General features: G+C 61.1%; 55 protein-coding genes and 1 riboswitch (1 of these 56 cut by a window edge). Of the genes, 32 read left to right on the top strand and 23 right to left on the bottom strand.

The window, feature by feature from the left end; genetic code table 11:
- Positions 1-795, top strand: a 795-nt coding sequence (locus ACQY7U_RS03510) for a TRAP transporter large permease subunit (RefSeq protein ID WP_428642011.1), incomplete at its 5' end; no start/stop codon positions are given.
- A gap of 82 nt (positions 796-877) precedes the next feature.
- Here ACQY7U_RS03510 and ACQY7U_RS03515 read toward each other — a convergent pair.
- Both ACQY7U_RS03515 and ACQY7U_RS03520 read right to left on the bottom strand, forming a co-directional pair.
- On the bottom strand, positions 878-1,483 hold the full coding sequence (locus ACQY7U_RS03515) for a DUF805 domain-containing protein (RefSeq protein WP_428642013.1): 606 nt from the start codon (positions 1,481-1,483) through the stop codon (positions 878-880).
- A gap of 238 nt (positions 1,484-1,721) precedes the next feature.
- Positions 1,722-2,264: a DUF805 domain-containing protein gene (locus ACQY7U_RS03520; RefSeq protein WP_428642015.1), complete on the bottom strand. Its 543-nt coding sequence runs from the start codon at positions 2,262-2,264 to the stop codon at positions 1,722-1,724.
- A 374-nt stretch (positions 2,265-2,638) separates the two neighbouring features.
- Between ACQY7U_RS03520 and ACQY7U_RS03525 the strand changes: the two genes are divergently transcribed.
- Positions 2,639-3,667, top strand: coding sequence for a hypothetical protein (locus ACQY7U_RS03525; RefSeq protein WP_428642018.1), 1,029 nt, complete (start codon positions 2,639-2,641; stop codon positions 3,665-3,667).
- A gap of 97 nt (positions 3,668-3,764) precedes the next feature.
- Here the strand turns inward: ACQY7U_RS03525 and xseA are convergent, their stop codons facing one another.
- Complete coding sequence (xseA, locus tag ACQY7U_RS03530) at positions 3,765-5,363, bottom strand: exodeoxyribonuclease VII large subunit (RefSeq protein WP_428642020.1); 1,599 nt, start codon at positions 5,361-5,363, stop codon at positions 3,765-3,767.
- A gap of 182 nt (positions 5,364-5,545) precedes the next feature.
- Between xseA and ACQY7U_RS03535 the strand changes: the two genes are divergently transcribed.
- From ACQY7U_RS03535 to ACQY7U_RS03545, 3 genes are all read left to right on the top strand, one after another.
- Positions 5,546-6,304 carry a 16S rRNA (uracil(1498)-N(3))-methyltransferase gene (locus tag ACQY7U_RS03535; RefSeq protein ID WP_428642022.1) on the top strand — a complete coding sequence of 253 codons (759 nt, stop codon included), beginning with the start codon at positions 5,546-5,548 and terminating at the stop codon, positions 6,302-6,304.
- 4 nt (positions 6,305-6,308) lie between these two features.
- On the top strand, positions 6,309-8,075 hold the full coding sequence (locus tag ACQY7U_RS03540; protein WP_428642024.1) for an adenylate/guanylate cyclase domain-containing protein: 1,767 nt from the start codon (positions 6,309-6,311) through the stop codon (positions 8,073-8,075).
- Positions 8,076-8,231: 156 nt separating this feature from the next.
- A complete protein-coding gene (locus ACQY7U_RS03545) occupies positions 8,232-9,605 on the top strand; it encodes a glutamate--cysteine ligase (protein ID WP_428642026.1) in 1,374 nt (457 codons plus the stop codon).
- A 48-nt stretch (positions 9,606-9,653) separates the two neighbouring features.
- Here ACQY7U_RS03545 and ACQY7U_RS03550 read toward each other — a convergent pair whose 3' ends face one another.
- Positions 9,654-10,688 carry an alpha/beta hydrolase gene (locus ACQY7U_RS03550; protein ID WP_428642028.1) on the bottom strand — a complete coding sequence of 345 codons (1,035 nt, stop codon included), beginning with the start codon at positions 10,686-10,688 and terminating at the stop codon, positions 9,654-9,656.
- Between the two features lie 370 nt (positions 10,689-11,058).
- On the opposite strand from ACQY7U_RS03550, the gene ACQY7U_RS03555 reads away from it, so the two are divergent.
- A complete protein-coding gene (locus ACQY7U_RS03555; protein WP_428642030.1) occupies positions 11,059-11,838 on the top strand; it encodes a DUF937 domain-containing protein in 780 nt (259 codons plus the stop codon).
- A 190-nt stretch (positions 11,839-12,028) separates the two neighbouring features.
- A complete protein-coding gene (locus ACQY7U_RS03560; protein ID WP_428642032.1) occupies positions 12,029-12,805 on the top strand; it encodes a substrate-binding periplasmic protein in 777 nt (258 codons plus the stop codon).
- Positions 12,806-12,956: 151 nt separating this feature from the next.
- Here the strand turns inward: ACQY7U_RS03560 and ACQY7U_RS03565 are convergent, their stop codons facing one another.
- The gene (locus tag ACQY7U_RS03565) at positions 12,957-13,274 is read right to left on the bottom strand and encodes a DUF1127 domain-containing protein (protein ID WP_428642033.1); all 318 of its coding nucleotides are present in this window, start codon (positions 13,272-13,274) and stop codon (positions 12,957-12,959) included.
- A gap of 267 nt (positions 13,275-13,541) precedes the next feature.
- Here ACQY7U_RS03565 and ACQY7U_RS03570 point away from each other — a divergent pair, with 267 nt between their 5' ends.
- A complete protein-coding gene (locus ACQY7U_RS03570; protein ID WP_428642036.1) occupies positions 13,542-14,417 on the top strand; it encodes a LysR substrate-binding domain-containing protein in 876 nt (291 codons plus the stop codon).
- Positions 14,418-14,597: 180 nt separating this feature from the next.
- Positions 14,598-15,488: a LysR substrate-binding domain-containing protein gene (locus ACQY7U_RS03575; protein ID WP_428642038.1), complete on the top strand. Its 891-nt coding sequence runs from the start codon at positions 14,598-14,600 to the stop codon at positions 15,486-15,488.
- A gap of 51 nt (positions 15,489-15,539) precedes the next feature.
- Here the strand turns inward: ACQY7U_RS03575 and ACQY7U_RS03580 are convergent, their stop codons facing one another.
- A complete protein-coding gene (locus tag ACQY7U_RS03580; protein WP_428642040.1) occupies positions 15,540-16,457 on the bottom strand; it encodes a DMT family transporter in 918 nt (305 codons plus the stop codon).
- A 151-nt stretch (positions 16,458-16,608) separates the two neighbouring features.
- Between ACQY7U_RS03580 and ACQY7U_RS03585 the strand changes: the two genes are divergently transcribed.
- Positions 16,609-17,307, top strand: a complete 699-nt coding sequence (locus ACQY7U_RS03585) for a type 1 glutamine amidotransferase (RefSeq protein WP_428642042.1) — start codon at positions 16,609-16,611, stop codon at positions 17,305-17,307.
- Positions 17,308-17,336: 29 nt separating this feature from the next.
- Here the strand turns inward: ACQY7U_RS03585 and ACQY7U_RS03590 are convergent, their stop codons facing one another.
- Complete coding sequence (locus tag ACQY7U_RS03590; RefSeq protein ID WP_428642043.1) at positions 17,337-18,314, bottom strand: threonine dehydratase; 978 nt, start codon at positions 18,312-18,314, stop codon at positions 17,337-17,339.
- A 131-nt stretch (positions 18,315-18,445) separates the two neighbouring features.
- Between ACQY7U_RS03590 and ACQY7U_RS03595 the strand changes: the two genes are divergently transcribed.
- Positions 18,446-19,240: a helix-turn-helix transcriptional regulator gene (locus ACQY7U_RS03595; protein ID WP_428642045.1), complete on the top strand. Its 795-nt coding sequence runs from the start codon at positions 18,446-18,448 to the stop codon at positions 19,238-19,240.
- A 57-nt stretch (positions 19,241-19,297) separates the two neighbouring features.
- Positions 19,298-19,726 carry a GFA family protein gene (locus ACQY7U_RS03600; protein WP_428642047.1) on the top strand — a complete coding sequence of 143 codons (429 nt, stop codon included), beginning with the start codon at positions 19,298-19,300 and terminating at the stop codon, positions 19,724-19,726.
- Between the two features lie 46 nt (positions 19,727-19,772).
- On the opposite strand, the gene ACQY7U_RS03605 is transcribed toward ACQY7U_RS03600, so the two are convergent.
- Positions 19,773-20,909, bottom strand: a complete 1,137-nt coding sequence (locus ACQY7U_RS03605) for an alpha-hydroxy acid oxidase (RefSeq protein WP_428642049.1) — start codon at positions 20,907-20,909, stop codon at positions 19,773-19,775.
- A gap of 17 nt (positions 20,910-20,926) precedes the next feature.
- A complete protein-coding gene (locus ACQY7U_RS03610) occupies positions 20,927-21,703 on the bottom strand; it encodes a FadR/GntR family transcriptional regulator (protein ID WP_428642051.1) in 777 nt (258 codons plus the stop codon).
- Positions 21,704-21,935: 232 nt separating this feature from the next.
- Between ACQY7U_RS03610 and ACQY7U_RS03615 the strand changes: the two genes are divergently transcribed.
- Positions 21,936-23,234: a DUF3422 family protein gene (locus ACQY7U_RS03615; RefSeq protein ID WP_428642052.1), complete on the top strand. Its 1,299-nt coding sequence runs from the start codon at positions 21,936-21,938 to the stop codon at positions 23,232-23,234.
- A 60-nt stretch (positions 23,235-23,294) separates the two neighbouring features.
- Here the strand turns inward: ACQY7U_RS03615 and ACQY7U_RS03620 are convergent, their stop codons facing one another.
- A complete protein-coding gene (locus ACQY7U_RS03620; protein ID WP_428642054.1) occupies positions 23,295-23,690 on the bottom strand; it encodes a c-type cytochrome in 396 nt (131 codons plus the stop codon).
- Positions 23,691-23,840: 150 nt separating this feature from the next.
- Positions 23,841-24,788: a LysR family transcriptional regulator gene (locus ACQY7U_RS03625; protein ID WP_428642056.1), complete on the bottom strand. Its 948-nt coding sequence runs from the start codon at positions 24,786-24,788 to the stop codon at positions 23,841-23,843.
- A 170-nt stretch (positions 24,789-24,958) separates the two neighbouring features.
- Here ACQY7U_RS03625 and ACQY7U_RS03630 point away from each other — a divergent pair, with 170 nt between their 5' ends.
- From ACQY7U_RS03630 to glcF, 3 genes are all read left to right on the top strand, one after another.
- Positions 24,959-26,440 (top strand): FAD-linked oxidase C-terminal domain-containing protein, encoded by a 1,482-nt coding sequence (locus ACQY7U_RS03630; RefSeq protein WP_428642157.1) that lies wholly within the window; start codon positions 24,959-24,961, stop codon positions 26,438-26,440.
- Between the two features lie 10 nt (positions 26,441-26,450).
- Positions 26,451-27,641 (top strand): glycolate oxidase subunit GlcE, encoded by a 1,191-nt coding sequence (glcE, locus tag ACQY7U_RS03635; RefSeq protein WP_428642058.1) that lies wholly within the window; start codon positions 26,451-26,453, stop codon positions 27,639-27,641.
- A gap of 158 nt (positions 27,642-27,799) precedes the next feature.
- Entirely contained in the window at positions 27,800-29,137 is a 1,338-nt protein-coding gene (gene glcF, locus ACQY7U_RS03640; RefSeq protein ID WP_428642060.1) for a glycolate oxidase subunit GlcF, read from the top strand.
- Positions 29,138-29,303: 166 nt separating this feature from the next.
- On the opposite strand, the gene ACQY7U_RS03645 is transcribed toward glcF, so the two are convergent.
- The 4 genes from ACQY7U_RS03645 to ACQY7U_RS03660 all read right to left on the bottom strand — a co-directional run bounded on the left by ACQY7U_RS03645 (position 29,304) and on the right by ACQY7U_RS03660 (position 32,809).
- Positions 29,304-29,432 carry a hypothetical protein gene (locus ACQY7U_RS03645; RefSeq protein WP_428642062.1) on the bottom strand — a complete coding sequence of 43 codons (129 nt, stop codon included), beginning with the start codon at positions 29,430-29,432 and terminating at the stop codon, positions 29,304-29,306.
- Between the two features lie 29 nt (positions 29,433-29,461).
- The gene (clcA, locus tag ACQY7U_RS03650; RefSeq protein WP_428642064.1) at positions 29,462-30,817 is read right to left on the bottom strand and encodes a H(+)/Cl(-) exchange transporter ClcA; all 1,356 of its coding nucleotides are present in this window, start codon (positions 30,815-30,817) and stop codon (positions 29,462-29,464) included.
- A gap of 268 nt (positions 30,818-31,085) precedes the next feature.
- A complete protein-coding gene (locus tag ACQY7U_RS03655; RefSeq protein WP_428642159.1) occupies positions 31,086-31,829 on the bottom strand; it encodes a L,D-transpeptidase in 744 nt (247 codons plus the stop codon).
- 257 nt (positions 31,830-32,086) lie between these two features.
- Positions 32,087-32,809, bottom strand: coding sequence for a DUF2927 domain-containing protein (locus ACQY7U_RS03660; protein ID WP_428642066.1), 723 nt, complete (start codon positions 32,807-32,809; stop codon positions 32,087-32,089).
- A gap of 324 nt (positions 32,810-33,133) precedes the next feature.
- On the opposite strand from ACQY7U_RS03660, the gene ACQY7U_RS03665 reads away from it, so the two are divergent.
- Both ACQY7U_RS03665 and ACQY7U_RS03670 read left to right on the top strand, forming a co-directional pair.
- Positions 33,134-33,841 (top strand): protein phosphatase CheZ, encoded by a 708-nt coding sequence (locus tag ACQY7U_RS03665; RefSeq protein ID WP_428642068.1) that lies wholly within the window; start codon positions 33,134-33,136, stop codon positions 33,839-33,841.
- Positions 33,842-33,974: 133 nt separating this feature from the next.
- Positions 33,975-34,658, top strand: coding sequence for a DNA-3-methyladenine glycosylase I (locus ACQY7U_RS03670; RefSeq protein WP_428642070.1), 684 nt, complete (start codon positions 33,975-33,977; stop codon positions 34,656-34,658).
- Positions 34,659-34,788: 130 nt separating this feature from the next.
- Here ACQY7U_RS03670 and hisG read toward each other — a convergent pair whose 3' ends face one another.
- Genes hisG through hisS form a run of 3 tightly spaced genes read right to left on the bottom strand, consistent with a single transcriptional unit; the run spans position 34,789 to position 38,402 of the window.
- The gene (gene hisG / locus ACQY7U_RS03675; RefSeq protein ID WP_428642072.1) at positions 34,789-35,757 is read right to left on the bottom strand and encodes an ATP phosphoribosyltransferase; all 969 of its coding nucleotides are present in this window, start codon (positions 35,755-35,757) and stop codon (positions 34,789-34,791) included.
- A gap of 3 nt (positions 35,758-35,760) precedes the next feature.
- The gene (locus ACQY7U_RS03680; protein WP_428642075.1) at positions 35,761-36,915 is read right to left on the bottom strand and encodes an ATP phosphoribosyltransferase regulatory subunit; all 1,155 of its coding nucleotides are present in this window, start codon (positions 36,913-36,915) and stop codon (positions 35,761-35,763) included.
- Between the two features lie 20 nt (positions 36,916-36,935).
- Complete coding sequence (gene hisS, locus ACQY7U_RS03685; RefSeq protein ID WP_428642078.1) at positions 36,936-38,402, bottom strand: histidine--tRNA ligase; 1,467 nt, start codon at positions 38,400-38,402, stop codon at positions 36,936-36,938.
- Positions 38,403-38,786: 384 nt separating this feature from the next.
- On the opposite strand from hisS, the gene ACQY7U_RS03690 reads away from it, so the two are divergent.
- The 4 genes from ACQY7U_RS03690 (at position 38,787) to ACQY7U_RS03705 (ending at position 43,559) form a co-directional block, all read left to right on the top strand.
- On the top strand, positions 38,787-39,947 hold the full coding sequence (locus tag ACQY7U_RS03690; protein WP_428642081.1) for a glycosyltransferase family 2 protein: 1,161 nt from the start codon (positions 38,787-38,789) through the stop codon (positions 39,945-39,947).
- 9 nt (positions 39,948-39,956) lie between these two features.
- Positions 39,957-41,480, top strand: a complete 1,524-nt coding sequence (locus ACQY7U_RS03695; RefSeq protein ID WP_428642083.1) for an ArnT family glycosyltransferase — start codon at positions 39,957-39,959, stop codon at positions 41,478-41,480.
- A 143-nt stretch (positions 41,481-41,623) separates the two neighbouring features.
- Positions 41,624-42,421 carry a ChbG/HpnK family deacetylase gene (locus tag ACQY7U_RS03700; protein WP_428642085.1) on the top strand — a complete coding sequence of 266 codons (798 nt, stop codon included), beginning with the start codon at positions 41,624-41,626 and terminating at the stop codon, positions 42,419-42,421.
- Positions 42,422-42,869: 448 nt separating this feature from the next.
- Entirely contained in the window at positions 42,870-43,559 is a 690-nt protein-coding gene (locus ACQY7U_RS03705) for a Crp/Fnr family transcriptional regulator (protein ID WP_428642088.1), read from the top strand.
- Between the two features lie 102 nt (positions 43,560-43,661).
- On the opposite strand, the gene ACQY7U_RS03710 is transcribed toward ACQY7U_RS03705, so the two are convergent.
- Positions 43,662-44,087 carry an RrF2 family transcriptional regulator gene (locus ACQY7U_RS03710; RefSeq protein WP_428642091.1) on the bottom strand — a complete coding sequence of 142 codons (426 nt, stop codon included), beginning with the start codon at positions 44,085-44,087 and terminating at the stop codon, positions 43,662-43,664.
- A 96-nt stretch (positions 44,088-44,183) separates the two neighbouring features.
- On the opposite strand from ACQY7U_RS03710, the gene ACQY7U_RS03715 reads away from it, so the two are divergent.
- From ACQY7U_RS03715 to ACQY7U_RS03725, 3 genes are all read left to right on the top strand, one after another.
- Positions 44,184-44,684 (top strand): group III truncated hemoglobin, encoded by a 501-nt coding sequence (locus tag ACQY7U_RS03715; RefSeq protein WP_428642094.1) that lies wholly within the window; start codon positions 44,184-44,186, stop codon positions 44,682-44,684.
- Positions 44,678-44,896: a hypothetical protein gene (locus ACQY7U_RS03720; protein WP_428642097.1), complete on the top strand. Its 219-nt coding sequence runs from the start codon at positions 44,678-44,680 to the stop codon at positions 44,894-44,896. The genes ACQY7U_RS03715 and ACQY7U_RS03720 overlap by 7 nt, the downstream gene beginning before the upstream one ends.
- 229 nt (positions 44,897-45,125) lie before the next feature.
- Positions 45,126-45,470: an acyl-CoA thioesterase gene (locus tag ACQY7U_RS03725; RefSeq protein WP_428642161.1), complete on the top strand. Its 345-nt coding sequence runs from the start codon at positions 45,126-45,128 to the stop codon at positions 45,468-45,470.
- 15 nt (positions 45,471-45,485) lie between these two features.
- Here ACQY7U_RS03725 and ACQY7U_RS03730 read toward each other — a convergent pair whose 3' ends face one another.
- Positions 45,486-45,779 carry a hypothetical protein gene (locus ACQY7U_RS03730; protein WP_428642099.1) on the bottom strand — a complete coding sequence of 98 codons (294 nt, stop codon included), beginning with the start codon at positions 45,777-45,779 and terminating at the stop codon, positions 45,486-45,488.
- A 41-nt stretch (positions 45,780-45,820) separates the two neighbouring features.
- A riboswitch (SAM-I-IV-variant riboswitch) is annotated at positions 45,821-45,944 on the bottom strand.
- A 139-nt stretch (positions 45,945-46,083) separates the two neighbouring features.
- On the opposite strand from ACQY7U_RS03730, the gene ACQY7U_RS03735 reads away from it, so the two are divergent.
- Positions 46,084-46,788, top strand: a complete 705-nt coding sequence (locus ACQY7U_RS03735; RefSeq protein WP_428642101.1) for a YoaK family protein — start codon at positions 46,084-46,086, stop codon at positions 46,786-46,788.
- Between the two features lie 29 nt (positions 46,789-46,817).
- Here ACQY7U_RS03735 and ACQY7U_RS03740 read toward each other — a convergent pair whose 3' ends face one another.
- The gene (locus tag ACQY7U_RS03740) at positions 46,818-47,030 is read right to left on the bottom strand and encodes a SlyX family protein (protein ID WP_428642103.1); all 213 of its coding nucleotides are present in this window, start codon (positions 47,028-47,030) and stop codon (positions 46,818-46,820) included.
- A gap of 178 nt (positions 47,031-47,208) precedes the next feature.
- Between ACQY7U_RS03740 and ACQY7U_RS03745 the strand changes: the two genes are divergently transcribed.
- Positions 47,209-47,913, top strand: a complete 705-nt coding sequence (locus tag ACQY7U_RS03745; protein WP_428642107.1) for a glutathione S-transferase N-terminal domain-containing protein — start codon at positions 47,209-47,211, stop codon at positions 47,911-47,913.
- 530 nt (positions 47,914-48,443) lie between these two features.
- Here ACQY7U_RS03745 and ACQY7U_RS03750 read toward each other — a convergent pair.
- Complete coding sequence (locus ACQY7U_RS03750) at positions 48,444-48,635, bottom strand: hypothetical protein (protein ID WP_428642109.1); 192 nt, start codon at positions 48,633-48,635, stop codon at positions 48,444-48,446.
- Between the two features lie 261 nt (positions 48,636-48,896).
- The gene (locus tag ACQY7U_RS03755; RefSeq protein ID WP_428642111.1) at positions 48,897-49,865 is read right to left on the bottom strand and encodes a LysR family transcriptional regulator; all 969 of its coding nucleotides are present in this window, start codon (positions 49,863-49,865) and stop codon (positions 48,897-48,899) included.
- A gap of 108 nt (positions 49,866-49,973) precedes the next feature.
- On the opposite strand from ACQY7U_RS03755, the gene ACQY7U_RS03760 reads away from it, so the two are divergent.
- The 5 genes from ACQY7U_RS03760 to ACQY7U_RS03780 all read left to right on the top strand — a co-directional run.
- On the top strand, positions 49,974-50,840 hold the full coding sequence (locus ACQY7U_RS03760) for an ABC transporter permease (protein WP_428642112.1): 867 nt from the start codon (positions 49,974-49,976) through the stop codon (positions 50,838-50,840).
- Entirely contained in the window at positions 50,840-51,625 is a 786-nt protein-coding gene (locus tag ACQY7U_RS03765; RefSeq protein WP_428642114.1) for an ABC transporter permease, read from the top strand. The genes ACQY7U_RS03760 and ACQY7U_RS03765 overlap by 1 nt, the downstream gene beginning before the upstream one ends.
- 54 nt (positions 51,626-51,679) lie before the next feature.
- Complete coding sequence (locus tag ACQY7U_RS03770) at positions 51,680-52,819, top strand: extracellular solute-binding protein (protein WP_428642117.1); 1,140 nt, start codon at positions 51,680-51,682, stop codon at positions 52,817-52,819.
- Positions 52,820-52,895: 76 nt separating this feature from the next.
- On the top strand, positions 52,896-53,981 hold the full coding sequence (locus tag ACQY7U_RS03775; RefSeq protein WP_428642119.1) for an ABC transporter ATP-binding protein: 1,086 nt from the start codon (positions 52,896-52,898) through the stop codon (positions 53,979-53,981).
- A protein-coding gene (locus tag ACQY7U_RS03780; protein ID WP_428642122.1) for an aspartate aminotransferase family protein crosses the window boundary here: on the top strand, positions 53,978-54,949 show its 5' portion. 384 nt of this gene lie beyond the right edge of the window; the window shows 972 of its 1,356 coding nt (coding positions 1-972); the start codon lies at positions 53,978-53,980; its stop codon lies off the right edge, out of view. Before ACQY7U_RS03775 ends, ACQY7U_RS03780 begins: the two co-directional genes overlap by 4 nt.

The raw sequence follows: 54,949 nt of genomic DNA on the forward strand, positions 1-54,949 counted from the left end.
GTCTTCTCCGCACTGATCTATGTCGGGATCATCGTCGCAATTTCCGCCTGGCGCGGGGATGCGCCCCCGGTCAGGGGCTTCACGTGGGGCGAAAGGTTCGAAAGCGTCCCCGGTACGCTGCCGATCATTGCCGTGGTGGCCATCATCTTCTGCTCGTTCTTTTTCGGGCTGGCGACGCCGACCGAGGCAGGATCTCTCGGAGCCTTCGTGGTGCTGGTGGTTGCCTTCGCCAAAGGCATGCGGACCCGTCAGCTCGGGCAGGCCCTGCATGAAACCGCCAAGTTGACGGTCATGATCTTCACGCTCATCTGGGGCGTGCTGGTCTATGTCCGCTTTCTGGGGTTCGCTGAACTTCCCGATGCCTTCAAGGACTTCATCGTCAGCCTGGATTATTCGCCCTGGGTGGTGATGGTCTGCATCCTGCTGGCTTATGCGGTGCTCGGCATGTTCATGGACGCGATCGGCATGCTGATCCTGACCTTGCCGGTGGTCTATCCGGCGGTGATGGCCCTGAACGGCGGCGAGGGGGTGTCGGCCGCCGACAGCGCCTTCGGCATGTCAGGCGAGGCCTGCGCGATCTGGTTCGGGATTCTGGTGGTGAAGATGGCGGAACTCTGCCTGATTACGCCGCCCATCGGGTTGAACTGTTTCGTGGTGTCGGGCGTCAGGCCGGATATTCCGGTGCAGGAGGTCTTCCGCGGATGCGTGCCGTTCTTCGTCGCGGACGTCCTGACCATTGCAGGGCTGCTGGCCTTCCCCTCGATCATCACGATCCTGCCGGAGCTGATGGCTTAGCTCTCGACAACCTTTAAAACAAAGACGCCGCCGGATTCGCTCCGGCGGCGTCTTTGTTTCGGGGGGGCGCCCGGTGCACAGTTCAGTCGAAAACGTGGGCCTGGCTTGCTGGCGTGTCGAAGCGGTTTGGGCCGCGTGTTCCGGCAAAGAAAGCATTGGCGATGCCCTGGAACAGACAGGGAAAGATGCCGATGATCGGGATGAACCAGACAAACATCCACAGGGCGGAAACATCTCTGTCGTGGAAACGTCGCACCTGCAGGGAAATATTGGAGACTGAAAATGGCAGCAGGATCAGCCAGAGCGAGAGCAGACTGGCATTTGCCAGGATCCGCTCGGCTTCTTCCCTGTTGTCGAAGTCGATATTGAGCGCTGCGAAATAAGCAAAGACGATCGCGATCATCATGGCCAGGTTAAAAGTGCCGAGTCCCCAGTAGCCAAGGCGGCCTATACGGCCGTTGAAACTGAAAAACAGACCAAGGACGTGAGTGACGGCGCCCATGGCGGAAAAACTCATTTCCCCCGCAAATTGAGCGGCTTCTGCTCCCGCCCGTGCATATGCACCGTTGCCGGACGGATAGGCCATTGTGGCGGAAGCCGCCGCGCCTCCAGATTGCCTGGAGGTCCAAGTCACCGGGTTCGGCTGGTTCAGACCGCGTTTTCCAAATTGCGTACGCTGCGTCGGCATTCGCGCCTCCGTGCTAATCATTGTTTGAATTAACAGGAGGCGAGGTTAGAAGAAGCAACTTTAGATTGCTGTTATGAAATTGGTTCAAATTTGACGCATCGGCGGTTTCTCTCACGATTTGTGCCGGAAAAGAGCTGCGGGAGGGGCATTTTGGCTGGCAAAAGGCCGAAGGGCGAATACCGGAACGGTCTTCGCCCTTCGTTGGAAAGGTGGGTTGCGCGGCTTTGTGTCAGGCGCGTCAATAGCCGAAGCGGTTGGGGCCGCGCGTGCCAGTGAAGAAGCAGTTGGCGAATATCTGGCAGATGCCGACGATCGATCCGGCAATCGGAATGAACCAGGTCAGGATCCAGTAGGCCGACACGTCCCGGTCATGAAGGCGCCGGACTTCCAGCGACCAGCCGCACAGGGACAGCAGGAAAAAGGCAAAATAGTAGGCGATGCCTTCTGTCTGGAGGGTCACGACGACGATGTCGACGATGTCCTGAAGCCCCCTGGCGTCGAGCCATCTGTAGTATGCGATCGCAACCATCGTCAGCAAAAAGAAGCGGGCGCCGCCGATGCACCAGTACTCCATTCTGTTGATCCGGCCCTTGAAGCTGAACACCATCGCCAGCGCATCGACCAGCATGGTTTCGATGGAAAAATTGTCGTCGCTTGAGAGCGTGAGATCGGCGGCCATCGCGGGCTGAAAAGAGGGAATGGCCAGGTTGGCTTCCTGCATTTGCCATTGCGGGCCGGCCGACCGGGTGAGGCTGCGTTTGCCAAACTGTCTGCGATGCATCGTTTCCTTTACCTCCGTCGTCGTTTTCAACGGATCGAGCGATGTCTTACTTTACGACAGGTTAATTGAGTTGAAGGTAAATCGCCCTGGTAAAACTTTACGAAAGGCGTAAAGGTGCTGATTTTCAAGGGAATTTTGAGTGAATATTTCGATAATCGGTTGTCTTCGGCGGTGCCCGGAAAGGAGTTTCTGGCGTAACTTGTTTAACTTTGCATGTCCTGCCGCCGATGGATATCCGAATACGCCTTTTCATGTGTCTTTGGTCCAAGGGTGCTTTTTGTCGGCTACGGCAGGGCGGTGTCTTTACAGCCTCGTCAATTTTACGTGGTATAGAGGCCTCTCCTGCCGAAGACGGCAATTGCACGGAATTTCTAATGATCAATGTCGATGGCCGGCGCATAAATGACCCGGGCATGTTTTCTTTGCCCGAAATTGCCGATGCCTGCGAAAAACATGGCGAATTGGTGGTTCAGTTCACTGAGGCAGTAGCCTATTCGCCACCGCTTCTTGAGGTGCTGAATGAAGCCTGCGGTCTCTTTCAGAGCCGTCTTCAAGTGAGGTTCTACTGGCACCAGGACGAAGTATTCGACGCCAGGGTTCTGCGTCACTTGCCGGAAGTGCGCAATCTTTCGTTGGATTGCCTGTCGCAGATTGCGCATGAAGACGAAATCGGCCGGTTGCCGAAACTGGAGCGCCTCCATTTCGGAGTGTTCGAATTTGACCGTCCGGACTTCCTGAACTCGCTGAGGCTTGGCGCGCTTGAGCGTCTCAGCCTGGCCGAAAACCGGAAACGCAATTTCGATCTTGCGCCAGTCAAGCACTGCGTATCTCTCCGGGATTTTTTCGTTCAGGGACACGCCAGGAACATCGGCGCAATCGTAGACCTGCCGCAACTCAGCAAACTGACGTTAAGCGCCTTTGCCAAGAAGCACGCGCTGGACTTCGCCGGAGCCATTCCAAACCTGAAAGAGCTGATGCTGATCATAGGGGGGCGCACCGATATTGACGACCTGTCGAGTGCCAGTATCGAAGTCCTGCAGATACTGCGCGTGCGCGGGTTGACCACCCTGGGGGACCTGTCCCGATTTCCCGCTCTCTCCGCGCTGCGTTTGGAGGACCAATTGCAACTGACAAGTCTGGACCTTGGCGGGGCGGATCTGGAAAGGCTTTCCCTGGCAAACTGTAAGAACCTGACAGAACTGCAGGGCCTGGACAGGCAGCGGCGGCTTCGGGAGTTCAGCGCCTCGCAGGTCGCCTTGGACATGAACGCCCTGCTGGAACGGGACTGGCCCGCGTCAATGCGGTCTGTGCGCCTGTTCACCAACAGCTTGAAATGGAACGATGCTGCCGCGATGCATCTGGCTGGGCGGAAGCTGGGTGAGGCGGGTAGCGAATGGATGTGAGGCGGGTTGCTTCGCGCAGGTAGGCCTTGCAAGGCGCGTTTGGCGCAAACCAGCGTCTCGCGCCGCCGCGTGGAGCGTGTGACCTGATCAGACTGGTCTAAAACAGACTGCCCTGATCCACGGGCTTCCCGGCATCGGGTTTTTTCCGCTTCGGCTTGGCTCCCCTCGTGTCCGGCCCTCCGGACGTGGCGACCGCATCGATGCTGCCGTCGGCCAGTTCGATGGAAAGCGCGGCGCCGGAGGAAACGGCTGCGGCGGAGCGGACCGGCTGGCCGCTGTCATCGCGGACAACGGCATAGCCGCGGGCCAGAACGTCCTTGTAGGAAAGGGACTTCAGCAGTTTCTGCAAGCCATCGACGCGGGCCTTCTCCTGGGTGAGACGTGCCAGATAAGCGCGGTCGAGCCGCTCGGCGAGTCCGGTCAGGCGCTCCTTGCCGAGTGTTGCCTGCTGGGTGAGGCGGGCAGGTGTCAGCCGGACAGCTACGGCGGCATAGGCTTGCCGCTTCTGGGCAAAGGCGACGGTGAGGGCACGTTTCTGCCGCTCGCTGACCTGGTCGAGGTCCTGCCGGGCCTTGGAGCTCAGACGAGTGAGCAGAATCGGCGACAGCCGTCCGGTAAGATTCTGAAAATACGTGCGGTGCGTGCGGGTGCTGACGATCAGCGACCGTTCCAGACTGCTTGCCAGCGTGTCGAATTTCTGCCGTGGCAGGGCGAGCAGGTCCTGGGGAGCGGGCAGGGCCGCGCTTGCGGCGCGCAGCTCGGTGCGCCGGGACGTGACAAAGCGGACAAGGCCCGAATTCAACCGTCGGGAACGGTCGTCGACCATCGCCATCAGCTCGGCCTTCACCGGAACTGCGATTTCGGCCGCGCCCGTCGGTGTCGGCGCGCGGACATCGGCCGCCAGATCGATCAGGGTCCAGTCGGTTTCGTGTCCGACTGCTGAAATCAAGGGAATCTGGCTGTCGGCCGCCGCGCGCACGACCGCTTCCTCGTTGAAGCCCCACAGATCCTCGATGCTGCCGCCGCCGCGGGCGACGATCAGAACATCGGGGCGCGGGATCGGCCCATCCGGATCAAGCGTGTTGAAACCGCGAATGCCATTGGCGACTTCGGCGCCGGACGTCTCACCCTGAACGCGCACGGGCCAGACAAGCACGTGAAGGGGAAAACGGTCGTCGATGCGGTGCAGGATATCGCGGATCACGGCCCCGGTGGGCGACGTGACGACGCCGATGACCTTCGGCAGCGGCGGCAGCCGCCGCTTGCGCTCCTCCGCGAACAGGCCTTCGGCGGCCAGCTTCTTCTTGCGCTCCTCCAGCAGCGCCATCAGCGCGCCGGCACCGGCCGGTTCCAGCGCATCGATCACCATCTGATATTTGGATTGTCCGGGGAAGGTGGTGATCTTGCCGGTGGCGATCACCTCCAGGCCCTGTTCGGGCTGGATCTTCAGCTTGGAGGCAACACCGCGCCAGATGACGCCCGAAAGCACCGCCCGGTCGTCTTTCAAATCCAGGTAAATGTGACCCGATCCCGGACGGGAAATCCGGCCAAGTTCGCCGCGCACCCGCACATAGCCGAAAGCATCCTCCATCGTGCGCTTGATGGAAAAGGAGATTTCGGAGACGGAAAACTCGGCAACGTTGGAAGTGCTGTCGGCCACAAATGATTCCTTTTTGAGAAGGTCAAAACTGGTCATTCCACTGCGAGGGGTCAAGGGGGCGATGACAGGGCAGGGGACTGCGGTGTCATTTCACTGTGCGTAACGCAAGCGGTGCTTCGGGTGGGCAGGGAGAGCAGTCAGGGCCGAATAGTGTGCATGGATTGCGCCATGAGGCGTTTTGCCTTGAAACTTTCACATTCGCTCACCTAGCTAGAAAGATGGCAAAATACGAGTTCAAAATGCAGCGCCTGTTTCTCCGGCATATCCTCGCCGACGGGGCCCGAATCGAGGCGGACCGGAGCCAGTCGAACTATCTTCTGAACGTCCTGCGCATGAAGGACGGCGACTACGTGCTGGTGTTCAACGGCAGCGACGGCGAGTGGCTGGCCAAGATTTCCAGCAATGGCCGCAGAGACTGTGCGCTCCAGTTGATGGAACGCGTGCGCGAACAGACCGCGCGCAACGACCTGATGTATATGTTCGCCCCGCTCAAGCACGCCCGCCTCGACTATATGGTCCAGAAGGCCGTGGAGATGGGGGTCGGCAGCCTGAAGCCGGTGATGACGCAGCACACGCAGGCAAGCCGCGTCAATCTGGAGCGGATGGAAGCCAATGTGATCGAGGCGGCCGAACAGTGCGGCGTGCTGTCGGTGCCGGAGGTGCTGGCGCCGCAACCCCTGAGCGACGTTCTGTCCGTGTGGAGCGATGCGCAGCCCGGACGCAAATTGCTGTTCTGCGACGAGGCGGAGGGAAGCCAGAACCCGCTTCTTACCCTGGCCCAGATGAAAGAGGCAGGCCCGCCACCGCTTGCGGTCCTGATCGGTCCGGAAGGCGGGTTTTCCGAAGAGGAACGGGACCTGCTGCGCAGTCTCGATTTCGTCACTCCCATTCCCCTTGGACCCCGGATCCTGCGGGCGGATACGGCAGCCGTTGCGGCTCTGACGGTCATTCAGGCCACCGTGGGCGACTGGAGATAACGGTATGACACGGGAGACCCTTCCTCAGGTATCAGGGGCGGCGGAAAGTGCTCCGCTCTCGCAGGATGCAGGAGGCAGGGCGACCGGAGCAGTGTCTCCGGAGGTGCCGGTCCGGCCAGGGTTCCGATTGCCGGTGGGCGTTGCGCTCGGCCTGGTGTTCTCGTTTCTCCTGGTGGTCATCTGCGGCATCATCATCACCTATATGGCTGCCTCCGACAGGCGGATTGCAGGCCGGCTTCTGGACGAGCAGGGTCTCGCGGTCCTGAAGGGCAACGAGGCTGTGCTGACCGGGTTTTTCCGCGAGCAGGAACAGGTTTTCAGATCGATTGCCCTCGCCACCGCTGGAAACGGCGTCCATCTGACGGAGGCCGATATTCAGCCCTTCGAAAAACTCCTTCCCGAGGGGGCCGGACTGGAACTTGGCCGCTCGGTGATGAGCGAGACTCCGCCCGATGAACTGCCGGACGTTGCCTGGTCGGACTTCACTTATGAGGAGGGCTTTGGAGAAGCGGTCAAGGTGGCGGAACTCGATCTCGGCAACGGTCAGCTCCTGAAGGGGCTTTACCCGCGGTCCGTCTTTGCCGCCATTGCCGGGTCGATGGCCTTTGAAGGGCGGCAGAGCGTTTTCATCCTGTCGGGGCGCGACAAGGCCATTGTTATCGGCGGTCTGCCGGTATCGGCTTTCGCCGCCAGTCCCGAAGCCCCGCTTCCGGCCCTGGAAGACCTTGGCGGATCGCCTCTCTCCCGGATCTGGGTCGAAGACCGGCGGGCGCACAATATGGGCGGATCGATCAAGGGACGGGTGTTCCCCGGCGACAATGGCATGTTTACGGCCATCTATACGGAGATCGGTGCCGGACCGGCGCAGGGCTGGATCCTCGGCACGCTTTACCGGGCCGAGGAATTCGGTGCCGCGCTCGACCAGACGCGGATCGTGCTTTATGCGGCGATCGTTGCGCTCATTGTCGGGGCCGTTCTGTCTTTTGCCGTCGGGCGCATGCTCGGGCGACCGCTGATCCGGCTGGCCCAGACAGCGGCCGGGCTGCGGCAACTCGACTTCGCGGGCGTCGAACGCCTGCCGCGCTCTCGCCTGAGCGAACTCGACGATGTCAACCGGGCCTTCAACGGCTCCATCGGCGCGCTCAATGCCTTTGCGAAATACGTTCCGCGCCAGCTTGTCTCCCGCCTGATCGAAGAGGGCATGACCAGTTCCCGCAATATCGAATTGAGGGAAATGACAATCGTCTTCACCGATCTTGCCGGGTTCACGACCATGGCATCAAACCTGACGGCGGAAGAGACCGCGGCCTATCTCAACGGCTATTTCGAAACTGTTTCCAGCGCGATCACCAAGCGGGACGGTACGATCGACAAGTTCCTCGGCGATGGCGTCATGGCCTTCTGGGGCGCGCCCTCGGACCAGCCGGATCATGCGGCCAGGGCAATCGAGGCGGTCAAGGCGCTGGCGGAGCAGATCGAAGCCTCGCCGATCCGGAATCTGCGGGTCCGCATCGGCGTGCACACGGGCAAGGTCGTGGTCGGCGACATCGGCTCGGCGGCCCGGATGAACTATACGGTCATCGGCGATGCGGTGAATGTCGCCGCGCGGCTTCAGGAACATGGCAAGCAGGTAGACCCCGGCGCCAAGGTGATTGCACTTGCCTCCGCCGAAACCGTGGCCCAGCTTCCCGAAGGCACGAGCGCGACCAGTCTCGGGTCGGTTCAGCTGCGCGGTCGCGCGGAACCGTTATCCATCTTCAGGATCGCGTGAGGTCCATCCTGCGTCGTTTCCACGCTTGCAATCTTGTTTCAAGACTCCTAAATCACGCAAGCTCATTGGCGTTTGTCGGAACGCAGCGGATTATTGCGGTTTGTCGGGCGCCTTGACGCGCCGGCTGGCGGGCTGCACAGCATTTAGGACGGTTTCATGGCCCGCGATACGGTCGATTCCACCCCGATTGAAACTGTTGCGGATCTGGCCGCAACGCTTGCAGAGGGCTGCAAGCCGGAGGAAAAGTTCCGGATCGGTACCGAGCACGAGAAGTTCGGCTTCTGCCTGAAACAGCTTTCCCCCATTCCCTATGAGGGCGGCAATGGCGTCGAGGCCGTGCTTGAGGGCATGGAAAGCCTTCTGGGCTGGGAGCGGATCGAGGACGACGGCAAGATCATCGGCCTTGCCGACGATACGGGCGGTGGCGCGATATCCATCGAGCCGGGCGGCCAGTTCGAACTTTCCGGCGCACCGCTGGACAACCTGCACCAGACCTGCCGCGAGACCAACCAGCATCTGGCCCATGTGCGCCAGGTTGCCGAGCCCATGGGCGTCGGTTTTCTGGGCATCGGCATGGCGCCGACCTGGACGCGTGCCGAAATGCCGCGCATGCCGAAATCCCGTTACGACATCATGACCAACTACATGCCGAAGGTCGGTTCGCTCGGTCTCGACATGATGTACCGGACCTCCACCATCCAGGTGAACCTCGATTTCTCGTCCGAAGCCGACATGGCGCAGAAAATGCGCGTCGGGCTGGCGCTGCAGCCGATTGCGACCGCCATCTTCGCCAATTCCCCCTTCACCGACGGCAAGCCCAACGGCTTCAAGTCCTTCCGGGCCCAGATCTGGACGGATACCGATGCGGACCGGACCGGCGACATGCCCTTTGCCTTCGAGGACGGCTTCGGCTTCGAGCGCTACGTGGAATGGGCGCTCGACGTGCCGATGTATTTCGTCAAGCGCGGAACCACCTATTACGACGTGACCGGAACCACCTTCCGCCAGTTCATGAACGGCGCGCTGGAAGGAAGGGTGCCGGACGCGACGCCGAACCTCGGCGACTGGAACAATCACCTGTCGACCCTGTTCCCGGATGTGCGCCTGAAGAAATATATCGAAATGCGCGGTGCCGACGGCGGCCCGTGGCGGCGCATCTGTGCCCTGCCGGCGCTTTGGGTCGGGCTGCTTTACGACAAGGGTGTCCTGGATCAGGCGATGGAACTCGTCAAGGACTGGACCCGGGAAGAACGGGCGGCGCTGCGCCGGGACGTGCCGAAAACAGCCCTGCAGACGCCGTTCCGCGACGGTACGGTTCTCGATGTGGCGAAGCAGGTTCTTGAACTCGCACAGGAAGGCCTGAAACGCCGTAACCGGCTGAGTGACGGCGATCTCGACGAGCGCGTTCATCTGGCTGCGATCGAGGAAGGCCTTGCCTCGGGCATGTGCCCGGCCGACGTGCTGCTGCAGCGCTACAACGGGTCCTGGAACGGCGACATTTCCAACGTGTTCAAGGAATATGCCTACTGAGGACAGGTCCGAAAGTCTCGGTTCTGGCGGATGGCCGGCATCGGGAATTCAGGACAGGAGTTCCTTTTGCGGGGTCTTGGCGATCCTTGAAACGCGCCCCATGAGTGTTCGTGCGATTTCGTAGGTTCGAGGATCGTTCAGAAGACTGTCATGACCGTGGCCGGGCAAGATCTCGACCTCGACATTCGCAAACGGTTCGCAAACCTGCCCGTATCCTAGCGCGTTCACAGCCGTATCGTCTTCTCCGGCAATAATCAGGACCGGTCCTTCCATCGCAGCCAATCCGTCTGCGGCCGTTAAGGGAGGCAGCGGTAAACCGGAGGCCATCGCACGGAACGAATAGGCGGGGAACTCCGGCGACGCGTTCAGGTAGGCGACGGGAAGGTGGTTGAAGGCCCGGACCCGCAGACTGTTCAACGCTATGAGCCCGGAAACGCGGGGCTTGTCTATGTGAAGTATGGAATCCGGCTGGGGATGTGCGGGAGCCGTCGGTCCGGGGCCGAAATACGGAGCAAACAACAGGTAACCTGCCATTTTCGGACGGGATTGCTTCAAGGCATATCGAAGCGCGATACCGCCTCCCATGGAGTGGCCGGCAAGCCAGAGGCGAGCGTCCGGATGCGTGTCATGAAATAAATTGAAGATCTGGGCGAGATCCTCCTCATATTGGCCGATCCGATCTAGATCATACCGTTGGCCACCGGAGTCGTTGTGTCCGCGAAGATCGACGACCACTACCAGGGCGCCCGTTGCATCGGATAGCAATCCCGCCGGATTGTTCCACCGTTCACCAGCCCCTCCCATGCCGTGGACCAGAAGCACAATGTCCGCAGCATCGTCAGATCCGAAAACACGGGCTGCGATGTGTTCGCCGTCTGTCATGGAAAAAGCAGCCGATCTGAAGGGGTATTTCTGATCGAAGCAAACGCCGTTTGCGATTTCGATCCTGCGGTATTCTTCCGCGGTACAGCTTCCTGCCTTGAACGGATGCTTTCTTGGCCAAAGCGTGATTGCAAGAACCCCGAGCAAAACCAGAAAAAGGATACCAACAAGGCTCGTTGCAATCAGCGCAAACCAGATCATTCGTTGCTCCAATCCTTGTGCTGCGCGCCATTCTCCCGCGACCCCTGCCTTCCTGCGGGCATTGCCGGGCGATTTCATCGCCTCATCAAATCGTACCCATTGGCAGTGTCACGCCGTGCGCAGAAAAAAGCTTATTTTGACAATTTTATTGTCATATTGACATTTGAGTTGTCAATATGAATTTGTCTTGCCATCACGCCGTCATCTCTCTGAACATGACGGTCGGTCACGCCCCTGAGGCGTGGCGGGATTGCGTGGAGATATTGAGCCCTGTTGAAGCGGAGAATTGACCTGACGCCTGCAAAGGGCCACTGTGGTCAGCGAACGGTCTTTTATCTCAGGACCTTGGTACAATGACCGGAGCAGAGCGATGACTGGCGGCGATACGGCGGCTCCCCCTTTCGACATCTTTTCGCTGACGCAGGATGTTCGCGACCGGTTCGGCTGGTCCAACGAGGACTTGAGCCGGGTGATGGAGCAGCTGTTGCCGGCCGCGCTCAACGGGTTCCGGTACTTCGGCAGCACCATGCCGGGTTTTTCCGAGTTTCCGGGCAATCTCACCCAGCCGGCCGCTGCCGCTTCGAATCCCTTTGCCGCCTTCACCGGACTTTTCCAGGACCCGTCGGAGGCGGCCTTGATGCCGTTCTTCGGGCCAGAGGCGGTGCAGAAGGCCCTTGCCGGCCAGATTTCCGCCCTGACGGGTCTGCGGAGCGATGCGATCCACGAAATGATGCCGGTGGCGGCGACGCTTGCCATGGGACAGATCGCCCGTCCGTTCGTCCACGGCGAGGCTCGAAACCTTCTGGATGCCTATTTGCGCGGATTTGCCCGTGGCCGGCCGAAGCCGCAGCCGACGCCTGCCGATTACCTGCAAGGCTATGCGGACGCCATGCAAGCCTTCTGGGGGGCATTCCTGCAACCGGCCAGCATCGTGACAAAATCCCCGGAACCAGAACCAGAACCAGAGCCAGAGCCCGAGCTTGAAGCAGTGGCCGGCCCCGAGGAAGAAGGCGCTCCTGAAACCGAAGCCTCTGAGCTCGAGGAAATGGTGTCCAGCTGGATGTCCGCCGGGCGCGATTTTCAGGCCGGCCAGTTCAAGGCGTTCGACAGCTTCTTCCAGAAGGCCTCGAAAGATTTCCGCGGAGTTTAACCGCTTTTGAAATCCTGTTGGTGTATCCATCCATCCATGGCATACGATGTCGAGTAAGGGCGAAGTGCTCTGTGGCGCTCCGCTGTTCATGAGGTCCCGCCCGGATTGAAGCGGAATGCTGGCAAGAACAAACAAGATGCCGACACAAAAAACTCACCGGAGAGGCAGACCGGTTTTCAAGGCGGTTTTGTTGAGCCTGACAGGTTTGCTCCTGCTCGCTGTTGCGCAATCGGCGGCCGCTCAGGAAAGTCGCAAATTCACAATCGCCTATGCCAGCGAATGGTCGCCTTACTCCTACGGCCTCGGGAGCGATGTTGACGGCATTTTGCCTCGCCTGATGGACCGGATCTTTTCCGGAATTGACGGGTTCGAATTGGTCCATGACGGCCTTCCCTGGGAAAGGGCGCAGCAAGTGTTCTTCGGCGGTCGGGTTGACGGGATGGTCACCACGGCGACGGAGAAGCGCCTGCGGCATTCCCGCCAGAGTGCCGAGGCGGCGCTGGAAATACCGTTTCATCCGATCATCCGGCGGGGCAGCCCCGTCAAGGATGTTCTTTTGAAGGACAGGCGGCTGAGCGCGCTGAAAAACTACCGGTACTGCGATGTACTCGGCAACGGCTGGGCAGAGGAGTTTTACACAAGCCGGAATGTTCAGTTTTCGGTCGCTCCGACAATCGACAACTGCCTGCTTCAACTCAAGCTGAACCGTGTGGACATTGTCGTCCACGCAAAACCGGTTCTCGAGATCTTCAGCAAGCAACTGGATCTCGAGGACGATCTGGAAATTGTCGACCTGAAATACGACGAGAGTCCAAAATTTCCTTTGCTGGTTTCAAACTCATATGAGTTTGCGGACGAGCTCATCGAACGGTTCGATCACGAGGTATCACGACTGAAAGGCGGTGGTATCTACGAGGACTTGATGAACGAGCTTGTTGAGGCCGAAAAGGAAAAACCCACCACCTGACACTGATGGTCCGACCTGCCCGCAAAACCCGGCGATGGTGAGGTGGCGGCAAAAAAAGACCCGCCGGAAAGGCGGGTCAGTTTCGTCAGCAAGGCTTGCCGACAGGGGCTGCAAAAAGGGGAGGTCAGCCGATGGCCGCCAGATGAGGTTCCTAGGCGGCCAGCTGCCCGCACTTGGCTCCGGCGGCGCCGGCGATCGAAAAGACCGGATTGACCGAAGCATTGGCCGCGTTGAGGCTCGGAGCCTGGCGGGAAGCGGCGGAGCCGGTCACCAAAGATGACGGATCGGTATAGAACGGTTGCGCCAGGGCACGTCGAACATCGCTCCGGGTGAGGCCGATGTCATTGAGCTGTTCATCGGACCAGTCCTGAAGTTCCGCAAAGTGCCGGCGGTTTGCAAATACACGCCATGCACGGGCAGCCATCTGCCCGAAGAGAGCGAAGAAGGGGGTGGTTGCTGTATGTGTCATGACAAAATTCTCCTGTGAGCGGCCGGAGAAATTTCCGGCAGCCTGTTCCGCGCCACGCATGGCTTTCCTTGTTTGTGGAACATGCTCTAGATGGGCTTTCTTCTAATATTAATCCAACGAATGTTTGTGATGTGAATGATCACTTCCCGTGATGTTATCTGGAGAACTCGGTGCGGAACGAAGCATCTTTGGCGGGTGGGTCTAAAACATTTCCAATCTGAATGGGTTTTGTGGTAAGTATGAGTATCTCTTATATTTGAGGCGCTTATGCTCGACCTGGATCAGCTCCGAACCTTCGTGGCCATTGCCGAAAGCGGCAGCTTTACCCGGGCGGCGGACAATGTTCACAAAACCCAATCGGCGGTGTCCATGCAGATGCGCCGGCTGGAAGAACGTGTTGGAAAACCACTTTTTGTCCGGGTCGGACGGCAGTCACGGCTGACCGAGCATGGCGAACGCCTGCTGCATTACGCCCGCCGCCTGGTCCAGTTGAACGACGAAACGCTGGCCGCATTCGACGATACCGAGCTTGCCGGTCTCGTGCGTCTCGGAACGCCGGACGATTATGCGGACCGGTTCCTGCCCGAAATCCTGGCGCGGTTTTCAAGGTCCAATCCGAAGGCGGAAGTGAGCGTGGTGTGCGCCCCGACGCCGAACCTTGCAGACATGATCTCGGAAGGGGAGCTGGACGTCGCCATCATCACCCACGTTCAGAAAAAGGGCCGCAAGCACGTGGAGGTGGTCCGCCGGGAACCGCTTCTGTGGGTGGTCTCCGCCCGCCATGCGGTGGAAAACGAGTCGCCCTTGCCGCTTGCCCTGGGGCGGGCGACCTGCGACTGGCGCAAGGCGGCCATCAATGCCCTGAGTGACCAGATGCGCGAGCACAGGCTGCTTTATTCGAGCTGGAACTCGACTGCGGTAGGGGCCGCCGTCCTGGCGGGGCTTGCCATTTCCGTCCTGCCGGAATCAGCACTGCGGTCCGGCATGCGCGTTCTGACAGAAGCCGAAGGCTTTCCGCGTCTTCCCGAATGTGAAATCGGCATCATGCGGTCCTGGCACAACAGCTCCAGGGTGACCGATGCCCTTGTGGAACACATCGTTTCTTCGCTGGACAATCTTTCCGTTCCCCAGGCTGCGGAGTAGCGCTCTCGCGGACGCCAGAATGCATAATTTCATGAGGCCGTGGCTTGAGGCATTCGCGACGACTTCGCCATTTTGTCGATAAATTTCAATTGAAATGTAAGAGTTTTTGATGTATAAACGTATAATCAATTCGAGAAACAGATTACTCGGCTGACAGGTGGCTCACATTTAGGAGCTCGCATGAATCACGCACTAGATATTGATCAGCTGCGCACGTTCCTGGCGATTGCTGAGCTTGGAAGTTTCACCAAGGCCGGGGAAGCCGTTCACAAAACCCAATCGGCGGTGTCGATGCAGATGCGCCGCCTCGAGGAACGGGTCGGCCAGCAGATCTTCATCAAGGACGGCCGCCAGTCAAGGTTGACGGAAGACGGTTTCCGGCTGGTTGAGTTTGCCCGGCGCATGATCCTGCTGAACGATGAAACCCTGTCCGCCTTCAACAGCAAGAAGGAAGTCGGCCACGTCAAGCTCGGTGTGCCGGACGATTATGCCGACAGGCTGTTGCCGCAGGTCCTGGCGGCCTTCAACCGCCTCAACCCCTCCATTGAAGTCCTGGTCGAGTGTTCGTCGAGCGCCAAGCTGACGGAAGCGATTCGGGAAGGAGCGCTGGATGTGGCGATCACCACCTCGGGCGATACCATGGATCTGCGCGGCGAGATCATCCGGCGGGAGCCGCTTTATTGGGTCACCTCCACACAGCATTGCGCCCATACACAGGACGTCATCCGTCTTGCGCTGGGGCCGGCAACCTGTCACTGGCGCAGGCTCTCCATGGATGCCCTGGACCGGGCCGCGCGTCCCTACCGGGTCTCCTACACCAGTTCCAGCGCCGCTGCCCTCGTCGGCGCGGTTCAGGCCGGTCTTGCCGTGACCGTCTTTCCGGAAAGCGCCATTCGCGACGGCATGCGTATTCTGGACGAGAAAGACGGTTTCCCGGCGCTGCCCTATTGCGATATTGCGCTGCTCAGATCCGATGCCGCGCGCGAAGCGATGCACGACAAATTGTGCAATCATCTGGTCGCCGCCATAGGCAATGTGGGCAATGGCACGACTCAGGTTGCTGCCGAATAAATCAGGTTGAATTGCGGGCCCGAGCTCCGGGCGCAGGTCCAGCCCGCGCCCCTATCGGGCGCGAAGCATCAGCATGTTTCCGCCGAGAACGCAGCACAGGCCGGCCGCGGCGAGCGGCGTCCACTGGTAGCCCTCGAAAATGGTCGACAACGTCAGGGCGACGACCGGGAAGAGCACCGTTGCATAACCAGCGCGCGCCGACCCGATGCGTCCAAGAAGCGTCAGGTAGGAGGCGAAGGCGATCACCGAGGCGACCACGGCCAGGTAGATGAGACCTCCGAAATAGGGGAGCGACCATTCCACCGAGAAGCTCTGGCCGCGCAGAGCCGATACGATTCCGAGAAAGATCATGCCGTAGACCATGCCCCAGGCGGTGGCGGGGGTGACGCCTATGCCACGCCGTTGCGTGTCGGCAGACAGCATGTTGCCGAGGCAGAAAGACAGCGTGCCGCCGATGCACATGGCGAGGCCGAAAGCGGCGCCGGAATTTAAACCGGTTCCGGAAAGTTTGGGCCAGAACATCAATGCGATGCCTGCGAAGCCAAGGACGCCGGCGGCCAGGGCCAGCAAGTTCGGGCGCTGCCCGAACAGGACCAGCCCGAGGAACAGGTTGAAGATCGAGGCGGTAGAGAAGATCACCGCCAGCAGTCCGGAGGGAAGCAAAGCGGCGCCGTAATAGAACAGCGTGAAGTTGGTTGAAAACAGCAGCGCCCCGAGGCCCGCAAAACGCAGGTGATCCTTGAGCGGAAAGGCCAGATTGTGGCCGCGCACTTTCGCCCAGGCCAGCATGATGGCGGCGGCCAGCACGAACCGCCAGAAGACGGAGACTTCCGGCGCAACCGTTGCCACCTGGCCCTTCATGGCAATCCAGCTGAAGCCCCAGGCCAAAACCGTGGCGGCGTAAAGCCCGTAATCCATGGTGCTGAAACCGGCGGGCCGGTTTTGAAGGGCGGGCGAGGCAACGCTCATGACGGGAACTTTCGTGTGAGGAAGTTGACCATAATCTGAAGGCCGAAACACTTAAGCGCAAATGATTGTTTTTGATCTTCTCATAAGAATGGCAGATGGATAATGTCGCCCTTCCGATAAGAACTTCAAACGTTTGCAGACTATGGGTGCCATGAGCTTTCTCGTCATTGAAAACTACCAGAACACCGGCATGGGTCTGTTTGAGCAAGTGGCATCGGGGGACGGATATGCCTGGGGCACCGTGCAGGCCCATCTCGGAGATCCGCTTCCACGGGACAGCGGTGATTACAAGGGTCTCGTGGTCCTTGGCGGTGCCCAGAATGCGCTGGCGGACGAGGATTACCCGCATCTAACCGTTGTATGCGACCTGATCCGGACCTTCCACAAAGAGGGCAAGCCCGTTCTCGGTATCTGCCTCGGCTCGCAGCTCATCGCCCGTGCCTTCGGTGGCGGCAACATTCTGGACCGGCCTGTCGAATTCGGCTGGCGGGATGTGGTGCCGACGGCGGAAGGCAGACGGGACCCTGTTCTGAAGGAACTTGGAGACGGCGGCCCGCAGTTCCACTGGCACACAGATACGGTCACGCTGCCGGATGGCGCGGTGCTCCTGGCGGAAAGCGAGATGACGCAGGTCCAGGCCTTCCGGCTGGGACGGACCACCTATGCACTCCAGTTCCATCTGGAAACGGGACTGGATGACGCCCGTACCTGGACCGAAGTCTTCGCGGCGGACATTCGCGCGCACACACCGGACTGGCCAGAGCGTTTCGAGGCGGAAGCCGACCGTCATGCGGCCAGGGCCGATGCCATCGGCGCAGCGCTTGCCAGGGCCTGGCTCGCGCTGCTTTAGCAAGTTGTTTCGCTGAGCAGCAACCTTGCTCAAACGGCCGGTGTTCCGCCGGCCAGCACGGTCTGAAGCGCCGCTTCCTCCAGGTTTCCACCCGACAGAATGACCCCCGCCTTCTTGCCTTTCAGGCCGGATGCTTCCTGGCTCATTGCCGCAAGAGCGGCTGCCCCGGCGCCTTCGGCAAGGTTATGGGTGTCGGCATAAAGGATCCGGATCGCTTCGGCGATTTCGTCGTCGTTCACCGTTGCCACGCGGGCGGCTCCGGCCTTCAGGATATCCAGCGCCTCCTGCACGGGTTCCCGGCAGGCCATGCCGTCCGCAAAGGTGTTTGCGGTGTCCGTGGTCACGATCCTGCCGGTCTCCAGCGACAATCTGTAGGCGGGAGCGCTTTCGGTGACCACGGGAACGATCTGTGTTTTCAGGCCGAGGAGATCGCGCACGGTGATGAGACCGCAGGCACCCGAACCCATGCCGACCGGCACATAAACGACGTCGAGATCCGGGTGCGCGCGGAAAAACTCCAGGGCGTAGGTCGCAACACCCATCGCAATGTTCTTGTGAAAGGACGGCACCATCAGGAAACCGCTTTCCGCAGCCAGCCGCTCTGCCGTGCGCTTGGCGATGTCGAAGTCCCGGCCGTCGACCACAAGCTCCGCCCCGAAAGCCTTCATTGCCCGGTTCTTGCCTTCCGCGTTGCCCTCCGGCACCACAATGGTCGCGGGAAGGCCCAGGCTGCGGGCGGCAAGTGCCATCGACTGGCCGTGGTTGCCGCGGGTTGCGGAGACAACGCCGGCCGGCCGGCCATGAGCGTCGATGTGTTTCTGGATGAAGACGATGGAGCTGCGCGCCTTGAAGGCGCCGATCGGTGTGTGGTTCTCGTGTTTGACAACGACCTCTACCCCGAAGCGTTGCTTCAGGAGTGGCCAGGCGTAGGCTGGCGTTTCGGGAACGAGACGCCGGACGATCGGAATCGCGGCTTCAAGTTCTTCCAGGGTGAACAACGGTGCCATGGAACCTCCCACTTCGCTTTGCTGCAGATGTGATCCGCGTTTTCCTTACAGCCAATTCCCTGCGGGGTCTTTCAAAATCCTGAACCGGAACTGGCCTTGTACCTTTGCCTGCGTCGTTTAACCTGCCGCTCATGAAAGCTGCTTCCGACAAGGCGCATGGTGCCGTGCGCCCGCTCCGCCGATCCGTTGCGGGCTTTGAGATCACGCTGTTGCCGGCGGCCGGTTACGATGTCGGGTTCCTTGCGCAGAAAGACAGCCTCGGTTTTGCCTTCGATGCCCAGGCAGGCTTTCACGCCATCGGGTCGGACAGGAGCGAGCCGTTTTCCCGCCTGCCCAACACTCTGGCCTTGACGCCGCGTGGTTGTGACGTCCGCTCCTCTTCGGCAATGGGCGGTGAATATCTTCTCATCACCGGAAAAGGTGTCAGGGCTTTGCCCGGCAGCTATTGCACCAACGTTCAGCACCCGGGTGCGTTTCCAATGGCGGCGGCAATCCGGAAATGGCTCCTGGGCGAGATCTTGCCGGACGTCCTGGAAGCGGAAGCCCGGATCGGACGGCTTTGCGCGGCAGCGCCTGGAACGAGCCGGCTGGACAAGGCGGCACGGTGGATGACGCCACAACGCTTCCGGCGCATTGCGGACCTGATCGAGGATCGGCTGGACGCCCCCATCACCGTTGCTCTGCTCGCAGGAGAAATCCGGGTTTCCCCGAGCTTTCTGAGCCGTGCCTTTTCTGCGTTCTGCGGCCAGTCTCCCTATGACTATGTCCTCAGCCGCAGGCTGCAACGTGCCCGGCGCCTGATTTCAGCAACCACCAGACCCTTGCCGGAAATAGCAATTGAATGCGGGTTTTCCTCTCAAAGCCACTTGTCGGCGGCGATGAAGGCAAGGCTCGGGCTGAGCCCTTCCGGGATTGTCCGTCCCTGAGGTTTCGCCTTGTTGTTGTGGTATCATGCGCTTTCGACAAACGCAGGAGGACGCACGATGGCCGACAAGCATAAAGGGCAGTGTTTCTGTGGGGCAGTCGAAATCGAAGTGACGGGCGAGCCCGCGGGGATGGGCTACTGCCATTGCTCAAGTTGCCGGCACTGGTCGGCCGGGCCCGTCAATGCCTTTACGCTCTGGGAGCCGGACAAGGTTCGCGTGGTCAAGGGGGAAGAGCATCTTCGCCAGTTCAACAAGACCGAAAACGCCGACCGCAAGTATTGCGCAAGATGCGGCGGTCACGTGATGGCGGGTCACCCGGGGCTCAATCTCATCGACGTATATGCGGCGATCATCCCGGACGTCGAGTTCAAGCCAGGCCTCCATGTGAACTACGCCGAGACCGTACTTCCCATGAAGGACGGATTGCCGAAGATGAAGGACTTTCCGTCCGAGTTCGGCGGGTCGGGAGAGCAGGTTTCCGAGTGACCGCGATGGCGGCCCCGCAGAAGCAGGGCCGCCATCGCGGAGTGCTTCAGAGAACCAGATTGTGACGGCCGACCTTGGTAATGTCGGTTTCGCCGCACAGGCCCATGGTCACATCCAGTTCCTTGCGGATGATTTCCAGAACCCGGGTGACACCGGGCTTGCCCATGGCGCCGAGGCCGTAGATGAAGGCGCGGCCGATGTAGGTGCTGTGCGCCCCCATGGCGACCGCCTTGAAGACGTCCTGGCCGGAACGGATGCCGCCGTCGAAATGAACCTCGATCTTGTCACCGACGGCGTCGACGATGTCCTGAAGTACGTCATAGGACGCAAGCGCGCCGTCGAGCTGGCGTCCGCCATGGTTGGAAACGACGATCGCATCGGCGCCGATGTCGGCGGCGATCTTCGCGTCCTCCACGTCGTTGATGCCCTTGAGGATCAGCTTGCGGTTCCAGTGTTTCTTGACCCATTCGACCGACGACCAGTCCAGGGTCGGGTCGAACTGGCTGTTGGTCCAATCGGCCAGCGAACTCATGTCCGAGACCCCGGAAACATGGCCGTGAATGTTGCCGAACTGGCGCCGTTTCGTCTGGGCCATGTTCAGGCACCAGCGCGGTTTGAAAAGAAGGTCCAACAGCACGTGCGGTTTCGGGTTGGGGGGGGCGGAGAGCCCGTTCTTGATGTCCTGGTGACGTTGTCCAAGGACCTGGAGATCGAGCGTCAGGACCAGGGCCGAACAGCCCGCGTCGGTCGCCCGCTGCATCAGACTCTCCGAAAATCCGCGGTCGCGCATCACGTAGAGCTGGAACCAGAAGGGGCTTTTCGTGTTTTCCGCGACATCCTCGATGGAGCAGATGCTCATGGTCGACAGCGTGAATGGGACGCCGAAATCCTCGGCGGCCTGGGCGGCGAGAATTTCGCCATTTGCGTGCTGCATGCCGGTCAGGCCGACCGGGGCAAGCCCGACCGGCATCGAAACGTCCTGACCGGCCATGGTGGTCTTGAGCGAGCGGTTGTCGATATTGCGGGCAACCCGCTGGCGCAGCTTCTGACGCTGCAGGGCCGCTTCGTTGTCCCGGTAGGTGCTTTGCGTCCAGGAGCCTGTGTCGGCGTAGTCGTAGAACATCTTCGGCACCCGGCGTTTCGCCAGGGCCTGCATATCCGCAATATCTGTCACAACGGTCATGGTTTTCCTCCTGAGGGTCAGGAACGAGGGGGGATTTTGCTGGAATGTCCGCGTCTGAGACCGGCCAGTTGTTCACGGCGGTCGAGGTCTTCCGCTTCGGCAAGGGTGCCGCGTACATAGTCGATATGTTCTTCGGAGGCGCGCCTTGCGCCCACCGGATCGCCGGCGCGAATGGCCTCGGCAATCGCCTTGTGCTGCTGCAGCAGTTCGATCCGGGCGGTCGGGTGATGGTAGAGGCGTCCGCGGTTATAGAAGACGCCGTTTTCCAGTAGCCTGTAGCAGGACCTTAAGGTGTGCAGCATCACCACGTTGTGGGCGGCCTCGCCGACCGCGTGGTGAAAGGCGACGTCGAGCCGGCTTTCGGCATGGAGGTCTTCGGCTTCATGGGCGGCCTGCATCCGGTGAATGATGTCTTCAAGCCGGACGAGGTCCGACGGTGCCGCGCGCATCGCCGCCTGAGCGCCCGCCTGTCCCTCGATCCCGCGCCGGAATTCGAAATAGTCGCTGATCGCCGACGGATGACGGGCGATGAGCTGCACGACGGGTTCGGAAAAGATCGGGCCGATCAGGTCCGCGACGTAGGTTCCGCCACCCCGGCGTGCCTGGATCAGTTCCCGCTCTTCCAGCAGCTTCAGCGCGTCGCGCAGAACAGGCCTCGACACTTTCAACTGGTCCGCCAGATCCCGTTCCGCTGGCAACTTGTCACCGGATTGCAGCACGCCCTTCAGGATCAGATCCTCGATCTGCTCCACCACGGCATTGGCCGTTTTCTGATGATCGACAGGTTGAAACATGCCCTTGGCATCCTTTCGTTGCCGGGGAAAATAGCGCCTAATTCAGAATTGGTCAATTTTTTTGTCCAATTTCTTGTTGCGGAAATGCCGCGCCGGTCCGTCAAATGTCGCCTGCGGTAAAATTGGTGGCTGGTTTCCGGGCTTCCGTGAGGGCATGGTGAGCAAAAATGCACCCGCCGTGCGGCAACAGAACCGCTCTTGGGTCAGAACAATCACGATTGGGGTCGGCAATTTGGAACAGGGTTCAGAAAACGGGTCGTCCTTTCCCTCCTTCCGGGCATCGCCCTTGCGGGACCGGGTGTTGGGCGAGGTGCATGCGCGCCCATTCCGCCCGATCGCGGCCCCGAGGACGGTGCTTCACTACGCCTTTCTGACCAATGCGGAGGAAGCCGCGAGAGATCATGCCTGGCTCTCGGAATTCTGCATTTCACGCGGCGGGCACGGCCCGGCAAACGGAGCGCGGCATCATACGGTGTCCTTCGGTGGCGGGACGTTGAGCTGGGAGCAGCATGCCGAATTCACGACCTATACCTGGGACGGGGCCGCGCATGAGCAGACCATTTTCGGTCAGGTGCCGATCAAGCACCCCTTCGGGGCGGCTTTCCACGCACCGGGCGACCTGCTGGTTGCCGTGCGTCTGGAACTCAGGGGCGGCGACGACACCATGGAATGGCGGAGCCAGTTCGACGAAAGCAGCCTGACGGTTTCCATCCTGGAAGACGGGGCCGCCATGGCGGCGACGGATTTCCGCCAGGACGGGGACGGCATGACGCGCTTCCTCGTCTGCAACCGTTCCCTCAGCGACGTTCAGTCCGGCGCGGTCGTCCAGAGACTTCTGGAAGTCGAGACCTACCGGACCCTGGCCATGCTCGGCCTCTTCGAAGCGACGGGTCTTCAGCCGGAAATCCGGCGCTTCGAAATCGAACTTGCCGAGTTGACCGGACAGATGAAGGAAGCCTCCGCGCTTGGCACGAACCAGGAACTGCTGGACAAGCTGACCGCGCTCGCCGCAGCGCTGGAAGCCGGTGCCACGGCCAGCACGTTCCGCTTCGGTGCCAGCCGGGCCTATGACCAGATCGTCGATGCAAGATTTGAGGCGCTGAGGGAGGAGGCGGCGCCGGGAGAGTTGTCGCTGTCGTCCTTCCTTGCCCGCCGGCTTGCACCCGCCATGCGCACCTGTCAGGCGATTGAAGACCGCCAGGCGATGCTGTCGCGCAAGCTTGCACGGGCGACGACCCTTTTACGCACGCGGGTCGACGTGGAACTGGAAGAGCAGAACCGCAGTCTGCTTGAATCCATGAACCGGCGAGCGCATCTGCAACTGCGTCTGCAGCAGACGGTCGAAGGCCTGTCGGTCGCCGCCGTCAGTTATTATGTCGTCGGGCTGATCGCCTATCTTGCCAAGGCCGCAAAGGGAGCCGGCCTGCCTTTGCCGGATGCAAATCTCATGACCGGCCTTGCGGTTCCGGTGGTGGTGCTGGTGATCTGGTGGACGGTCAAGCGCATCCGTCAGCAGCATGGCGAACATTGAACCACAGCAAAGAAAAGGCCGGGATGTCCCGGCCTTTAGATTTTTCGAATTCTGCAGACCTTACTTGGTCGAGCCGTCTTCGTTGAACTGCGCAAGATAGGCGATCACGTTGGCGCGGTCGTCGTCCTTCTTGAGACCGGCAAAGGACATCTTTGTCTTCGGAATCAGGTCTTTCGGTTTTTTCAGGTAAACCTCCAGGGTTTCCTCGTCCCAGACCTTGCCGTCTGCCATTTCCAGAAGGCCCTTGGAATACTTGAAGCCTTCCACGACGCCCCAGGAACGGCCAACAATGCCGTTGAGTTCGGGGCCGACCTTGTTCTTGGCGTCCGGGCCGACCGCGTGGCAGGCCTTGCACTTCTTGAATACCTTTTCGCCCTTGGCGGCATCGCCGTCCGCGCTCGCATGCATGGTCATGGCCAGCAGTGCGGTCCCGGCGATCATCAGCAGTCGCTGCATCATTATCTCCCTCAATCTGAGTGTGTTAAAGCCCGCCGCAAAAGAACAGGATGTCGGTCCGAGATGCAAGCGACGCACCGTCGCATGCTGCCAAACCAACACATCCCTTGTCAAAGACAGCATCTGCCCGTCAGGCGAGGGCGGTGCCGGTCAGGCGATCCCGGGCAGGCCGCGCAGGGGCGAGAGCCAGTCTTCCAGGCCATCGTCCCAGTAAGGCGACGGGCCATAGAGATCCGCAAGGAAGTCGATGAACACGCGGACCTTCGCTGGCAGAAACTGGCGGCTCGGATAGACTGCATAGAGCCCGACGTCCTTGGAAGCTGTATAACTCGGCAGAAGGATCTTCAGTTTTCCCGCGCGAAGTTCCGGGCCGATATCCCAGGTTGAGCGGAGGGCAATGCCCACGCCCGACAGCACGCATTCCCGCACGACCTCGTTGGAGTTGGTCTTGACCGGGGCTTGCGTGCGGACGGTCTCGATCCCGGCCGGGCCGGACAGCCGCCAGGGATCCTGGTTGGCCGCGGCAAGTGTTGCGTGGTTGGCAACAAGGTCCTCGATATTCAACGGCTCGCCGTGTGCCTTCACATATTCAGGGCTTGCGCACAGCACCCGGTGCACGGGTGCGAGGCGGCGGGCGACCAGGCTGGAATCGGAAAGTTCGGCAATCCGAATCGCAAGGTCATAACCGTCGCCGACGATGTCGACAAAATCGTCGGAAAGATCGAGATTGATCGAGAGGTCGGGATTTTCCGTCAGAAACCGTCCGAGATGCGGGGCAATATGAAGACGGCCGAAAGACGTCGGTGCGGCCACCTTCAGATTGCCGCGTGCATTGGCGGATCCGCGGGAGACAAAGGTTTCGGCCTCTTCCACCGACGCCAGGATTGCCACCACGCGCTCGTAAAAACCCTGGCCGGCCTCCGTCATGGCGATCTGCCGCGTCGTGCGCTGCAGCAGGCGGGTGCCGAGACGCTCTTCCAGCCGCCGGATGCGTTTGGACACGACGGCAGGTGACAGGTTCATTTCCCGTCCGGCGGCCGACATACTGCCCGCACTCACAACCCGTGCGAATATCTCCATGTCCGTCAGATTGCTCATTTTCAATCTCTCAGAAAGACAATTATTATTTTCCGAACGTTTCCCTCGGCCATGATACTTGCCAGACTTGCGGAAAACCGTTGCTCTATCAGTTCATCCCACGCAAGGGCAATCTGTGTGGAGCAATTTTCGAACATTTGAAAGGAATTGATCCCGTGACCGCGATCGCCATGCCTGCCCCGGACAAGGACGTGCTTGCACGCCGCCAGGAGATTTTGCGCGCGCTTCAGGCGATCGTGCCAGGAGAAGGGGTGATCCACGACGAACGGGAAATGCGGGCCTATGAAACGGACGGGCTGACCGCCTACCGCCAGTTGCCCTTGATCGTGGTGTTGCCGGAAACGGTGGAGCAGGTGTCGCGGGTGCTGAAATATTGCCACGACAACAACGTCAAGGTCGTGCCGCGCGGGGCGGGAACGTCACTGTCCGGCGGCGCACTGCCGCTGGAGGACGGGGTCCTGCTGTCGATGATGAAATTCAACCGGGTGCTTGATATCGATTTCGAGAACCGGGCCGTGACGGTGCAGCCGGGCGTGACCAATCTCGGTATCACGCGCGCCGTGGAGCACGAAGGGTTCTATTATGCGCCGGATCCGTCCTCCCAGATTGCCTGTTCCATCGGCGGCAATATCGCGGAAAACTCCGGCGGCGTGCATTGCCTGAAGTACGGCCTGACCACCAACAATGTGCTCGGCCTGGAGATGGTGCTGATCAACGGCGACGTCATCAGGCTCGGCGGCAAACATCTGGACAGCGAGGGCTACGATCTTCTGGCACTGATGACCGGTTCGGAGGGGCTGCTTGGTGTCGTGACCGAGGTCACGGTCCGCATCCTGCAGTCGCCGGAAACCGCCAGGGCGATGCTGATCGGCTTTCCCACCAGCGAGGAAGGCGGGCAATGCGTTGCCGAGATCATTGCGGCGGGAATCATTCCGGGCGGCATGGAGATGATGGACAAGCCTGCCATTCATGCGGCGGAGGACTTCGTTCATGCAGGCTATCCGCTTGATGTCGAAGCGCTTCTGATCGTCGAGCTGGACGGACCGGAACGGGAGGTGGACTTCCTGATCGGCCGTGTGGAAGAGATCGCGAAAGCAAATGGCGCCAGCCACCTGCGTATCTCGGAAAACGAAGAGGAACGGATGACATTCTGGGCCGGCCGCAAGGCGGCATTCCCGGCCGTCGGGCGGATTTCGCCGGATTACCTCTGCATGGACGGTACGATCCCGCGCAGGGAACTGCCGAAAGTGCTGGCGAAGATGCGCGAGCTTTCGGAAAAGCACGGTCTGGGGGTCGCCAATGTCTTTCACGCGGGCGACGGCAACCTGCATCCGCTGATCCTTTATGACGCCAACAAGCCGGGGGAACTGGATGCCGCCGAGGCATTCGGCGCGGATATCCTGCGCCTTTGCGTGGAGGTCGGCGGCGTCCTGACGGGCGAACACGGTGTCGGCATCGAAAAACGCGACCTGATGACAGACATGTTCTCCGAGGAAGACCTGAAGCAGCAGCAACGGGTGAAATGCGCCTTTGACGACAAGCACCTGCTCAATCCCGGCAAGGTGTTTCCCGTGCTGCACCGCTGTGCCGAGCTTGGGAAAATGCACGTGCACAAGGGCAAGCTGCCCTTTCCCGATATTCCGCGGTTCTGAGGAGATCCGGATGGACGCGACGTTGAAACCGCAAGACACGCGGCAGGTTGAGGAAGTGGTCAGATGGGCCGCTGCCGAGGAGCAGCCGCTGGAGATCTCCGGCCAGGGCTCGAAGCGGGACCTGGGCCGTCCGGTGCAGGCCGCGCATGTGCTCGACCTGTCCGGCCTGACGGGTGTCGAAAGCTATGAGCCGGCCGAATTGATCCTGACAGTCAAGGCGGGAACGCCAATTGCCGAGGTGGAAAAGCTGGTCGACGACAACGGGCAGCAGCTTTCGTTTGAGCCGATGGATTACGGTCCGCTTTACGGCGGCGCGCCGGGACGCGGCACGATCGGCGGGGTGCTGGCGGCAAACCTTTCGGGACCACGCCGCATCAAGTCCGGCGCGGCGCGCGACCATGTTCTGGGCATGGAGGCTGTTTCAGGCCGCGGTGAGATCTTCAATTCCGGCGGCAAGGTGGTCAAGAATGTCACCGGCTACGACCTGCCGAGGGCGTTGTGCGGCTCTTACGGCACCCTGGCTGTTGCCACCACCGTCACGCTGAAGGTCAACCCGAAGCCGGAAACCTCGGCAACTTTCCTGCTCAGCGGTCTGGACGCGGACGACGGCGTCAAGGCGCTGTGCGCCGCCATGGGCTCTTCGGCCGAGGTGTCGGGCGCGGCCTATCTGCCGGCGGATATCGATGGCGGGTCAAGCCGAACCGTCTTGCGCCTGGAAGGTTTTGAAACATCGGTGGACTACCGGTTCAAGACACTCAAGTCATTGCTCGGCGAGTACGGCCCGGTTTCCCGGCTTGCGGAAGCGGAAACCGTGCCTTTGTGGCAGAGTATCCGCGATGTCTCGGCTTTTGCGGGCGACGATCAGCCCGTGTGGCGCGTCTCCGTGGCGCCAACCGCGGGGCCGGAACTGATCCGTATTCTGAAGGAAAGGATCGGTCTTCGCGCCTTTTTCGACTGGAGCGGCGGCCTTGTGTGGCTGACCTGCACCGATGGCGGCATTCACGATCAGGAAATCCGTGCCGCTGTCGCGGAAGTGGGCGGCGGTCATGCGACCTTGGTGCGGGCGGATGCCTCGGTGCGTTCGAACACGGCGGTTTTCCAGCCGCAGCCGGAGCCGCTGGCAGCCCTTTCCCGGCGCCTGAAGGAGCAATTCGACCCGAAAGGCATTCTCAATCCGGGGCGCATGGTCAGTGGCATGTAACGAGAGTGTGGAAGATTTGCGGGATGAGGCAGATTGTCTCTTCCGGCAAAACCGTTGTGCCCGAAAGTCGCCTTGTGCCGCTTTCTTGCAGCTCATAGGATCCACAGCCGATCAGGGACAAAAAACCGCCAGAAGCGGGCAGTGGGGCGTCAGGTAGCATGCAGACGAATTTCACCGCAGAGCAACTCAAGGACAGCCATGTCGCGGAATCGGAAAAGATCCTGCGCAAATGCGTACATTGCGGTTTCTGCACGGCAACCTGTCCGACCTTCACGCTGCTCGGCGACGAACTGGACAGTCCGCGCGGGCGGATCTATCTCATCAAGGACATGCTGGAGAGCGGACGCCCGGCGGACGAGAAGATCGTCAAGCATATCGACCGCTGCCTGTCGTGCCTTGCCTGCATGACGACCTGTCCGTCCGGCGTGCATTACATGCATCTGGTCGACCATGCCCGGATCCATATCGAAAAGACCTATCGAAGGCCGCTGTCCGACCGGCTGATGCGGGGCTTGCTGGCCGCTGTCCTGCCTTATCCGAAAAGGTTCAGGCTGGCGCTGATCGGTGCCTTCTTCGGCCGCCCGCTTGCCGGCGCATTCAAAATGTTCGGCGGGCCGCTCGCCAAGATCGGGGCGATGCTGGAACTGGCCCCGGCGAGGGCGCCCATCCGCGGTGCCCATGAAGGCCCCGGCGTCTTTGCATCCGAAGGACCCGCCAGAAAAGGGCGCGTTGCCCTTTTGAGCGGCTGTGCCCAGCCGGTGCTCAATCCGGGCATCAATGACGCCACCATCCGTCTGCTGCGGCGGTCGGGCTATGAGATCGTTCTGCCCGAGGGCGAGGTCTGCTGCGGTGCGCTTGTCCATCACATGGGCAAGGAAGAGGCCTCGCTGGAAAACGCAAGGCGCAATGTTGATGTGTGGCTGCGCGAAGCGGACGGCGAGGGGCTCGACGCCATCCTGATCACCGCGTCGGGCTGCGGCACGACGATCAAGGATTACGGCTTCATGCTGAAGGACGACCCGGCCTATGCGGAAAAGGCAGCCAGGGTTTCCGGACTGGCGAAGGACGTGACGGAGTTTCTGACGGGGGCTGACCTCGGAGCCCCCAGTGTCAAGCCGGACCTCACGGTCGCCTATCACTCGGCCTGTTCCATGCAGCACGGCCAGAAGATCACCCGGCAGCCGAAAGATCTCCTGAAGGCAGCCGGTTTTGCCGTTCGGGACGTGCCGGAAGGCCATCTGTGCTGCGGGTCGGCGGGAACCTACAACATTCTCCAGCCGGAAATCGCCCGCCGACTGCGCGATCGCAAGGTCGCCAACATTCAGAAAACGAACCCGGACCTCATCGCCACCGGCAATATCGGCTGCATGACCCAGATCGGCCTCGGCACGGATATCCCGGTCGTACACACGGTGGAGCTTCTGGACTGGGTCTACGGCGGGCCCGAGCCGGAGGGCGTGTCCGCGGTGCTGCGAGACCGGCAAGCGGCCGAATAACCGGGCGCTCGGTCCGGCGCATGTCCTGGAGCATAGTCCGTTCATGTTGGATCATTTGACCAAGGCGATTTTGTTCGCCGGGTAGGCGGCTTGCCTGCGGTGGAGTGGGTCACCACAAAGGCAAGACAACGACTCCGGGGGGCAAAATCGTTCGGCCCGCAACTCCTTACGGCGCAAGGCTTTCCGGCCTGTCAAGGGTGTGGAAAATCTCCCCGCCGTCTTCGTTGCGCCTCTCGCCCGATGCACCGCATCGCGCTTCGAGACCCGCCTCGACGGTGAATAGATTTTCCAACATCAAATGATCCAATATGAACGGAATATGCTCTAGCTCTCGCGTGTGCCGAGTTGTACCGGGGTCTTGTCCGGTTCCTTGTCCGGTTTTTCGCCGGCAAGGCGCAGGGTGCGCTCCAGAAGCTGTTCGTAGATCGGCCGCCCTCCCAGCTGATGAGCCGTCAGGGCGGCTGTGGTGCAGGTGATCAGAACCGGCATGATCAGCGCATATCCTCCGGTCAGTTCCATCACCAGAACGACACCGACAAGCGGAGCCCGCACCGAGGCTGCGAAAAAGCCTCCCATGGCGGCAACCGCGCAGGCGGCCCGGAAGTCGTTGTCGAGCGGCAGGAACTCAACCGAGGCGACGCCGAAGGCAAGTCCGGCACAGGTGGCGATCGAAAGCATCGGCGCGAAGATGCCACCGGGAACGCCGGAGGCATAGGAGAAGAGGACCCCTCCGAAACGCAGCAGGGTCAGGAGCAGCAGGGCAATCACCCCGAACTGCTTGTTGATCAGGTCGTGAACCAGGTTTTCGCCGCCGCCGGTTGCTTCGGGCAACGCATTCAGCAGGGCGCCCGTGATCCCGCCGATTGCGAGAGCGGGCAGCCAGCGCAGGCCGGACGGGATCTTCTGAAACAGGTCCATGACCGCGATCAGGGCCCAATTGAAGGAGACGCCGAGCGCGCCGAGAACGATTCCGAGAACCGCCAGCAACAGGTAACTCCAGACGGGAACATAGCTCACCTCGATGAACAGAGGCGGGCCGATATGGGTCAGCTCTTCCGTGACGGCGGCGCTCAGGAGGGAGGCGATGATGACCGCCATATAGGTCCGGTAGCCGAATGGAAATTGCCGCCGCGTTTCTTCCACGATGAAGAGAATTGCGGCCAGCGGCGCATTGAAGGCCGCCGCAAGGCCGGCTGCGGCGCCCGCCGCCAGCAATCCCTTGTGGTCGTCGGGCGAAATATCATGGGACTTGGACAGCGCTTCGGCGGTCATGGCGCCCATGTGAATGGTCGGTCCTTCCCGACCGAGGACGAGGCCGGAGCCGAGCGCGAGCAGGCCGCCGAAGAATTTGGCCACCAGGACGCTTGCCCAGTTGAGCGGCCGCTTGTCCTCCATGGCGCCTTCGATTTCCTGAATGCCGCTGCCCGCGGCTTCCGGAGCAACGCGGCGGACCAGCAGGAAGGCACCGGTAACGCACAGAGCCGAGATGGCGACAGAAATCGCATAGGAGGCGGCGCCCGTGCCGAGCGAGGCCCTGAGTGCCGCGTAATGGGCGATCAGGAAATCGAGACCGGTGTGAAACCCGGTTGCCAGGCTGCCGACAAGGAGACCGACAAGAGCTGCTTTCAGAAAATAGGCCGCATCCGAACCGGCAGCAAAAAGTGTCTTACCATTTGTCATGCCAGGAACCGGCTCTCTCAAGGCGACCGGTGAATCGGTCTCGTCTTTGAATAACTTGCAGGGAACGGAGAAGCTGCGCAAGCCGCGGGCGGCTCATCTGAAAACGGCTGGACGGCCAAGCTGCCGGACCGCGGGAACGGAAAGTCCGGATGCCGGACGGTTCGATTTCGCCGCTCTGCCAAGAAAAGAGCAACCGGCTCCGCATGAGAGCCGGTTGCTCAGGACTGCGCGTGGGGCTTATGCACGCAAGCCAATCGCGATCGCGGGGTCACATCACGATGACCTTGGTGCCGACCCCCACACGCTCGTAGAGGTCCGTCACATCCTCGTTACGCATGCGGATGCAGCCCGAGGAGACGGCGTGGCCGATGGTCCAGGGCTGGTTGGAACCGTGGATGCGGTAAAGCGTCGATCCGAGATAGAGCGCGCGGGCGCCTAGCGGGTTCTGAGGGCCGCCGGCCATGAAGGTCGGCAGGTCGGGACGCCGCTTGCGCATTTCCGCCGGCGGACGCCAGTCGGGCCATTCCGCCTTGCGGGTGATCCTGTGCGTGCCGGACCATTCAAATCCCGGTTTGCCGACGCCGACGCCGTAGCGGCGGGCCGTGCCGTCATTCTGCACCAGGTAGAGATACTTGGCATTCGTGTCGATAATGATCGTGCCGGGTTTCTGAGGTCCGTCATAGCTGATGACGGTCGGCAGGAACTGCGGTGCGATCTGGCGGGACTGGGGCGCCCTTGCCTGAGGTTTTTGCTGCTGGCGAACCGGCTGGGACCACCAGTTGGCGCGGCGCACCTGCGGCTGTTGCGTCCGCTGCCGGTAGACCTGCCGGCGCTGGGAAGGGGCAACGCGTCCCTGCGGCTGCAGCTGCAGCATCCAGGGCTCCGTCAGGTTGGGGCTGAGAACAAGCGGGGGTGGAGCCACCTGGCCGGCCGAGGCCGGTGATGCAGTCATGCTGGCGGAAAGCACCAGTGCTCCGGTCAGGCTCAGAAATATTGGTGACAGTTTACGCATAAAGAACATGGCGGCACTCTTGACTTGTCATCGACCACGTCTGGCAGAATTTTATCCTGCCGGTTAACGGGTTGGCAACGATGATAAGGAGTGCGGCTCAGTCAAAAGTGAATCCTGCCGCCAGATTTTCGGCAAATCGTTCTTATGGTTATTCCTTTGTTGAAGAACAGACTTAATGAACTCCTATCGCCAACAAGAGGTAGGACGGAAGCTTTCCGGGTGCGATTGAAAACCTTGCGGTTTCGGAAAATCGTTGGTTAACGCACGCGCCGGCGGGCATCCCGGGCGACCAGCGGAAGGATTGGCCGGGTTTGCTGTTGAGACATGCCCGGCTTGATCCGGGGATCGTACAACATGTTCAATATGATCTGATCGAAGACCGTGAAGCGGCTGTGGCGGGAGGAATCGTTAAAGACAGAGTGGGTGAGCGACGCATCGTCGTTCATGGGACCGAGGCCCTGCAGGGTTTCCTCGACAAGGCAGCGCTTGAACAGAAACTCGCCTTCGTCCGAGACGATGACGGCCGTGGAGCGCTTGATGCCGTTGCGCCCGGAGACGACGCGCACCAGGCACCGTCCGGGCACCTTTGCCCGTTCGCTCTTGTAGACGTCCTTTCTGACCACTGCTTCATATTGCGCGCGGTCGACGACATAGATCTCGAAATTGGCCCTGGAAGGGGTATCCGCCACGTTCGTCGTCAGTCCGCCGACCTGTTTGCCGATGTCCCGGATGAACCTGTAGACGGTTTTTCTGCGGTCTCTTGACGACAGATTGTGAACGTAGAAGCGGACCGGGGTCGTGAATTTCTTGACGAGATAGGGGCGCCAGCTCCAGCTGCGGTATTCCAGGCCGAAAACGGTTTTCTCGAACCCCGCCAGCAGTTCCTCCGTGGAGAAGGAATCGTTGGCAGCCTGTACCGGCGAAACAAGCAGCAGGCCCGGGAGCAGGAAGAGGATCAGGAAGCGGCGCAAGGCTTGCATTTGTCAGAACGCCGTTTGCTGCGGCATGGAGGGCGGGAACTTTCTGTTTCGGCAAGTGCCGGCGGGCTTTCAAGCCTGCGTGTGGTTGCATGGTCAGTTAGTTTGCCGAGGATAGCCAAAGGGCGTTACGGAGGGAAGCCAAGAAACTGTTGCCAAAGACAAAATCCTTCTTTCGGATTCCGCAAACGCTGAAAAAACAATTCCTTAAACTTCCCAAGCTATAAGGGGATCACATGGCGAAATGAATACGCCTGCAGGGGCTATGGGACGGGAGTGGGTATGACCGCGGTGAAGCGATCCTTTCGAGCGGAAAATCTGATACGCATGAATTCCGCGGCTGCGGAAGACCCGGCTTATGCGGGAGAGCGGCGTCATCAGGAAGTCATGGCGGAAATCGCCAGCCTGAAAGCCATGCTTCGCGACGGCGCTGACGGCGACCGGAAGGGTCTCGACCCTGAAGCCATGAGCGAGAAGTTCATGGCAGAGTTCCGCAAGGAGTTGTCGGAAGCCGCCAAGCTCAAGGTCGAGCTGGACGCCATTTACGAAGCGATCGCCCAGACCAAGAAGGAAATCGCAACCCTTCACCACACGACCGGCACAAACGGCGAGGAAATGACCCGTGTGACCAACGAACTGGACGCGGTCGTGATCGGGACGGAAGGGGCGACGGAAACCATTCTCTCTGCTGCCGAGTTCATAGACCAGACCGCCAATACCCTGTCGGCACGGATCGACAAGGAAGACGCGGAGCTGACCGGGGATATCCAGGACAAGGTCATCCAGATCTTCGAAGCCTGCAACTTCCAGGACCTGACCGGCCAGCGCATCACCAAGGTCGTCGGGACGCTGCGTTTTGTCGAAGACCGGATCATCCAGATGATGGATATCTGGGGCGGCATCGAAAGCTTCAAGGACATCACGGTCGAGCAGCGGGATCTGAAGGAGGGCGACGCGGCGCTTCTCAACGGCCCGGCTCTTGAAAGCGACGTGGATGTCGCGACCCAGGACGATATCGACGCCCTGTTCGCCTGATCGGGCCTTCCAATTCCTGTTCGGCAATGACCCGGCCTTGTGCCGGGTTTTGTTTTTCAATTCGCGATTCTGCTTGCGCATCCGGTGTCAGGGCATTACCAGATGAGAACAAAGAGTGAATATTGGTGTGAGTATGGCCGAGCAGACTACAGCGAAAACCGCGAAGGCGGAGAGGGACCCCGAAACCGGACTGCTGACCGGGGCGGACGGGGAAAGCCGCTGCTGGTGGCACGGCGGTCTGGAGGATTACCAGCGCTACCACGATACGGAATGGGGCTGGCCGGTCGAGGAGGACCGGCGCCTTTTTGAGAAAATCTGCCTGGAAGGCTTCCAGTCCGGCCTGTCCTGGTTGACCATCCTGCGCAAGCGCGAGGCTTTCCGCGCCGCCTTTGCCAATTTCGAGTTCGAGAAAGTCGCTCGTTTCACCGAGGCCGATGTCGAACGCTGCCTGCAGGACGCCGGCATCGTCCGCCACCGCCGCAAGATCGAATCCACCATCAACAACGCGCAGCGGGCCATCGAGCTGAAAGCCGAGTTCGGTTCGCTTGCCGCCTATTTCTGGTCCTTCGAACCGAGGCCGGAAGACCGTCCCGCTCAGCTTGATTTCGCCACCGCGCGGACACTCGGCAAGACGGCGGAAAGCACGGCGCTTTCAAAGAACCTGAAAAAGCGCGGCTGGAGTTTTGTCGGCCCGACCACCGTCTATGCCTTCATGCAGTCGATGGGCATGGTCAACGATCACCTGGAGGGATGCTGCTGCCGGGAGAAGGTGGAAAAGGCGCGGGCAGAATTCAAGCGGCCGGTGAGGGGGATGTGATTGCCAACGGCCGCCCGTTCCATTCTCTGGAAAGGCCGGATACCCCCAACCCCCAAGCCTCCCCTTGTGGGGAAGGGTTGGGGCGTACGTAAACGGCGAAGCCGTCTTGGAACAAAAGCCGCACGGCGGGCTACCCGCCGACCTTGTCCTTCAACGGCGCGAACAGGCGGTTTTCTCTGGAGAAGACGTAGTCGAGCGTTTCCACGGTCACGGTCTCCGCGCCTTCCTCGATGAGGAGCTGGGCGCAGTCGGCGACCGCGTCCCTGGGGCAAAGCACGCTGACGTGATGGCCGTCGGCTATATCGGAGAAGCGCTGCACGGCACCGACCTTGCTGACGGCGCGAAGCGCCTGGGTGCGGTCGTCGACGACAGCCTTCACCAGCTTGACGTTGCGCGCGGCTTCTTCCGCGGCGACCCGGTCCAGGATCGCACGCGCCGCCGCAAGGGCCGTTTCCGACCAGTCGGCGCTGAGCGAAGCCACAAGGTTCGCCTGGCTCTTCAGCATCACGCCATCGGTGAGGATCTTCAGGTTGTTGGCCTGGAGCGTGGAGCCGGTGGTGGTGATGTCGACGATGAGTTCCGCGGTGCCGGCGGCAGGAGCGCCCTCGGTCGCACCTGCGCTTTCCACGATCCGGTAATCGGCAATGCCGTGCCGGGCGAAGAAGGCGCGGGTAAGGTTCACATATTTGGTGGCGACGCGCAGTCGGCGGCCATGGCGGTTGCGGAAGTCGGAGGCGACATCGGAAAGATCCGCCAGGGTTTCCACGTCGATCCAGGCCTTGGGCACGGCGATGACCACGTCGGCCGGACCGAATCCGAGCGGGGTCACGATATGGACGGTGCCTTCCGGGTCTGCGATGTTTTCATGCACCAGATCGAGGCCGGTGATGCCGAAGTGGACCGCGCCATCGGAAAGCGCGCGTGCGATTTCCGAGGCTGACAGAAAGGCGATCTCCACATCGGGAAGCCCCTTGATGGCGCCCCGGTAGTTGCGCGCGCCGCCCGGCTGCAGCACCTTCAGGCCCGCACGGCCGAAGAAATCATGAGTGTTTTCCTGCAGGCGGCCCTTGGACGGAATGGCGATGATCAGTTTGCTCATTGGTCAGCCCTTAACACTCGCTGCGATCCGGTCGAGCCACATCGAAAAGCCGATGGCCGGAACATCCCTGTCCGCCCCCAGCAGCGTGACCAGTTTGTCGTAACGGCCTCCGCCGACAAGCGGGCCCTCGACCGGGCCGGACGCGGCATGGATTTCGAAGACGAAGCCGGAATAATAGTCGAGCCGCCTTCCGAACTCGGCGGCGAAAGTCAGCCGCGCCGGGTCGATGCCCTTGTCGCCGAGTGCGGCAAGGCGCTGTTCGAATGCCGAGATCGGCGTGTCGAGATCAAGTCCGGCATCCTTGGCGAAGCCGCGCAGCACTTCAGCGGCGTTGACGCCATCCGCCTTGAGCGCCAGATAGGCCGACAGGGTTTCGGCAGCCTTGTCGTGTCCGCGCGCGCCGCTGGCAAGGGCGGCCTGTTCCAGGAACCGGTCCGCGATTTCACTCGGCGTGCGCCCGCCGACGGCGGAAATACCCGCGATCGACAGCAGGTCCTCGACAACCGCATGAGCCGCTTCCGGATCTGCTCCTTCCAGGGCCGACAGAAAGCCGAGCCGCACGTCGCGGCTGTCGTCGTCGGAGGCCGCGCCACCGGCCATGCGGGCAATCGCGCCGGCCAGCTTGTCGGTCTCGCCGAAAAGGTCGCGCAGGCGTCGGCGCCAGACCGACGGCAGGCCGAGGCCTTCCAGAACGGCTGCGAACAATGTCTCGTCGCCGATACGGATCGAGCTGTCCGCCAGCCCGAGCGTTTCCAGGGCCTTGACGGAAAGCGCAAGCAGGTCCGCGTCGGCTTCCGCCGTATCTGTCCGTCCGAGGCTTTCGGCGCCGAGTTGCGGAATTTCGCCGAGGCCGTCCGCGCGCTGACGGAAGACGGGGCCGTTGTAGCAATAGGCGGCAGGCAGCCGGGCGTGATCCTGCGCCAGATGATGACGGCAGACGGGAATGGTGAAATCCGGCCTGAGGCAGAGGTCGAGACCATCCGTGCCGTTCGTCAGGAACAGGCGGCGGCGGATGTCCTCGCCGGTCAGGTCCAGAAAGACATCGGCCGGCTGGAGGATCGGCGGGCTCACCAGGTCATGTCCGGCTGCCTTGAACAGCGCCAGAACCTTGTCGATCCGGGACTGGTCCAGTCCGGTTGTCCGTGCCGAAGCGTTCATTTCACTTCCCTCGCCATATGTCAGGCCCCGTTCTGGCGTCTGCGGTCGTCTGCCTGGCTCTCCAGGATACCGCGAACCGTCTCAAGAAGGTCGGCTTCCTTGACGGTGACCTGCGCCGGGCGGCTTTCACGCCAGGTAATGTTGTCGGTGATTTCTTCCGACAATCGCTTGCCCTCGATCAGATCCTTGATCTGGATCTCACCTGCATCGCGTTCGTCCGACCCCTGGATGATGGCGATCGGGCAGCCGCGCCGGTCGGCGTATTTCAGCTGGTTGCCGAATTTCTTCCAGTTGCCCTGGTACATTTCGGCGCGAATACCCGCTTCGCGCAGGTCCTGAACCATCTTCTGGTAGCGGCCGAGCGCGGCCACATCGCCGTCCATGACGGTGACGAGAACCGGTGCCACCACGTCTGCGGTGCCAAGCTTGCCGAGGTTCTTCAGCGCCGTCATCAGGCGCGAGACTCCGATGGAAAAGCCGGTCGCCGGAACGTCGCGGCCGGTGAAGCGCTTGACGAGGCCATCATATCGCCCGCCGCCGCCGACGGAGCCGAACTGGACCACTTCGCCCTTTTCGTTGGTGACGTCGAAGAGCAGCTCCGCCTCGTAGACCGGGCCGGTGTAGTATTCGAGACCACGAACGACAGAAGGGTCGATCTTGATCCGGTCTTCGCCATAGCCGCAGGCGGAAAAGATTGCCGCCATGGTGTCGAGCTCGGCGACACCGTCGTTTTCGAGCGAACCGGTTCCGGAGACAAAGGCCACTACGGTTTCGATGGCTGCCTCATCGAGTTCCGCGCCCTTTGTGAAGTCGCCGCTTTCGTCCTTGCGGCCTTCACCCAGAAGCAGGCGCACGCCCTCGATGCCGAACTTGTCCAGCTTGTCCATGGCCCTGAGCACCGTGAGGCGGCGTTCTTCGTGTTCGTCGCCGCCGAGGCCGACGGACTCCAGAACACCGTCCAGAACCTTGCGGTTGTTGACCCGGATCACATACTGACCGCGCGGAATGCCGAGGGCTTCCATCGTGTCGGCCATCATCATGCACATTTCAGCATCCGCCTGGACGCCCGGTGCGCCGACGGTGTCTGCGTCGAACTGCATGAACTGGCGGAACCGGCCCGGTCCGGGCTTTTCATTGCGGAACACCCAGCCGGCCCGGTAGGTGCGGTAGGGCAGCTGGATCTCGTTGATGTTTTCAGAGACATGCCGGGCGAGCGGGGCCGTCAGGTCGTAGCGCAGGCTCATCCATTGCTCGTCGTCGTCCTGCACGGAAAAGACGCCGGCGTTCGGCCGGTCGGTGTCGGGCAGGAACTTACCGAGGCAATCGGTGTATTCGAACGCCGGGGTTTCAACGGGATCGAAGCCGTATTGTTCGTAAACGGCGCGGATGCGGGTCAGCATCTCGTCCGTTGCGCGGATGTCATCGGCAGAGCGGTCGACGAAGCCGCGCGGCAGGCGGGCTTTCAGTTTGTTCGGTTTTTTGGCCATGAAGTCTTTTTAAGTCCTGGCGAATTCCATGCCGTGGCAAGGAAAACTGTCCTGCCGGCGAGGGTGGTCCATTTGCGGTTTTCCTAGACGAAACAGGGGCCGAGAGCAAGGCAGCCAGATGCGAGGAGCGCCCAAACACGGCGGTTTGACGCAAAGACCGGAATAAAGCGCCCAAATTGCCTTGTTTGCATCACAGTTGGCGGTAAAAGGGCGGCAGAGATGGCAGGCGGCCAGCGGCAAGGTTTCGAGGGCGATCCAGACCGGTCCGCTGCGCCCGTCCGTCTTTTCTTGTAATTAACACCTGGCGGGCTATGGTCCGCGCAAAGGTCCGGCAAGGCTGCCGGTGGTACGGCAAGGCTGCGGCCGAACGGACAAGGGTTGAAGATGGACAGCGCGGTGCACATGGCCGGGATCAAACCAGAAGACAGCGAGACCGCCGGCCCGCAAACGCTGGCGGCGACTGCCGCGGAACTGAGCGTGATCCTGCCGAGCTTCAATGAAGCCGCCAACATCCCGATCCTGGTGGACCTATTGGACAAGGCGCTTGCCGGCATTGCCTGGGAAGCGATTGTCGTCGACGACAACTCACCGGACGGAACCACGGAAGTGGCGCGCAAGATCGCGCAGAGCGACAGCCGCGTGCGCGTGATCCGGCGCATTGGCCGCCGCGGACTTTCCGGCGCCTGCGTCGAGGGCATATTGTCGTCTTCCGCGCCCTATGTCGCAGTGATGGATGCCGACCTTCAGCACGACGAGACCCTGCTGCCGAAGATGCTGGCCGAGCTGAGAACCGGTGAGGCGGATCTTGTCGTTGCCAGCCGGAAAGTTGCGGGCGGAACCGTCGGGGAGGGGCTCTCCTCCATCCGGGCCTGGGGCTCCAACATTGCCAACGGCCTCGCCCAGAAACTGCTCAACGTCACCTTGAGCGATCCGATGAGCGGGTTTTTCATGGTCCGCCGCGACAAGGCCGAAGAGATCGCGCCGAAGCTGTCGCCGCAGGGCTTCAAGATCCTTCTCGATCTGGTCTCAAGCGCCGGAGGCGCCTTGCGGATCAAGGAGCTGCCCTTCACATTCCGCGAGCGCCAGCACGGCGAGAGCAAGCTCGATACGCTGGTGACGCTCGACTATTTCGGCCTGCTGCTTGCCAAGTATTTCGGCGACGTCGTTTCGGTCCGCTTCCTGATGTTCGGCCTTGTCGGCGCAAGCGGGTTGTTTGTTCACCTGGCGGCCCTCCGGGTCTTCCTGCTGGGCGGGCTGGAGTTCAACTTCGCGCAGACCGCTGCTTCCTTCGTCGCGATGACCTCGAACTTCTTCCTGAACAACCAGCTGACCTATCGCGACCGCCGCTTGCACGGGCTGCGGGTCCTGATCGGGCTTGTGACCTTCTACGCCGTCTGTTCCGTCGGCGTGCTGGCGAACGTCGGTGTTGCGAACCTGATCTATGCCGATCCGGCTTACTGGTGGTTTGCGGGCACGGCCGGTGCGATAATGGGCGCCGTCTGGAACTATGCGGCCAGCTCCGCATTGACATGGCGGAAGTCCTGAAGAGGCGACGTGACCACTTCTAAGAAAACCGGCAAGAAAACCGGAGACGTGCCGCTGTTCCTGCGGCCGGGCGGGCTGGTCCTGATTGTCGGCCTGCTGACGGCCCTGAAGCTCTTTGCCGCGGGTGAGGCGCATTTTGTCGAGGACGAAGCCTATTACCGGCTCTGGGGCCTTTATCCGGCGCTGAGCTACTACGACCACCCGCCGATGATCGGCTGGTGGATCGCCGCCGGTCAGACCCTTTTCGGAGATACGGTTTTCGCGGTCCGGGCTCTGGTGGTCTTCTCCGGCGTGATCGGTTCGCTCGCGATCTGGCGCACCGCCGGGCTGCTCTTCGGCAGGCCGGCCGCAGGCTGGGCGGTGCTGTTTCTGAATGCCAGCCTTCTTGTCGGCATCGGCGGCATTCTGGCGACGCCGGATGCCCCTTCCGTTCTTTTCTGGGGCTTGAGCGTGTGGGCACTGGCCGAGCTGCTCCGGTCGGAAAATCCCAACTGGTGGCTGCTGATCGGGTTGATGGCCGGATGCGGCCTGCTTTCGAAATACTCCGTCCTGTTTCTGGGAGCGGGGATCGTTCTGTGGCTGTTGTGGGTGCCGGAGGCGCGCCGCTGGTGGCGGTCCTGGCAGCTTTGGGCCGGCGGACTGATCGCCCTTCTATGCTTCCTGCCCGTGCTGTATTGGAACCATGCCCATGAGTGGGTCAGCTTCTACAAGCAGTTCGGCCGGGCCGGTGGCGGCGGCTTTACGGCCAAATACATTTTCGAGTTCCTGGGCGCGACCCTCGGCCTGATCAATCCGCTGATCGCCGTGCTCGCCCTTCTTGGCGCAGTCAAGCTCTCCGGGCGATTGCAGGCGCGGGAGAGCGCGGCCTCCCTGGTGCTGCTCACCGTTCTGCCCTTCCTCATCTACCTCCTTTATCATTCGCTGCATGCCCGTGTTCAGGCCAACTGGCCGGCGCCGCTGTTCCCGGCCTTTGCGATGATGGCGGCGGTGTTCGTAGCCGGAATTGAGCCCGGCAGGACCTTCTGGCGGAGGTTCGCGGCGGTGGGCATCATCTGCGGACTTGCCGTTGCCGTTGTCGTGCAGGTGCATGCGGTTGCGCCGCTGACCGGACAGTTCGCCCGCAAGGACCCGACCTTCCAGCTGCGCGGCTGGCCGGAAATCGGCGCGGCTGTCGGGGAACTGGCCAAGGCGGAAAATGCAGGCTTCATCGTCACCACAAGCTACGGACTGAACGCGCAACTCGACTTCCTGATGAAGGACACGCTGCCGGTTGCCCAGCTCAACGAGCGTATCCGCTACATCATGGCACCTGAGCCGGATATGGCTCGCTACGGCAAGCCGGGGCTCTACGTCACCGAAAAGCGCCGCGACCGGGCCGGTGATCTGAAGCAGTCCTTTGCATTGGTTGAAAAGCTGGCCGAGCTTGAGCGCAAGGTGAAAGGCGTTGGCCTGGAAACCCTTGTCGTCTACAAGGTTGAGGGTTTGGGCGGGCCGTTGTTCGAGCCGGTCACAAGCCGGGGTTCGGGCCGGTAGTCAGGCGGGTAATTGGGCCGGAGAGCGACAGGTAAACCGGGCGTACATCCGCGCGTTCTTTCAAGATGAGGCTTGAAAAGCCTTGGAGAATGCCTCAGGGAAGGTATTCTGATTGTTGATTTTTTACCCGCCTTCGGAAGCTCATGAAGCGAATTACACTTGGAGCTTTGGACTACGGCCTCGCTTTCGGGGTCGACAGGGCCCTGCGCGAACTTATGGAGCGGGGGCGTTTGAGCGCGCTCGGCGCCATCGTTGCGACCGAACTCTGGCCGCGGGAATTCCGTCCCTTGCAGGAAACCGCCGAGAAAACCGGCAGGAAAGCATTGTTCGGTATAACGCTTGCCTTCAGCGGCGACCGGGTGTCGCCGGTCAGCGCGCGGATGCAGGAGATTTACGGCGAGCGCATGTTTAAGCGGGAGAGCCTTCTCCGGCGGGCCTTCTTCCGGCTTCTGCCGGACGAGGTGCTGCTGGAGGAAGCCAAGGCACAGCTTGCGCGTTACAGCGTCCTGATGCAGCGCCAGCCGGATTTCGTTGCCGTGCGCGAAGGCCTTCTGGAGTGCATTCCCCTGGCCCGCCTCGTTTTCAAGGCGATCGAACATGCGGATTTCGAGGTGCCGCCGCTGGTGATTTCGCCGGTCGAGGCGGGGCTCACGTCGCTGCGGTTGTCGCGATTGGCGAAGGCCCACAATCTCGAGCTTCTGCCGAAAGCCGCACCGCTGCCGGCAACCGGAGATCCGGAAGAACTGCACCGGCTGCTCCACAATCACTTCGACGGTATGAGTGACCGCAGCTTCGTGGCCGCCATTCCCGGCCGGTCGGATGACCGCCTGCGCCGGGACGAACCGGCGAAGAAAATCGCCATCCGCGAATGCCAGTACGAGGTTCTGGCCAGCGGCCGCTTTTTCCGCACGCTGGACAAGAAAGACGTTTTCTTGAACTGACAACGAAAAACGGCCCTGCGGGGACAGAGCCGTTTTTCGTGGAGGTCTGGAAGGGGGGGAGGGGCTACCCCGTTTCCATGACTTTAGATATAGGTGCCTTTTGCCTGATTTCATGTGACGGACATCACACGAATGCGTTGAATCGGAAGGTGCCGCCGCCGGGCGAGGCTAGGGGTTTTTCAACGGTGTTGGATGGATGTTGCAGTGCCAAGCCCGGACCAGATCCTGAATGATGCTTTGACAACGAAAAAACGGCCCTGCGGGGACAGAGCCGTTTTTCGTGGAGGCCAGGAAGGGGGGAGGGGCAACCCCGCTTCCATGTCTTTAGATATAGGCATATTTTGCTTGATTGCACGTGATGGACATCACAGGATTGCGCTTGACCGAATAATACCGGCGCAGGTTGGTAAGGGGTCATGACGGAAGGGCAGGACGTCAGGGGGTAGGCGTGACGGAAATTAAGGACTTTTTGAAAAACAGCTTTTCGCTGGAAGGGCTTGACCCGGAACTGGCCGTCGGCTTGTCGCGCCTTGCCAGACCGATGAAGGTTCCGTCCGGCACGATCCTTTTCGAGAACGGCGACCCCGGAAACGGTTGTTACGCGGTACTGGAAGGCTCGCTGAAGGTGTCGCTCCTGTCGGTGGACGGGAACGAACAGCTTCTGGCGGTGCTGGGTCCCGGAGATCTGGTCGGCGAACTGGCCCTTTTGGACGGGCGCCCGCGCTCGGCGACGGTGATCGCGCTGAAGGAAGCGCAGGTTGCCTTTATCGACAAGGCAGCCTTCCAGAGATTCGCCGATGAAAATCCTGCGGTCTACCGCCATATGCTGTCGATCGTCGGCAAGCGGCTGCGACATGCCAATGACGTTCTGGCCGCACGCTCGTTCCTGCCGCTTCCCGGGCGTGTCGCGCAAACGCTGCTGCAGCTTTCGGAAACCTTCGGCAAGACGCTCGACGACGGCAGGGTGCTGATCCACTACAAGCTCAGCCAGGCGGATATCGCCAATATGGCGGGAGCGGCGCGCGAGAACGTCAGCCGGGTGCTGAACGACTGGAAACGCGCCGGCACCATCAGCCGCATTTCCGGCTATTACTGCCTGGAGCAGATCGACTTCCTGAAGCAGGCCTCGACGCTTTAGGCGTGGGGTGTCCGATGGTTTCTGCCGGCCTGCATCAGGCGGGCCCTCCTCAGGATGAGGCTGAGTGTGGGCAAATGTTCCTGGGTGCAGCCTTGGCGAGACTCACATCTCAGGCAAGGCCGCCATCTGCGTACCCGCCAGGATCGATGCCAGCGTTTCGGTGTTGAGACTGTCGAGAAAAGCTTCCGACGCACGGGCCATGGCACCTTTCAGGGCGCAGCGGGGCAGGAAGGCGCAGACTGCGGGTTCCGGCTTCAGGCAGGCGACCACGCCCAGATCCGGTTCCATCAGGCGGACGACGTCACCCAGCCGAATCGCCTCCGGTGACTTTGCCAGGCGGATGCCGCCACCGCGTCCGCGTGTGGTTTCCAGATAGCCGCCCCTGGCCAGATGGGCGACGATCTTCATCACATGCGACTGGGCCAGTCCCAGTTGTTCCGTGAGTTTGCCGACCGTTTGCGGGTCATCCGACTGGCCGGTTGCCATCAGAATTCTCAAGGCGAAGTCACTGGCCTGATTGAGGCGCATGGCTGTGTCCCATAAAACATTCATCTTAGATGTTGATTTTAGCGTCGCGGTGTGAGATTTAAAAGATGCATATGAAATGAATGTTTGGAGACGGTGATGGAAGCCCGCAAATTCGTGTCAGGGGCGCAAGTGCTCGGCTCCCGGCCTGTAGCAGGCAAGGGGGACCGGTTCAGGCGCTATGAAGATGTCAGCGAAGAATCGATCCAGGTGATGGTTCACACCTTCTACGGCTGCATCCGGGAGCATCCGCGTCTTGGGGAAATCTTCACGCGGCGCCTCGATGGCCGCTGGGAGGAGCATCTGGCGAAGATGGAGACCTTCTGGCAGTCCGTGCTCCTGAAGAACGGCGCCTACAAGGGCAAGCCGGTTCCGGCGCACCTGAAACAGAAGGAACTGGTTCACTCCGACTATGGCGTCTGGCTGGAGGTGTTCCGCCCGGTCGTGCGCGAGCTTTATGTCCCGGATCTGGCGGACGAGGTTATCATGGTCGCCGAACGTATCGCTCAAAGCCTCTGGCTCGCCACGTTCGGCCTTGCCGGAACAACCCCGCCGCCGGAACTTTCCATCACGACGGACGCCTGGAGGTCGGCATGTTGAGCACAGCCGTTGTAGTTGCAGAAGTTCTGGTCGCCGTCTGGTTCATCGTGTTCTCGATCATGCTGACGTCCATGTATCTGGACAGCCGCGCCATGAAGCAGCCGAACATGGATATCGCCGGCCGGACGCTGATCGGCAGCGCGAGGCTTGCCTTTGCTACCGGACTCAGTGCCCTGGCCGTGCTGACCGTTCTTGAAATTACCGTCCTTTGAGAAGGGAACCTCCGATGTCCCGTTCGAACCTGCTCCAAAGAGGGCTGCCGATCCTGCTGATCTGGGTTGCCGCGCCGCTGCCGCTGTGGATCATGGCGGTGCTTGCCGTCCTGATTTAACAGGTTGCCCTTGTGATCTTTTCACCTCGCGTTAGTCTTCCGGAAACAACATCTGGAGGGGTTCAGGCGTGAGCGACGAAAATCCGAGCGGCGATCTGACATTGCGCACCATGGCGATGCCGGCCGATACCAATGCCGCCGGCGATATCTTCGGCGGCTGGGTGCTGTCGCAAATGGATCTGGCGGGCGGGATTGCCGCCGGACAAAGGGCGCAGGGCCGCGTCGTCACCATCGCGGTCGACAAGATGAAATTCATCCGGCCCGTGCATGTGGGAGATGTCTTGTGCGTCTATACCGACGTTATCCGTGTCGGCACATCCTCCATGGAAATCAAGCTGGAGGCATTTGCGTTGCGTCACCGTTACGGTCACCGTGAAAAGGTGACGGAAGCGGTGTTCACGATGGTTGCGGTCGATGACAGCGGCAAGCCGCGTCCCGTGCCACAGACCGGCTGACCCCGTGCTTTTTCGTCAGATTTGACGCTGCCTGTTCAAAATGTCGGCGAAGAGGTCTTCGTCGACGGCGCAGGTGCAGCCGTTGGCCCAAAGCTTCAGGAGCAAGCGAAGCCGCTCTACCCGGGTTTCCGCATCCAGCGGCGCCTTGTGGCGCGGCAGACCGCCGATGAGGCGCAGGGACTTGATCCGCGCCAGGACACAATCCTCGGCGGCGCGTTCCCAGATATCCGAACCGGTGATTTCGGCACCGGCCGTCAATTGCTTTTCGATCAGAGTGGCCGCGCGTCCGGCAATAGGCTCTTGTAACAAAAAATCCTCCATCGGTTGCCCGAGGAGGACTGGCGCATGAAATCGAACCGCTTAGTTGCCGATGGTCCTTCAAAAGGTTCCAACGACCGCATCCCATTTTGCGGAAACCACCTTGCCCGGTCAGGCAGGTTGGCGAGGGCGCCAGCCCTTCTCTTGATGATGGCGGGTATATGCCATGGCTTTGCGCTCTTGGCAAGCGGTTGTGTGCATGGCACATCTTCTTGCACAAATCGTGGCGGGCAGGTTGTTATGCGTGCCTTTTTGCGTGTCCTGAAACGGAACCGGCAAGCGAGGGAAACCTGACGTGTTCAACATTTCGGCCCTGCATTACAGCCGTCCGCTGGTTCCGGTCCTGCTTGCGTTCTGCGCCTGTTTCATCGATGTGGTCTGCATCCTCGGCCTGTTCCACACGTTCACCGCCTTCATCACCGGGACCTTGGTCGTCCTGTGTACCGAGGTGTTCCACAAAAGCGACAACGCGGCACTGAAGATCTTCGTGCTGGTGATGTTCTTTGCCTCGACGCTGTTCTGGTTCACCGCCGTCAGCCGCCTGGTATCGGAAAGAAGGGTGAGCGTCGGACATCTTTTCGCACTTGAGGCCGTGTTGGTGGCAGCTTTCATGCTGGTGGCCGGACTGGGCGACCCTTCGGCCGGCGGGCCGTTGTCGCCGGTCACCCTGACCGCCGTCGGTCTGTCGACGATCGCCATGGCCCTGCAGAACGTCATCATGCTGACGATCCTCAACCGCCATGTGCCGACCACGATGATGACCGGCAATTCGCTGAAGCTTGTCCTGGGAGTGTCGGACTATTTCGCCCATCCGGAAAACCGTGCCGACAGCCGGGCGAGGATCGTCCACCAGGCTCTGGTTCTCTCCGCCTTTGCAGGGGGCGGTCTGCTGGCCGGCTTTCTGATGAACCATTTCCGGTTCTGGGCGCTGGGCGTTCCGGTAACCGTGTTGCTGCTGCTGGCCATGGTCCAGCCGAAGATGGAAGCCGAGGCAGCCTGAGGCACCGTCGGCCTGCCGCAACGCGGCGGTCAGTAGTGGGGCGGTTTTTCGATCTGGTGCCCCGGCAGGACGTTTTCCATCAGTTCTTCCACCTGGTCGGTCATATTGGTGAGCAGCCGGGTCAGGCGTTCGATCTGCCGGCCCTGGTCGAAAACCACACCGTTGAGTTCGTCGATCGTGTTGAGGGCGTGGGCAAGATCGATTTCCAGCTTCTCGAGCCGGGGTTCGTGATCGTCAGCCATGGAGGTCTCCTGAAGTCCACTGGGTCCCGATAATCCGGGTGATGCCTGACCGCGAGCATATAATGTGTTCTGGTAAAGGGAACAATTCCGTTGAACCGCGGCGGCCCCACCAATTGTGGCATCGTCAGAACTGACATATATTCGAGGACCTGCCCCTTTCGCGCGAAAAGAGCCCTCCATGTCTGCGCTTTCCGACTTCCAGATCACCCGGAAATGGCCCGCCAGCCATCCCGACCGGATCCAGCTTTACTCGCTCGCCACGCCGAACGGGGTCAAGGTCTCCGCGATGCTGGAGGAGACGGGCCTTCCCTATGAAGTGCATCTGGTCGATTTTGGCACTGGCGACCAGAGAAGCGCGGAATTCCTGTCGCTTAATCCGAACGGCAAGATCCCGGCCATGATCGATCCGAACGGGCCGGGCGGCCAGCCGCTGCCACTTTGGGAATCGGGCGCCATGCTGATCTATCTGGCGGAAAAGACCGATCGGTTCCTGTCGGACAATCCGGCCGAGAAGTTCCGCACGATCCAGTGGGTCATGTGGCAGATGGGTCAGCTCGGTCCGATGGGCGGACAGCTCGGGTTCTTCCACAAGTTCGACGGGAAGCACTTCGAGGACCGTCGGCCCTTCGAACGCTACCGGGATGAGGTCCGCCGCCTCTACACCATCATGGACAATCGCCTGAAAGACCGGGAGTTCGTCATGGGGCCGGATTACACCATCGCCGACATGACCTGCTGGCCTTGGGTCCGCAACATCAACGGCTTTTACGAAGCCGCCGAAGTGGTCGGCTATTCCGATTTCAAAAATCTCGTCCGCTGGATGGACACCTGCACGTCACGGCCGGCCAGTCAGAGGGCGGTCAGGATCCCGTCGCGGGGATGACAAACCGACACTGCGCGGCCGCGCTCTTCCATGAAGCTTTGAGGTACCTTTGGATGTTCGGCGGTTCAGGAGGCCAGACAAGAAACATTGCGATTGGTCTGTTTCTGTCGGGTCTGATCGTGTTCGGAAATAACGATTACTTTTACAGATCGGGCAATCTCGACGCTTATTTGGGAAATCGATTCTATTTCGAGAACGTGTCCCGGTCCGCAAGTCCCGCAATTGTTCAAAAGGCACAATTCGAGAAAACTGCGGTCGGTCCGTGGACGCACAGCCTTCAGGTGGATGACCGGAGGCCGGTTCCGACGTCCTCCAGTGCGTTGCGGGACCTGTCAGCCGGGCACAGAGGCAATGCCGCGCTCCATCAGTGGGCCGGGGCAATCTCAGCAGGTGTCGTGGCGGTGGTCGCCTCACTGTTGCTGATGGTTGCCAGCGGTGCCCGGTTCAACTGGTTTTGAACCGAGGCAAATTGCTTTCGCCACAAGCTGCGGAAAATCGCATGTCAAACGAGGATTGCGGGCACCAGCGCTTCAGGCTTCGCAGACCATGTCCTGTCCACAACACAACGGCGACTTGATCTTGCCGCCGCATTTCGGGCAGCGCGAGATCTGAACTTCGGTGCCGTCGTCCAGTTTGAGCGTATCGTTGACAAGCGGTTCATTGCAGTCGGCACAGGTGGCATTCACACCCATGTTGCAGACGCTGCAGCGGTAAGTTGCCATGATCGTTCTCCCTCTCAATTGACTGCAAGTGTGCGGAGGTTGGCCGAAGCAATCAAGCGCAAATGCTGGCCGGGAGGAGATTGGTCGAGGTTCACACGGTATGCGGGTAGGTGAATGCTGAATTCGCACGGCTGTGCGGGCATTCTGGTGCGGCTTGTTCATTCCATAGATCCTGTAACGGATTGTGTTTGGTCACCAACCGGTCTCTGGACTTCAATGCGACTGGAAAATTTTGTGAGTCCGTACACCAGGCTGCCGCGTCTACCTGTAGGTCCTCTCCTCGATCGGCGTTTCCCGGATCCTGGCGAGCAGCATGTCCAGAAGCGCCTTCTCCGCCCTGTTCGTCTTGGCCTTCGGGTTCCAGACCACATGAACATCGATGTCCGGCAGGGTGTCATAAGGCGGCAGCTGCCACAGGAGACCCTCCTTCACATCCCGTTTGACCACGTGAACGGGCAGGGGGCCGACGCCGAGGCCGGCGATGATCATTCGCCGGACTTCCTCAAGGTTGGCCGATGTCCCGACCACACGGTCTTCCAGATCGGCTTCGGCTCGCATCAGGGTAACCGGCCGGAGGGCATCTTCGAGCCGGTCGGTGACGAAACTGACTGCCGAAAGGCCGGCAAGATCGGTTTTGGTGAGATCCGTCTTTCCGAAAAGCGGATGGGTGGGGCCGCAGAAGAGGCCGAAATATTCCCGGAAGAGGCGCAGGTACTCCAGTCTCGGATTGCGTTCGCGCACGAGACAGACGGCAACTGAGGCGCGGCGGGAGCCGACTGCTTCCAGCGCATCCTTGCTGGCTGACACATTGATGGTGAGGGTCGCGGCGGGATGACGTTCGTGAAACGCACGCAGTGTGTCGTCGAAAAGCGGACTGACGACGTGACTGGCCATGGCAATCTCGACATGGCCGCGCACCTCGTCGGTGACATCGCGCATCAGCGTTCCCAGGCGTAGGATGGCGCCCTGAATCTCGATGGCTTCCTTCAGGAGCAGCGTCCCGGCCTCGGTCAGCTCGAACTGCCCAGGCTTGCGGTTAATGAGCTTGCGGCCGAGCCTGTCTTCAAGCCGCTTCAGCGCGCTCGACACGGTGGGTTGTTTCAGACGAAGTCTTTCAGCAGCACGCGTCACGCTTCCCGATTGCGCCAGAACGATAAAGGTTCTGAGCAGGTTCCAGTCGAGTTCGCGGGCCAGACGTTCCGCCTGGATGGGGCTGAGATCTGCCGTCATAGATTTGATCAATACTCGCAATTTTGATTATCTATTTGATCAATGAAGGTCCGCCTGCGACCCTGAAGTCAAGCACTTTTGACAAGGGATGGTCGCGGGGTTGAACGCATGAGCGTCGAGGCGCGGGAAAAACGGCAGCCGTGGATACTCCTGTCACCGGCCCTGACCGCCGTGGGGCTGCTGCTTTTCGTGCCGCTGCTCTTCATTGTCGTTTATTCCTTCTGGCTGCGCACTGCGACGGGCGCCGACCAGGTCGGGTTCTATCTCGACAACTGGCAGGAGGCGCTCACCGATCCCTTCTACCGCGATATCCTGCTCGGCACGCTCCGGATCGCCGCCATCACCACGGTCGCCTGCGCCGTGATGGGCTATCCGGCCGCCTATTTCATTGCGCGGTCACGGGGCAACAAGGCGCTTCTGCTCCTGCTGCTCATGCTGCCGTTCTGGATCAGCTACATCATCCGCACCATGTCATGGATCAACATTCTGGGCGTGTCCGGGGCGGTCAACTGGGCACTCCTCAACCTGGGCATCGTCTCCGAACCGGTGCAGATGCTCTATAACGAGCCGACCGTCATTCTGGGGCTCGTCCACTTCCTGCTGCCCTTCATGGTCCTCAACGTCTATGTCGCCCTGGAGGGGATCGACGTGTCGCTGGAAGACGCCGCCTGTTCGCTGGGCTCGACCCGCTGGCAGGCGTTCCGGGAAGTCACGCTGCCGCTTTCCCTGCCCGGGCTTGCCGCCGGCGGCCTGCTCTGTTTCGTGCTGAGCGCGGGAACCTACATCACGCCGCTGGTGCTCGGCGGGCCGACGGACGCCATGTTCGCCAATCTCGTCTTCGAGGCGATCATCACCCAGCTCAACTGGCCGCTCGGTTCCGCGCTCTCGCTGATGCTGCTCGCCGTCCTGGGCGCACTGGTGCTGATCTACAACCATTACCTCGGCATGGGGCAACTGATGAAGGGGCTGGGCTGATGGGCTGGAAGCTGATCCGCGGCTACACGATGCTGGTTTATCTCTTCATGTTCCTGCCGGTGGCCGTTGTCGTGCTCCTGAGTTTCAACGCCAGCCAGTTCGGCAGTTTCCCGATGACGGGGCTTTCCTTCCGCTGGTTCGTCGAGCTTGCCAACAACGAAGCCATCCTCCGTGCCTTCCGGACTTCTATTATTCTGGGATCGTTGACGGCGGTGATCTCCACCACGCTCGGGGTTCTGGCAAGCCTTGCCCTGGTCCGGTACCAGGTGCCCGGCAGCAACATGATCTCCACCCTGCTGATCGCACCCATTCTGGTACCGGAAGTGGTGCTGGCGGTGGCCCTGCTTTTGTTCCTCAATTTCCTCTCCATCAACAAGAGCTTCGTGCTCCTCCTGATGGGGCATGTCATCTTCACGCTTCCCTTCGTCATCCTGGTGGTTCAGGCGCGTCTTGTCGGCATCCGGCGGGACTATGAAGAGGCTGCGCTCAGCCTTGGGGCCAGCCCGGTGCAGGCTTTCTTCCAGATCACGCTGCCGCTGCTGGCGCCAGCGGTCTTCGCCGGCATGCTGTTCGCCTTCACCATCAGCTTTGACGACATCACAGGCACCTTGTTCTGGAAGCCGGGCGGCGTGGAAACCGTTCCCACCCAGATCTTCGCCATGCTGCGCAATTCCATCTCCCCGGAGATCAATGCGCTCGGCACCGTGATGATCTTTCTCACCGTCGGCCTGCCACTCCTCGGACTGGCGCTTGCCCGGCGGATGGCCATGCAGCGCGGCAGCTAGAACCGCGCGACAAATCCAAGAAACCGATCAAAACAAACCGGAGTGGACAGGAAAATGGACAATACGAAACGCTACGAGCGCTTGCGCGAACGCTATCTCAACGGCGATCTCGACCGCCGCAAATTCCTGGGGCTCATCGGCGCCGCCGGTCTTGCCTATGGTGTCCAGACCCCCTTTGCACGCCAAGCCCTGGCGGCTACCGAAGAAGTCCGTTTCGACGGTTGGGGCGGTGTCGTCTCGGAAGCCTTCCGCAAATATGCCTTCGATCCCTATACCAAGAAAACCGGCATCAAGGTGGTCGACGGCACCTTCGGCGGTGGCGATGAATATCTCTCCCGCGTGAAGGCCAGTCAGGAAGGCGAATACAACATCGCGCACCTGTCGGGCGTCTTCGACTATGCGCGTTATGTCAATCTCGGGCTGAATTCGACGCTTAACGAAGACAACATCCCGAACCTCAAATATGTCATCCCGAAGCTCACCGACGTCTTCCGGGGCGTGACCGACGGCAAGCTGTCCTGCGTGCCCTACGACTACGGCACCACCGGCATCGCCTATAACCGGAAATACATCTCCGACGACGAAGCCAGGGAAAAAGGCGCCAAGCTTCTGATCGACGCGGCCTACAAGGGCAAGATCGGTGGCTGGTCCGACTGGCGCACCCGTGTCTGGTACGCCTCCCTGCAGACGGACCAGGACCCGAACGGGGCGACCGACATGGACGCGGTCTGGAATGCGGTGCGCGCCAACCGCGACCTGCTGCTGAAATACTGGCAGTCCGGCGCCGAGCTGATGAGCCTTCTGGCGGAAGAGGAGATCTACGTCACCGAAGGCTGGTCCGGCCGTATCTACGCGCTGCAGGAACAGGGCCACGACATCGGCTACATCGATCCGCCCAACGGCTTCGGCTGGCAGGAATGCCTGTTCGTCATCAAGGGCTCGCCCATGGAGCCCTGCGAGGAACTGCTCAACTTCATGCTGGCGCCGGAGACCTCCATCGCCGTTGCCGAAGGCCAGAACTACCCGCCGGCGCTCGACCCGACCAAGGTGGATCTGGGAAGCAAGATCCCGACCCTGCCGGCCTTCGACCCGAGCGGTACCTTGAACGGTCTGACATTCGCCAATCCGGAATACTGGAACAGCCACGAACAGGACTGGTCCAAGACGTTCGGCCGGATCCAGAAGGGTTACTAAGCCTGACACTTGAAAAAACACCTGCCGCCGGGGTCCGGCGGCAGGTCTCCCGCTTCAGCAATTCCGGAGAAATGGCGTGAGCGCAGTTTCCCTTACCAATATCGTCAAGAAGTTCGGCGGCTTTACTGCCGTGCACCGGATGAGCATGGAGATACCCGATGGCAGCTTCGTTACGCTGCTGGGTCCTTCGGGATGCGGAAAGACGACCACCCTGCGGATGATCGCCGGCCTCATCGACCCGACCGAAGGCGACATCACGATCAAGGGGCAGCGCATCAACGAAGTGCCGATCCACAGACGCAACCTAGGCCTCGTGTTCCAGAACTACGCGCTCTTTCCCCATAAGACGATTGCGGAAAACGTCGCCTTCGGGCTGAAGTACCGGAGCATCTCTAAGGCGGATGCGGCGAAGAAAGTGAAAGATGCCCTGGAACTGGTGCAGCTGCCGCATGTCGGTGATCGTTATCCGAAACAACTCTCCGGCGGGCAGCAGCAGCGCATTGCCCTGGCCCGCGCCATCGTCATCGAGCCGGACGTTCTTCTTCTGGATGAGCCGCTCTCGGCGCTCGACGCCAATCTGCGCGAGGACATGCGCGTGGAACTGAAGCGGATCCAGCACCGGATCGGTATCACCACCGTTTTCGTCACGCACGACCAGTCGGAAGCGCTCGCCATGTCCGACAGGATCGTCGTCATGTCCAACGGGCGGGTCGAGCAGATCGGGACGCCCGAGGAGGTCTACAACACACCCGCCAGCGAATTCGTTTCAAGGTTCCTCGGCATCTCGAACATTCTCCCCGCAACCTGCCGGGAAGTGAACGGAACCGGCCCGGCGCTCGAGCTGCCCCATTTCGGCGAGATCACGGTGCCGAAGGAGCGAGCGCCCAATGTCGGCTCGGTCGGTCCGGCGCAGCTTGTCATCCGGGCGGAAAAACTGGTCCTGACGGACAAGGCGGAGCCGGCGGACGATCGGATTGCGCTGGACGGAATTGTGGAAGCCGTCGATTATCAGGGCCAGGCCGCACGCTATTTCGTGCGAGTCGGGGATCAACAGCTTCAGGCAATAAACATGATCGACCAGCGACCCTTCGCGGAAGGCGCGCCGGTATCCGTTCGTTTCCGTCCGCGCGACTGCGCGGCATTACCAGGAACCTCTCAATGAGTGGCGTAGAAACATCTCATCTTTTCTACCAGAGCCGGCAAAGACGTCCGGTGCTCGACCAGGCCCGGGGCGTCTACATGTGGGACGTCGACGGCAAGCGCTATCTGGATGGATCCTCCGGCGCAATGGTCTGCAACATCGGCCATTCCAATCCGCGCGTTCTGGACGCCATGCGCAAGCAGATGGACAAGTCCACCTTCGGCTACCGGCTTCATTTCGAGACGGAACCGGCCGAGCTTCTGGCTGCCAGGACGGCCTCGCTTGCTCCCGAAGGACTGGACAAGGTCTTCTTCGTTTCCGGTGGGTCGGAAGCCGTCGAAAGTGCCATCAAGCTGGCGCGCCAGAACGCGGTCGCGACCGGTGAGGCACAGCGCACCAAGGTCATTTCGCGGGAGCCGAGCTACCACGGCTGCACGCTCGGCGCGCTGGCCCTGACCGGTTATGCGCCGCTGACGGCCCCCTTCGATCCGATGATGCGGCCGATGCCCAAGATCCCGGCCCCGCGCGCCTATCTCGACGGGCTCGACCCGGAAGACGAGGCGACGGGCAGACATTATGCCGACATGCTGGAGGAAAGGATCCTGGCGGAGGGCCCGGAAACGATCCTGGCCTTCATCGTCGAGCCGGTGGGAGGGGCCTCCACAGGAGCGCTGGTTCCTCCGAAAGGCTACATGCGCCGCATCCGGGAGATCTGCACGCGCTATGGCGTTCTGCTGATCCATGACGAAGTCATGTCCGGCGGTGGCCGCACGGGCAAGTTCTTCGCCGCCGAACACTGGAACGTCGACCCGGATATTCTGGTGATCTCCAAGGGCTTTGCCGCCGGATATGCCCCGCTCGGAGCGATGGTTGCCCACAAGGACATTGTTACCAACGTGCTGGATGCCGGCGGGTTCCTGCACGGCTTTACCTATGCCGGTAATCCGCTCGCCTGTGCGGCCGGGCTGGCGGTGCTGGAGGAAATCGAA

The organism is Roseibium sp., assembly GCF_050301095.1.
Taxonomy (GTDB): Bacteria; Pseudomonadota; Alphaproteobacteria; order Rhizobiales; family Stappiaceae; genus Roseibium.

What these genes read in the sequence shown, in the direction of transcription:
- ACQY7U_RS03605 (WP_428642049.1), bottom strand. Translation starts at nt 20,909, where the DNA reads ATGACCGTTGTGACAGATATTGCGGATATGCAGGCCCTGGCGAAACGC.
- ACQY7U_RS03720 (WP_428642097.1), top strand. Translation starts at nt 44,678, where the DNA reads ATGTTGAGCACAGCCGTTGTAGTTGCAGAAGTTCTGGTCGCCGTCTGG.
- ACQY7U_RS03690 (WP_428642081.1), top strand. Translation starts at nt 38,787, where the DNA reads ATGGACAGCGCGGTGCACATGGCCGGGATCAAACCAGAAGACAGCGAG.
- ACQY7U_RS03725 (WP_428642161.1), top strand. Translation starts at nt 45,126, where the DNA reads ATGGCGATGCCGGCCGATACCAATGCCGCCGGCGATATCTTCGGCGGC.
- ACQY7U_RS03760 (WP_428642112.1), top strand. Translation starts at nt 49,974, where the DNA reads ATGAGCGTCGAGGCGCGGGAAAAACGGCAGCCGTGGATACTCCTGTCA.
- ACQY7U_RS03770 (WP_428642117.1), top strand. Translation starts at nt 51,680, where the DNA reads ATGGACAATACGAAACGCTACGAGCGCTTGCGCGAACGCTATCTCAAC.
- ACQY7U_RS03585 (WP_428642042.1), top strand. Translation starts at nt 16,609, where the DNA reads ATGAGCTTTCTCGTCATTGAAAACTACCAGAACACCGGCATGGGTCTG.
- clcA (WP_428642064.1), bottom strand. Translation starts at nt 30,817, where the DNA reads ATGACAAATGGTAAGACACTTTTTGCTGCCGGTTCGGATGCGGCCTAT.
- ACQY7U_RS03680 (WP_428642075.1), bottom strand. Translation starts at nt 36,915, where the DNA reads ATGAACGCTTCGGCACGGACAACCGGACTGGACCAGTCCCGGATCGAC.
- glcF (WP_428642060.1), top strand. Translation starts at nt 27,800, where the DNA reads ATGCAGACGAATTTCACCGCAGAGCAACTCAAGGACAGCCATGTCGCG.
- ACQY7U_RS03665 (WP_428642068.1), top strand. Translation starts at nt 33,134, where the DNA reads ATGAATTCCGCGGCTGCGGAAGACCCGGCTTATGCGGGAGAGCGGCGT.
- ACQY7U_RS03700 (WP_428642085.1), top strand. Translation starts at nt 41,624, where the DNA reads ATGAAGCGAATTACACTTGGAGCTTTGGACTACGGCCTCGCTTTCGGG.
- ACQY7U_RS03765 (WP_428642114.1), top strand. Translation starts at nt 50,840, where the DNA reads ATGGGCTGGAAGCTGATCCGCGGCTACACGATGCTGGTTTATCTCTTC.
- hisG (WP_428642072.1), bottom strand. Translation starts at nt 35,757, where the DNA reads ATGAGCAAACTGATCATCGCCATTCCGTCCAAGGGCCGCCTGCAGGAA.
- ACQY7U_RS03595 (WP_428642045.1), top strand. Translation starts at nt 18,446, where the DNA reads ATGAAAGCTGCTTCCGACAAGGCGCATGGTGCCGTGCGCCCGCTCCGC.
- ACQY7U_RS03660 (WP_428642066.1), bottom strand. Translation starts at nt 32,809, where the DNA reads ATGCAAGCCTTGCGCCGCTTCCTGATCCTCTTCCTGCTCCCGGGCCTG.
- ACQY7U_RS03745 (WP_428642107.1), top strand. Translation starts at nt 47,209, where the DNA reads ATGTCTGCGCTTTCCGACTTCCAGATCACCCGGAAATGGCCCGCCAGC.
- ACQY7U_RS03570 (WP_428642036.1), top strand. Translation starts at nt 13,542, where the DNA reads ATGCTCGACCTGGATCAGCTCCGAACCTTCGTGGCCATTGCCGAAAGC.
- ACQY7U_RS03715 (WP_428642094.1), top strand. Translation starts at nt 44,184, where the DNA reads ATGGAAGCCCGCAAATTCGTGTCAGGGGCGCAAGTGCTCGGCTCCCGG.
- xseA (WP_428642020.1), bottom strand. Translation starts at nt 5,363, where the DNA reads ATGACCAGTTTTGACCTTCTCAAAAAGGAATCATTTGTGGCCGACAGC.
- ACQY7U_RS03545 (WP_428642026.1), top strand. Translation starts at nt 8,232, where the DNA reads ATGGCCCGCGATACGGTCGATTCCACCCCGATTGAAACTGTTGCGGAT.
- ACQY7U_RS03670 (WP_428642070.1), top strand. Translation starts at nt 33,975, where the DNA reads ATGGCCGAGCAGACTACAGCGAAAACCGCGAAGGCGGAGAGGGACCCC.
- ACQY7U_RS03550 (WP_428642028.1), bottom strand. Translation starts at nt 10,688, where the DNA reads ATGATCTGGTTTGCGCTGATTGCAACGAGCCTTGTTGGTATCCTTTTT.
- ACQY7U_RS03625 (WP_428642056.1), bottom strand. Translation starts at nt 24,788, where the DNA reads ATGAGCAATCTGACGGACATGGAGATATTCGCACGGGTTGTGAGTGCG.
- ACQY7U_RS03580 (WP_428642040.1), bottom strand. Translation starts at nt 16,457, where the DNA reads ATGAGCGTTGCCTCGCCCGCCCTTCAAAACCGGCCCGCCGGTTTCAGC.
- ACQY7U_RS03645 (WP_428642062.1), bottom strand. Translation starts at nt 29,432, where the DNA reads ATGTTGGAAAATCTATTCACCGTCGAGGCGGGTCTCGAAGCGCGATGC.
- ACQY7U_RS03710 (WP_428642091.1), bottom strand. Translation starts at nt 44,087, where the DNA reads ATGCGCCTCAATCAGGCCAGTGACTTCGCCTTGAGAATTCTGATGGCA.
- ACQY7U_RS03620 (WP_428642054.1), bottom strand. Translation starts at nt 23,690, where the DNA reads ATGCAGCGACTGCTGATGATCGCCGGGACCGCACTGCTGGCCATGACC.
- ACQY7U_RS03515 (WP_428642013.1), bottom strand. Translation starts at nt 1,483, where the DNA reads ATGCCGACGCAGCGTACGCAATTTGGAAAACGCGGTCTGAACCAGCCG.
- ACQY7U_RS03535 (WP_428642022.1), top strand. Translation starts at nt 5,546, where the DNA reads ATGGCAAAATACGAGTTCAAAATGCAGCGCCTGTTTCTCCGGCATATC.
- ACQY7U_RS03575 (WP_428642038.1), top strand. Translation starts at nt 14,598, where the DNA reads ATGAATCACGCACTAGATATTGATCAGCTGCGCACGTTCCTGGCGATT.
- ACQY7U_RS03520 (WP_428642015.1), bottom strand. Translation starts at nt 2,264, where the DNA reads ATGCATCGCAGACAGTTTGGCAAACGCAGCCTCACCCGGTCGGCCGGC.
- ACQY7U_RS03755 (WP_428642111.1), bottom strand. Translation starts at nt 49,865, where the DNA reads ATGACGGCAGATCTCAGCCCCATCCAGGCGGAACGTCTGGCCCGCGAA.
- ACQY7U_RS03555 (WP_428642030.1), top strand. Translation starts at nt 11,059, where the DNA reads ATGACTGGCGGCGATACGGCGGCTCCCCCTTTCGACATCTTTTCGCTG.
- ACQY7U_RS03610 (WP_428642051.1), bottom strand. Translation starts at nt 21,703, where the DNA reads ATGTTTCAACCTGTCGATCATCAGAAAACGGCCAATGCCGTGGTGGAG.
- ACQY7U_RS03540 (WP_428642024.1), top strand. Translation starts at nt 6,309, where the DNA reads ATGACACGGGAGACCCTTCCTCAGGTATCAGGGGCGGCGGAAAGTGCT.
- ACQY7U_RS03525 (WP_428642018.1), top strand. Translation starts at nt 2,639, where the DNA reads ATGATCAATGTCGATGGCCGGCGCATAAATGACCCGGGCATGTTTTCT.
- ACQY7U_RS03750 (WP_428642109.1), bottom strand. Translation starts at nt 48,635, where the DNA reads ATGGCAACTTACCGCTGCAGCGTCTGCAACATGGGTGTGAATGCCACC.
- hisS (WP_428642078.1), bottom strand. Translation starts at nt 38,402, where the DNA reads ATGGCCAAAAAACCGAACAAACTGAAAGCCCGCCTGCCGCGCGGCTTC.
- ACQY7U_RS03630 (WP_428642157.1), top strand. Translation starts at nt 24,959, where the DNA reads ATGCCTGCCCCGGACAAGGACGTGCTTGCACGCCGCCAGGAGATTTTG.
- ACQY7U_RS03565 (WP_428642033.1), bottom strand. Translation starts at nt 13,274, where the DNA reads ATGACACATACAGCAACCACCCCCTTCTTCGCTCTCTTCGGGCAGATG.
- ACQY7U_RS03590 (WP_428642043.1), bottom strand. Translation starts at nt 18,314, where the DNA reads ATGGCACCGTTGTTCACCCTGGAAGAACTTGAAGCCGCGATTCCGATC.
- ACQY7U_RS03655 (WP_428642159.1), bottom strand. Translation starts at nt 31,829, where the DNA reads ATGCGTAAACTGTCACCAATATTTCTGAGCCTGACCGGAGCACTGGTG.
- ACQY7U_RS03600 (WP_428642047.1), top strand. Translation starts at nt 19,298, where the DNA reads ATGGCCGACAAGCATAAAGGGCAGTGTTTCTGTGGGGCAGTCGAAATC.
- ACQY7U_RS03740 (WP_428642103.1), bottom strand. Translation starts at nt 47,030, where the DNA reads ATGGCTGACGATCACGAACCCCGGCTCGAGAAGCTGGAAATCGATCTT.
- glcE (WP_428642058.1), top strand. Translation starts at nt 26,451, where the DNA reads ATGGACGCGACGTTGAAACCGCAAGACACGCGGCAGGTTGAGGAAGTG.